At 69.2% G+C, this 56,287-nt stretch carries 55 protein-coding genes and 1 pseudogene (2 of these 56 only partly in view); 23 read left to right on the top strand and 33 right to left on the bottom strand.

The window, feature by feature from the left end; all coding sequences use genetic code 11:
• Window positions 1–1,488 carry the 3' portion of a transposase gene (locus OX958_RS11820; protein ID WP_270137345.1) on the top strand. Its footprint begins 51 nt before the window's first position, so 1,488 of the gene's 1,539 nt are visible here — the last part of the coding sequence; its start codon lies off the left edge, out of view; the stop codon is at window positions 1,486–1,488.
• Window positions 1,485–2,861, top strand: a complete 1,377-nt coding sequence (locus OX958_RS11815) for an AI-2E family transporter (protein ID WP_270137344.1) — start codon at window positions 1,485–1,487, stop codon at window positions 2,859–2,861. Before OX958_RS11820 ends, OX958_RS11815 begins: the two co-directional genes overlap by 4 nt.
• Before the next feature lie 58 nt (window positions 2,862–2,919).
• Here OX958_RS11815 and OX958_RS11810 read toward each other — a convergent pair whose 3' ends face one another.
• The 8 genes from OX958_RS11810 to OX958_RS11775 all read right to left on the bottom strand — a co-directional run bounded on the left by OX958_RS11810 (window position 2,920) and on the right by OX958_RS11775 (window position 11,162).
• Window positions 2,920–4,794 (bottom strand): S8 family serine peptidase, encoded by a 1,875-nt coding sequence (locus OX958_RS11810; RefSeq protein ID WP_270137343.1) that lies wholly within the window; start codon window positions 4,792–4,794, stop codon window positions 2,920–2,922.
• 97 nt (window positions 4,795–4,891) lie between these two features.
• On the bottom strand, window positions 4,892–5,782 hold the full coding sequence (locus OX958_RS11805) for a hypothetical protein (protein ID WP_270137342.1): 891 nt from the start codon (window positions 5,780–5,782) through the stop codon (window positions 4,892–4,894).
• A gap of 145 nt (window positions 5,783–5,927) precedes the next feature.
• Entirely contained in the window at window positions 5,928–6,860 is a 933-nt protein-coding gene (locus OX958_RS11800; RefSeq protein WP_270137341.1) for a GTP-binding protein LepA, read from the bottom strand.
• A 366-nt stretch (window positions 6,861–7,226) separates the two neighbouring features.
• On the bottom strand, window positions 7,227–7,901 hold the full coding sequence (locus tag OX958_RS11795; protein ID WP_270137340.1) for a fasciclin domain-containing protein: 675 nt from the start codon (window positions 7,899–7,901) through the stop codon (window positions 7,227–7,229).
• A 99-nt stretch (window positions 7,902–8,000) separates the two neighbouring features.
• Window positions 8,001–8,660: an anti-sigma factor family protein gene (locus tag OX958_RS11790; RefSeq protein ID WP_270137339.1), complete on the bottom strand. Its 660-nt coding sequence runs from the start codon at window positions 8,658–8,660 to the stop codon at window positions 8,001–8,003.
• The gene (locus OX958_RS11785; protein WP_270137338.1) at window positions 8,657–9,214 is read right to left on the bottom strand and encodes a sigma-70 family RNA polymerase sigma factor; all 558 of its coding nucleotides are present in this window, start codon (window positions 9,212–9,214) and stop codon (window positions 8,657–8,659) included. Before OX958_RS11785 ends, OX958_RS11790 begins: the two co-directional genes overlap by 4 nt.
• Before the next feature lie 56 nt (window positions 9,215–9,270).
• The gene (locus OX958_RS11780) at window positions 9,271–10,149 is read right to left on the bottom strand and encodes a DUF4394 domain-containing protein (protein ID WP_270137337.1); all 879 of its coding nucleotides are present in this window, start codon (window positions 10,147–10,149) and stop codon (window positions 9,271–9,273) included.
• Between the two features lie 191 nt (window positions 10,150–10,340).
• Window positions 10,341–11,162, bottom strand: coding sequence for an alpha/beta hydrolase (locus tag OX958_RS11775; protein ID WP_270137336.1), 822 nt, complete (start codon window positions 11,160–11,162; stop codon window positions 10,341–10,343).
• Between the two features lie 115 nt (window positions 11,163–11,277).
• On the opposite strand from OX958_RS11775, the gene OX958_RS11770 reads away from it, so the two are divergent.
• Complete coding sequence (locus OX958_RS11770) at window positions 11,278–11,871, top strand: TetR/AcrR family transcriptional regulator (protein WP_270137335.1); 594 nt, start codon at window positions 11,278–11,280, stop codon at window positions 11,869–11,871.
• Window positions 11,872–11,949: 78 nt separating this feature from the next.
• Window positions 11,950–12,159, top strand: a complete 210-nt coding sequence (locus tag OX958_RS11765) for a three-helix bundle dimerization domain-containing protein (protein ID WP_270137334.1) — start codon at window positions 11,950–11,952, stop codon at window positions 12,157–12,159.
• Window positions 12,160–12,221: 62 nt separating this feature from the next.
• Here OX958_RS11765 and OX958_RS11760 read toward each other — a convergent pair whose 3' ends face one another.
• The 4 genes from OX958_RS11760 to OX958_RS11745 form a co-directional block, all read right to left on the bottom strand.
• Window positions 12,222–12,986, bottom strand: coding sequence for an alpha/beta fold hydrolase (locus OX958_RS11760; protein WP_270137333.1), 765 nt, complete (start codon window positions 12,984–12,986; stop codon window positions 12,222–12,224).
• A gap of 9 nt (window positions 12,987–12,995) precedes the next feature.
• Window positions 12,996–13,295, bottom strand: a complete 300-nt coding sequence (locus OX958_RS11755; protein WP_270137332.1) for a hypothetical protein — start codon at window positions 13,293–13,295, stop codon at window positions 12,996–12,998.
• 66 nt (window positions 13,296–13,361) lie between these two features.
• Window positions 13,362–14,753, bottom strand: a complete 1,392-nt coding sequence (locus OX958_RS11750; protein ID WP_270137331.1) for a M20/M25/M40 family metallo-hydrolase — start codon at window positions 14,751–14,753, stop codon at window positions 13,362–13,364.
• Between the two features lie 82 nt (window positions 14,754–14,835).
• Window positions 14,836–15,903 (bottom strand): fatty acid desaturase family protein, encoded by a 1,068-nt coding sequence (locus OX958_RS11745; protein WP_270137330.1) that lies wholly within the window; start codon window positions 15,901–15,903, stop codon window positions 14,836–14,838.
• A 191-nt stretch (window positions 15,904–16,094) separates the two neighbouring features.
• Between OX958_RS11745 and OX958_RS11740 the strand changes: the two genes are divergently transcribed.
• From OX958_RS11740 to OX958_RS11730, 3 genes are all read left to right on the top strand, one after another.
• A complete protein-coding gene (locus OX958_RS11740) occupies window positions 16,095–17,393 on the top strand; it encodes a sensor histidine kinase (protein ID WP_270137329.1) in 1,299 nt (432 codons plus the stop codon).
• Window positions 17,345–17,992 carry a response regulator gene (locus tag OX958_RS11735; RefSeq protein ID WP_270137328.1) on the top strand — a complete coding sequence of 216 codons (648 nt, stop codon included), beginning with the start codon at window positions 17,345–17,347 and terminating at the stop codon, window positions 17,990–17,992. The genes OX958_RS11740 and OX958_RS11735 overlap by 49 nt, the downstream gene beginning before the upstream one ends.
• A 63-nt stretch (window positions 17,993–18,055) precedes the next feature.
• The gene (locus OX958_RS11730; RefSeq protein ID WP_270137327.1) at window positions 18,056–18,481 is read left to right on the top strand and encodes a YciI family protein; all 426 of its coding nucleotides are present in this window, start codon (window positions 18,056–18,058) and stop codon (window positions 18,479–18,481) included.
• On the opposite strand, the gene OX958_RS11725 is transcribed toward OX958_RS11730, so the two are convergent.
• Window positions 18,478–19,299 carry a helix-turn-helix domain-containing protein gene (locus OX958_RS11725; protein ID WP_270137326.1) on the bottom strand — a complete coding sequence of 274 codons (822 nt, stop codon included), beginning with the start codon at window positions 19,297–19,299 and terminating at the stop codon, window positions 18,478–18,480. The genes OX958_RS11730 and OX958_RS11725 overlap by 4 nt on opposite strands.
• A gap of 49 nt (window positions 19,300–19,348) precedes the next feature.
• On the opposite strand from OX958_RS11725, the gene OX958_RS11720 reads away from it, so the two are divergent.
• Window positions 19,349–20,137, top strand: a complete 789-nt coding sequence (locus tag OX958_RS11720) for a phytanoyl-CoA dioxygenase family protein (RefSeq protein ID WP_270137325.1) — start codon at window positions 19,349–19,351, stop codon at window positions 20,135–20,137.
• Here OX958_RS11720 and OX958_RS11715 read toward each other — a convergent pair.
• The 5 genes from OX958_RS11715 to OX958_RS11695 form a co-directional block, all read right to left on the bottom strand.
• On the bottom strand, window positions 20,116–20,763 hold the full coding sequence (locus tag OX958_RS11715; protein ID WP_270137324.1) for a hypothetical protein: 648 nt from the start codon (window positions 20,761–20,763) through the stop codon (window positions 20,116–20,118). The genes OX958_RS11720 and OX958_RS11715 overlap by 22 nt on opposite strands.
• Window positions 20,730–21,173: a hypothetical protein gene (locus OX958_RS11710; RefSeq protein WP_270137323.1), complete on the bottom strand. Its 444-nt coding sequence runs from the start codon at window positions 21,171–21,173 to the stop codon at window positions 20,730–20,732. The genes OX958_RS11715 and OX958_RS11710 overlap by 34 nt, the downstream gene beginning before the upstream one ends.
• Window positions 21,174–21,199: 26 nt before the next feature.
• Entirely contained in the window at window positions 21,200–22,978 is a 1,779-nt protein-coding gene (locus OX958_RS11705; protein WP_270137322.1) for a 3-hydroxyacyl-CoA dehydrogenase family protein, read from the bottom strand.
• Window positions 22,979–23,042: 64 nt separating this feature from the next.
• Complete coding sequence (locus tag OX958_RS11700) at window positions 23,043–23,405, bottom strand: hypothetical protein (RefSeq protein ID WP_270137321.1); 363 nt, start codon at window positions 23,403–23,405, stop codon at window positions 23,043–23,045.
• On the bottom strand, window positions 23,402–23,725 hold the full coding sequence (locus OX958_RS11695; protein ID WP_270137320.1) for a hypothetical protein: 324 nt from the start codon (window positions 23,723–23,725) through the stop codon (window positions 23,402–23,404). The genes OX958_RS11700 and OX958_RS11695 overlap by 4 nt, the downstream gene beginning before the upstream one ends.
• A gap of 74 nt (window positions 23,726–23,799) precedes the next feature.
• Between OX958_RS11695 and nucS the strand changes: the two genes are divergently transcribed.
• The 5 genes from nucS (at window position 23,800) to OX958_RS11670 (ending at window position 28,848) form a co-directional block, all read left to right on the top strand.
• A complete protein-coding gene (gene nucS, locus OX958_RS11690; protein ID WP_270137319.1) occupies window positions 23,800–24,459 on the top strand; it encodes an endonuclease NucS in 660 nt (219 codons plus the stop codon).
• A gap of 74 nt (window positions 24,460–24,533) precedes the next feature.
• Window positions 24,534–24,809 (top strand): hypothetical protein, encoded by a 276-nt coding sequence (locus OX958_RS11685; protein WP_270137318.1) that lies wholly within the window; start codon window positions 24,534–24,536, stop codon window positions 24,807–24,809.
• A 30-nt stretch (window positions 24,810–24,839) separates the two neighbouring features.
• A complete protein-coding gene (gene glmS, locus OX958_RS11680) occupies window positions 24,840–26,660 on the top strand; it encodes a glutamine--fructose-6-phosphate transaminase (isomerizing) (RefSeq protein ID WP_270137317.1) in 1,821 nt (606 codons plus the stop codon).
• A 109-nt stretch (window positions 26,661–26,769) separates the two neighbouring features.
• Entirely contained in the window at window positions 26,770–27,861 is a 1,092-nt protein-coding gene (locus tag OX958_RS11675) for an esterase-like activity of phytase family protein (RefSeq protein ID WP_270137316.1), read from the top strand.
• Window positions 27,862–27,924: 63 nt separating this feature from the next.
• Window positions 27,925–28,848, top strand: coding sequence for an FAD-dependent oxidoreductase (locus tag OX958_RS11670; protein WP_270137315.1), 924 nt, complete (start codon window positions 27,925–27,927; stop codon window positions 28,846–28,848).
• Here OX958_RS11670 and pdxR read toward each other — a convergent pair.
• Window positions 28,845–30,248 (bottom strand): MocR-like pyridoxine biosynthesis transcription factor PdxR, encoded by a 1,404-nt coding sequence (gene pdxR, locus OX958_RS11665; protein WP_270137314.1) that lies wholly within the window; start codon window positions 30,246–30,248, stop codon window positions 28,845–28,847. The genes OX958_RS11670 and pdxR overlap by 4 nt on opposite strands.
• Before the next feature lie 47 nt (window positions 30,249–30,295).
• Here pdxR and OX958_RS11660 point away from each other — a divergent pair, with 47 nt between their 5' ends.
• Window positions 30,296–30,760 (top strand): carboxymuconolactone decarboxylase family protein, encoded by a 465-nt coding sequence (locus OX958_RS11660; RefSeq protein ID WP_270137313.1) that lies wholly within the window; start codon window positions 30,296–30,298, stop codon window positions 30,758–30,760.
• 5 nt (window positions 30,761–30,765) lie between these two features.
• Window positions 30,766–31,497 (top strand): isocitrate lyase/PEP mutase family protein, encoded by a 732-nt coding sequence (locus tag OX958_RS11655; RefSeq protein ID WP_270137312.1) that lies wholly within the window; start codon window positions 30,766–30,768, stop codon window positions 31,495–31,497.
• Here OX958_RS11655 and OX958_RS11650 read toward each other — a convergent pair whose 3' ends face one another.
• Genes OX958_RS11650 through OX958_RS11640 form a run of 3 tightly spaced genes read right to left on the bottom strand, consistent with a single transcriptional unit; the run spans window position 31,498 to window position 34,783 of the window.
• Window positions 31,498–31,968 carry a pyridoxamine 5'-phosphate oxidase family protein gene (locus OX958_RS11650; RefSeq protein ID WP_270137311.1) on the bottom strand — a complete coding sequence of 157 codons (471 nt, stop codon included), beginning with the start codon at window positions 31,966–31,968 and terminating at the stop codon, window positions 31,498–31,500.
• An 11-nt stretch (window positions 31,969–31,979) separates the two neighbouring features.
• The gene (locus OX958_RS11645; protein ID WP_270137310.1) at window positions 31,980–32,831 is read right to left on the bottom strand and encodes an alpha/beta hydrolase family protein; all 852 of its coding nucleotides are present in this window, start codon (window positions 32,829–32,831) and stop codon (window positions 31,980–31,982) included.
• Window positions 32,828–34,783: a hypothetical protein gene (locus OX958_RS11640; RefSeq protein ID WP_270137309.1), complete on the bottom strand. Its 1,956-nt coding sequence runs from the start codon at window positions 34,781–34,783 to the stop codon at window positions 32,828–32,830. Before OX958_RS11640 ends, OX958_RS11645 begins: the two co-directional genes overlap by 4 nt.
• Window positions 34,784–34,866: 83 nt before the next feature.
• Here OX958_RS11640 and OX958_RS11635 point away from each other — a divergent pair, with 83 nt between their 5' ends.
• Window positions 34,867–35,352: a pyridoxamine 5'-phosphate oxidase family protein gene (locus OX958_RS11635; protein WP_270137308.1), complete on the top strand. Its 486-nt coding sequence runs from the start codon at window positions 34,867–34,869 to the stop codon at window positions 35,350–35,352.
• On the opposite strand, the gene OX958_RS11630 is transcribed toward OX958_RS11635, so the two are convergent.
• Window positions 35,349–37,328 (bottom strand): protein meaA, encoded by a 1,980-nt coding sequence (locus OX958_RS11630; protein ID WP_270137307.1) that lies wholly within the window; start codon window positions 37,326–37,328, stop codon window positions 35,349–35,351. The genes OX958_RS11635 and OX958_RS11630 overlap by 4 nt on opposite strands.
• An 81-nt stretch (window positions 37,329–37,409) precedes the next feature.
• Window positions 37,410–37,718 (bottom strand): STAS domain-containing protein, encoded by a 309-nt coding sequence (locus OX958_RS11625; RefSeq protein WP_270137306.1) that lies wholly within the window; start codon window positions 37,716–37,718, stop codon window positions 37,410–37,412.
• Between the two features lie 121 nt (window positions 37,719–37,839).
• On the opposite strand from OX958_RS11625, the gene OX958_RS11620 reads away from it, so the two are divergent.
• The 6 genes from OX958_RS11620 (at window position 37,840) to OX958_RS11595 (ending at window position 47,100) form a co-directional block, all read left to right on the top strand.
• Window positions 37,840–38,187, top strand: coding sequence for a hypothetical protein (locus OX958_RS11620; protein WP_270137304.1), 348 nt, complete (start codon window positions 37,840–37,842; stop codon window positions 38,185–38,187).
• Between the two features lie 183 nt (window positions 38,188–38,370).
• Entirely contained in the window at window positions 38,371–39,015 is a 645-nt protein-coding gene (locus OX958_RS11615; RefSeq protein WP_270137303.1) for an RNA polymerase sigma factor, read from the top strand.
• A gap of 1 nt (window position 39,016) precedes the next feature.
• Window positions 39,017–40,162, top strand: a complete 1,146-nt coding sequence (locus OX958_RS11610; RefSeq protein ID WP_270137302.1) for a CU044_5270 family protein — start codon at window positions 39,017–39,019, stop codon at window positions 40,160–40,162.
• A gap of 85 nt (window positions 40,163–40,247) precedes the next feature.
• Entirely contained in the window at window positions 40,248–43,700 is a 3,453-nt protein-coding gene (locus OX958_RS11605) for a S8 family peptidase (protein WP_270137301.1), read from the top strand.
• A 51-nt stretch (window positions 43,701–43,751) separates the two neighbouring features.
• Entirely contained in the window at window positions 43,752–44,576 is an 825-nt protein-coding gene (locus tag OX958_RS11600; protein ID WP_270137300.1) for an ATP-grasp domain-containing protein, read from the top strand.
• 22 nt (window positions 44,577–44,598) lie between these two features.
• Complete coding sequence (locus OX958_RS11595; protein WP_270137299.1) at window positions 44,599–47,100, top strand: DEAD/DEAH box helicase; 2,502 nt, start codon at window positions 44,599–44,601, stop codon at window positions 47,098–47,100.
• Here the strand turns inward: OX958_RS11595 and fabV are convergent.
• Entirely contained in the window at window positions 47,087–48,268 is a 1,182-nt protein-coding gene (fabV, locus tag OX958_RS11590; protein WP_270137298.1) for an enoyl-[acyl-carrier-protein] reductase FabV, read from the bottom strand. The two genes, OX958_RS11595 and fabV, sit on opposite strands and share 14 nt — an antisense overlap.
• A 19-nt stretch (window positions 48,269–48,287) precedes the next feature.
• Window positions 48,288–49,574 carry a UDP-N-acetylglucosamine 1-carboxyvinyltransferase gene (gene murA / locus OX958_RS11585; RefSeq protein WP_270137297.1) on the bottom strand — a complete coding sequence of 429 codons (1,287 nt, stop codon included), beginning with the start codon at window positions 49,572–49,574 and terminating at the stop codon, window positions 48,288–48,290.
• Between the two features lie 50 nt (window positions 49,575–49,624).
• Here murA and OX958_RS11580 point away from each other — a divergent pair, with 50 nt between their 5' ends.
• On the top strand, window positions 49,625–50,212 hold the full coding sequence (locus OX958_RS11580) for a cob(I)yrinic acid a,c-diamide adenosyltransferase (protein WP_270137295.1): 588 nt from the start codon (window positions 49,625–49,627) through the stop codon (window positions 50,210–50,212).
• 7 nt (window positions 50,213–50,219) lie between these two features.
• On the opposite strand, the gene sppA is transcribed toward OX958_RS11580, so the two are convergent.
• From sppA to atpD, 7 genes and pseudogenes are all read right to left on the bottom strand, one after another.
• On the bottom strand, window positions 50,220–51,878 hold the full coding sequence (gene sppA / locus OX958_RS11575) for a signal peptide peptidase SppA (protein WP_270137294.1): 1,659 nt from the start codon (window positions 51,876–51,878) through the stop codon (window positions 50,220–50,222).
• Between the two features lie 22 nt (window positions 51,879–51,900).
• Window positions 51,901–52,092 carry a hypothetical protein gene (locus tag OX958_RS11570; RefSeq protein ID WP_270137293.1) on the bottom strand — a complete coding sequence of 64 codons (192 nt, stop codon included), beginning with the start codon at window positions 52,090–52,092 and terminating at the stop codon, window positions 51,901–51,903.
• A 36-nt stretch (window positions 52,093–52,128) separates the two neighbouring features.
• Window positions 52,129–52,200 (bottom strand): annotated as a pseudogene (locus OX958_RS11565) (hypothetical protein); the annotation flags it as partial.
• Window positions 52,201–52,226: 26 nt separating this feature from the next.
• Window positions 52,227–53,948 carry an SWIM zinc finger family protein gene (locus OX958_RS11560; RefSeq protein WP_270137292.1) on the bottom strand — a complete coding sequence of 574 codons (1,722 nt, stop codon included), beginning with the start codon at window positions 53,946–53,948 and terminating at the stop codon, window positions 52,227–52,229.
• 1 nt (window position 53,949) lies between these two features.
• Window positions 53,950–54,381, bottom strand: coding sequence for a DUF2550 domain-containing protein (locus tag OX958_RS11555; RefSeq protein WP_270137291.1), 432 nt, complete (start codon window positions 54,379–54,381; stop codon window positions 53,950–53,952).
• 104 nt (window positions 54,382–54,485) lie between these two features.
• Window positions 54,486–54,890 (bottom strand): F0F1 ATP synthase subunit epsilon, encoded by a 405-nt coding sequence (locus OX958_RS11550; RefSeq protein WP_270137290.1) that lies wholly within the window; start codon window positions 54,888–54,890, stop codon window positions 54,486–54,488.
• Window positions 54,890–56,287: the 3' portion of a F0F1 ATP synthase subunit beta gene (gene atpD / locus OX958_RS11545; RefSeq protein WP_270137289.1), read on the bottom strand. 57 nt of this gene lie beyond the right edge of the window; 1,398 of the gene's 1,455 nt are visible here — the last part of the coding sequence; its start codon lies off the right edge, out of view; it ends in the stop codon at window positions 54,890–54,892. Before atpD ends, OX958_RS11550 begins: the two co-directional genes overlap by 1 nt.

Genomic DNA, 56,287 nt, shown 5'->3' with positions numbered 1-56,287 from the left:
GGTGGCTTCCCCGTGGGACGTCGTGGCTACGACAAACAGGCGGTGGATGACTATGTCCGCGCCCTGGAGATGCAACTCGCCGACGCCCGCACGCGGCTGGAGGACGCGCAGGCGAACTCCGCTCCGCTGCAGCGTCAGCTCGAGGAGGCGAAGCGCCAGCTCGAGGCCAGCGCCAACCCGTCGTACGCCGGGCTCGGGGACCGGGCCGCGCAGATCCTGCGGCTCGCCCAGGACCAGGCCGCCGAGGCGCTGGAGGAGGCCCGCCGCGAGGCCGACGAGCTGCGCAGCACCGCCGCCAAGGAGGCCGCGGCCACCCGGGCGACCGGTGAGCGCGAGGCCCAGGACATCCGCACCGTCGCGCTGAACGAGTCCGACAGCATGCGCCGGACCGCGGAGGGCGACGCGGCCGAGATCCGCCGGACCGCCGACACCGAGTCCGCCGAGGTGCTCGCGGCCGCCCGGCGCAAGGCCGAGACGCTGCAGCTGACGGCGGAGTCCGAGTCCAGCACGATGAAGAACGGCGCGCTGCACGAGGCGGAGAAAATCCGCACCGCGATCCAGCGCGAGTCCGCGGCACTGCGGGCCCGGCTGGCCGACGAGCGCGAGCAGCAGGCCAAGGAGCTGGCCGACAAGCACTCGAAGATCGCCGCCGACACCGAGAACCTGACCACCCAGATGCGCGAGGCCGCCGAGGCCTCGGAGCGCCGGGTCGCCGAGGCCACCGAGCAGGCCCGCAAGATCCGCGCCGAGGCGGAGGAGTCGGCCGAGCGCACGCTCTCCCGGGCCCGGCGCGAGGCCGAGCAGCTGCTCACCACCGCGCGCACCCGCTCGGAGGCCGAGCTGGCCAGCGCCGCCGACGAGGCGGAGCGGTCGCGCACGATCATCGCCCGGGAGACCGAGCGGCTCGCCAAGCGCCGCGACGGCATCCTGGCCCAGATCGCCGGGCTGAACGACATCGCCAGCAACATCGCCCGCCAGGCCGCCGAGCTCGACTCCGAGACGGCCACGCCGTACACCAACCCGTTCGCCGCACCGGCGACGCCGCCGGCCGCTTCGACGGCCACCGCTGCGCCGGCCGCTCCCACGGGCAACCCGTTCGCGACGTCCTACGACGACGTCCCGAAGTACACCGCCGGCGCCGACGAGGCCACGGCGACGTACGCGACCGACGTCGAGCCGGAAGAGGCGGAGCTCGGCCGGGGTGGCAACCCGTTCAGCGGCGGCAGCCCGTTCGCCGGGTCCGGCGCCGGTGAGGCCCCGGCCGACCGGACCCGCATCGACACGAGCCTGCGGGTGGACGCCGGCAGCGTCGACGAGCTCCGGACCTCCGAGCCGCCGCGCGACCAGACCCGGATCGACGAGTTCCGGCTGAGCGATCTGACCGGCCCGAAGACGGACACGAAGCCGGACTCAGGCGCCAAGCCGGCCGGCCGGGACGACGCGAAGGCGGCCACCGGGGACGGTAAAGCCGCGAAGGATGAGAAGTGACGCCTCCTGGCGACCAGGATGAGAACGACCGGGGCAAGGTAGCGGAGATCGAGGAAGCGGCGCGCGCGGCGAAGGCCGCAGCGGCCGAGGCCGAGGCGGCCGCCGACGACGCGGAGCAGTCCGCGGAGAGCGCGGAGACCTCGGCCGACCAGTCGGAGACTTCGGCCGACGAGTCGGAGAGCGCGGCCGGGCTCGCCGAGAAGGCGGCGAAGACTTCCGAGGTCGCTGCTCGGCAGGCTGCCGACGCGGCGCGCTCGGCGGCCGACCCGGAGGCCAACCCGGTCAGCGAGCTGCTGATCGACGAGCGGCACCCGTCGGAGGGCATGGGCCGCCCCGGCCCGCCGCTGCAGCGGTCGAACCCGTTCGTCTTCGGCTTCTTCGCGGCCCTCGGCGTGCTGGTCGCCTGGGGGCTGTGGAACGCGCTCGGCCAGGCCCGGTCGGTGCTGATCCTGCTGATCGTGTCGATGTTCATCGCGGTCGGCCTGAACCCACTGGTCGAGTGGTTCATGCGCCGCGGGCTGAAGCGCGGGCTGGCGGTCGGCGTCGTCTTCCTGCTGATGATCCTCGCGGTGACCGGGGTCGGCCTGGCGATCGTCCCGGTGGTGTCCGAACAGATCAACGGGCTGATCAAGAACGCGCCCGACTGGCTGGACCTGCTGACCAAGTCGAAGACGCTGAACGAACTGAACGAGCGGTACGACTTCATCAAGAAGGCGAAGGACTACGTCCAGGATCCGTCGCTGGCGCAGAAGGCCTTCGGCGGCGTTCTCGGGGTCGGCAAGGTGGTCGCGAACGCGCTGTTCTCGGCGTTCACGATCCTGATCCTGACGCTGTACTTCCTGGCCTCGCTGCCGTCGGTGAAGCGCGCGGCGTACAGCCTGGTGCCGGCCAGCCGGCGCAACCGGGTCTCGATCCTTGGCGACGAGGTGCTCAACCGGGTCGGCGGCTACGTCAGCGGCCAGTTCCTGGTGGCGGCGTGTGCCGGCATCTTCATGTTCATCTTCCTGGAGATCGTCGGCCTCGGGCAGTACGCCGTGGCGCTGGCGATCGTGGTGATGTTCACCGCGTTCATCCCGATGGTCGGTGGGCTGATCGGCGTCGTGCTGGTCGCGCTGATCGGTTTCACCGCCGGGCTCTGGGTCGGCATCGCCTGCCTGGCCTACGGAATCGTCTACCAGCAGGTCGAGAACTACGTCGTCGCGCCGCGGATCATGCGCCGCGCGGTCGACATCCCCGGCGCCGTCACGGTGATCGCGGCCCTGCTCGGTGGCGCGCTGCTCGGTGTGGTCGGCGCGCTGCTGGCCATCCCGACGGCGGCGGCGATCCTGCTGATCATCCGCGAGGTGTGGGTCCGCAAGGCCGACGAGTCGTAGTACCGAAGAACGCGCACTTCGCCCCGGGAAGCTCTGGCGCTCCCGGGGCGAAGCTGTGTCAGGAGGCGAAGCAGAGCGCCTGGGCACCCACGCTGTAGCACTGGATCTTCCTGGTCACGGCAGCCGAGTTGCCGGCCCGGTCCGTGACGGTCAACTGGGCCGTGTAGGTCGCCTGCGCGGCCGGGTAGTTGTGCGAGAGCTTCGCCCCGGTTCCGGTCTGGTTGTCGCCGAACTTCCATGCGTAGCCGGCGATGTCGTTGTCCGGGTCACGGGAGGTCGCCGCGTCGAAGTCGCACTTCTGGTAGAAGCAACTGACCGAGAAGGCGGCCACCGGCGGGCTGCCGGCGCTCTGTCCGACCTGCACGGCCCTGACCTCGTCGTCGGTCTTGCCCTCGTTGTCGGTGACCGTCAGCTTGACGCTGTAGCTCCCGGCCTTGGCGTACTTGTGCGCGGCCGGCTTCACCCCGTCGCCGGTGGTGCCGTCGCCGAAGTCCCACCGGTACGTCGCGATCGAACCGCCCTCGTCCTTGGAACCCGACCCGTCGAACGAGCACTCCAGCGTCGAGTCCGTGCAGTTCGAGGTGAACGCCGCGACCGGTACGCCGGCCGGCGGCGGGCCGGAGCCACCGATCTTGCTGACGTCGAGCAGCTTGTTCGGTGAACCGGTCCCGGGGTTCTTCACCACACCGCTCAGGGCCTGCGAGACGAGTCCGTCACGGACCTGCTGCGGGGTCGCGGACGGGTTCGCCGCGAGGTACAGCGCCGACGCGCCGGTGACGTGCGGTGCCGCCATCGACGTACCGGACATGCCCTTGGAGCCGGTGTTGCTGGAGTTGCTGGCCGAGGTGATGTTGCCACCGGGCGCGAACAGGTCGACGCAACTGCCCAGGTTGGAGAAGCTGGACCGGTTGTCGTTCTCGTCGGTGGACGCGACCGTGATCGCCTCGGGCACCTTGGCCGGGCTCGGCGTACAGGCGTTGCCACCGTTGTCGTTGCCGGCAGCAACCACCCAGGTGATCCCCGACGCGATCGAGGCCTTGACCGCCCGGTTGACGCCCTCGGGGTCGGCGTAGGCGCCGCCGGAGGTCCAGCTCGCGTTGGCGACGGCGGGTTTGACGGCGTTCCTGGTGACCCACTCGACGCCCTGGATCGAGTCGGCGTCAGGCGCGTTGCCGTCACAGCCGAGCACCTTGACGCCGACCACGGTGACGTCCTTGGCGACGCCGTACGCCTCGCTGCTCGACGTCCCGGCGGTGTGGGTGCCGTGGCCCTGGTCGAACTGGTTCTTGCACTCGTTGACCTCGGCGTCCTCGTCGACGAAGTCGTAGCCGGACCGGGCCCGGCCCTCGAAGGCGGCGTGGTCGGTGTTGAGCTCGGAGTCGGTGTTGTAGACCGTCACGCCGGTGCCGGTGTTCGGGTACTTGTAGGTGCGGTCCTTCACGCCGTCGATCCGGTCGAGTCCCCAGGACGGCGGGTTCGGCTGCTCGCCGGCCGGCAGTTGCCGGGTGGCGCCACGGACCGCGCCGTAGATGTTGGCGGCCGGGCGGGAGGCCCCGTAGATGTTGGCGGTCGGCACTGTTGCCCTGCGCACCCACAAGGACTGCTGGACGAACTCGACCTTCGGGTCGGCGGCCAGGCGCTTGGCCTGCTGCTCGGACATGGCCGCCGAGAAGCCGCGCAGGCTCGCGGAGTACACGTAGCCGATCTTGCCGCCGTACCGGCCGGTGAGGGTGCGGGCCTCACCGGCCACCAGCGACTCGGCCGAGGCGGTCAGCGACGTTCCGCCGTACAGGCCGACGATGTAGCGACCGGGGATGGTGTCCGGCGCTCCCTCGTTGAGGATCCGGCCGACCGGTGCTGCCGCGGCCGGACCCTGCCCGGCCAGCAGCAGCGCGGACGCGGCCAGGACCCCCAGGAACGTTCTCTTACGCATCGCTACCTCCGAAGTGTGGGCGGGCCATCACTGTCGGTGCAGCCCCGGGCGGAAACAATCCGGAGCCGCATTAAGTAGGTACTACCTAGTGCCTCTGCTAGCCCTTCTGGTTCAGGTCGAACCAGTTGAAGGACTCCACCATCGGGGTCAGCGTGGTGTTGTAGTCGACGCCGCTGAGCTTCCAGCGGTAGACCGAGCGCCAGGACTTGTCGGCCGGGACGTATTCCTTGATCAGGGTCTTCTTCAGCGTCGCCGTTTCCGACCGGTACTGCGACTGGGTCTTGAACTTGTCGGGACTGGTGTTGTCACCGGCCAGCGACGGGTCGGCGTAGGTGATGACCAGCTCGTTGCCGCCGAACGCGCCCTTCGCCCCCGTGACGGTCACGATGTGGCCGCTGTCACGCTGCACTCCGCTGGACTTGGGCTGGTAGAAACCGAAGATCAGCTGCACCGGCCCGTCCGACAGCCGGGTGGCCAGCTCGCCGGCGAAGTCAGGGGAGTTCTTCGAGTCGGTGTAGCCGCTCTCCACCGCCCAGTTCGATTCGACGGCCTGAGCCGCGGCCACGTCGAAGGCAGCGCGCAGGTTCTTCGCGTTCGTACCGGGCGCCTTGTACTGCGCGTCGAACCCGATCCGCCACAGGAAGCTGGTCGTCTTCGCGAAGTCGGCAGGATCCAGCGGATCGAGGTCCTTGACCTTGTCGGATCCGTAGCCCAGCGGGGCGCCGTCGTGACGGTTGAAGTAGTACATGACGTTGAGCAGCGAAGCCGGTCCGCAGTAGTACAGGCCCAGACCTTCGAGGCCCATCCGGTCCTGGTCGACGTCGCTGACCCCACACAGCTTCACGTCGAAGGCGATGCCCGCGAGGTCGTGCTTCTCGACGCACGGCGTCGGAACGCCCAGGCCGGCGTTCGCGGTCCCCGGTACGGCGACAGTGGCAGCGGCGGCGACCGTGGCGACGGCCACGGCCAGGCTGGTCCTGCGGAACATGAGATCTACCTCCAGTAGTGGCCGCTGATCGCGGCTCGGCTTCTGGTAAGAGCCTGTCCGACCGGAGGCGGCAGCGCATGAGGGGTAGTCCCTCATGTTGCCGGGTGGGTACCCCCCTGCCGTGCTGCGGGCGGAGGGTGTGCGGTCAGGCTCGGCGCATCTCGGGGCCGGCGGCCGCGGCGGCCAGGCGGGCGGCGGACCTCAGCGAGTCCAGCACGTACGTCGGGACGCGCAGCCCCTGCCGGTGGGCCCACATCAGCTCGAGCTCGAAGCGGCCGATCTGCTGGGCGTACCGGAGCAGCTCCTCCTCGCCACCGGTGGTGATACCGAGGTGGTGCATGACGTCACCGAACTGCGCCCACTGCTTCTTCGTGTACGCGCCGACCGGCTCGAAGGTGTAGCGGCGCAGGGTCCGGACCAGCCACTTCTGCCAGGGCGCGATCTCGGACCACAGCCCCTGGGCGGCGATCTTGTAGTAGGCGAAGTGGCCGGGCTCCTGGCGGCGGATCGGCGCGATGATGGTCGAGGCCACCGCCTTCTCGCCCAGCTCCAGCAGACCGTGGTGGAGTTTGTTGTACGCGAGGATCGCCGACTGCTCGGTGGCGACACCGGTCAGGTAGTAGAGCATCCGGCTGACGTCCTGGATCGCGTTCCAGCGCCCGAGCTGGCCGAGCAGCCGGAAGTCGAAGGAGACATGGGTAAGGTCCGGCGTCGCCTGCGGCAGACCGGCCAGTGACTGCAGGCGGTCCAGCAACAGGCCGTGATGGGTCTCCTGCGGGAGCCACACGTCGGCGTAGAAGTGCTTGTCCACGGCAGGCGGATCGGGTAACAGCAGGTTGAGCTCGAGCACGTTCCGCTCGACCTCCAGCTCGACCCGCGACATGTAGGTGACCACCGGGCCGAACTGCTCGGCGAGCAGCCGCGGCCTGACCATCGAGTAGTCGGCGCTGTCCACCGGGATCGGCGGATGCTCCTCGGCCAGCTTGTCGACGTGCTCGGTCAGCCGGCGCTCGACCGAGAACGGCCGCCGCCGTCCACGCCGGCTACGCCGCGCGGCCGGAGTACGTTCCGGGGTCATGACCGGCCCCGCGCGGTCGGCGTGAGCAACTCCTGGCCATCGTGCCCGCGACTTCTCCTGACGACGATCTCCACCCCACCCCCAGGCAGCAACTCGGATCCGGTCGGTCCGACCATGAGTAAGTCTCACCTTACTTCCCTGCTGGTACCAATAGCTCGCTACTTTTCGACGGACCGCGTGATCCCTCGTGCCTGACCAGGACCTGACCACCGGCGATGCCGGGAGCAACTTTCGCTCCCCCGGGCACAGAACGGTGGTGCCTTCCTGGAGCAGGAAGACACCACCGCTACTGCTGGGTCGGTGTCACCGTGATCTGGTGTCCTGGCCTGGTGACTCCGACCCGGTGATGCCGGGTCGACGGGATCGTCAGGCCGCCGGCGGCATCAGCACGGTGTCGATCAGGTAAACCGTCGCGTTGGCGGTCTTCACGCCACCACAGACGACCTTGGCGTTGTTGACCATCAAGGTGTCACCGGAACCGGTGACGGTGACGGCGCCCTTCTGCACGGTGGTCTGCTTACCAACGACCGCGGCCGGGTCGAGCTGGCCGGGGACGACGTGGTAGGTCAGGATCGACGACAGCAGCGCCGAGTCGGTCTTCAAGGTGTTGATCGTCGCGGCCGGGATCTTCGCGAACGCCGAGTCGATCGGGGCGAACACGGTGAACTCGCCACCGTTCAGGGTCGAGACCAGGTCGACCTTCGGGTTCAGCTTGCCCGAGACCGCGGCGACCAGGGTCTTGAGCAGCGGGTTACCCGACGCGGCGGTGGCGACCGGGGCGGCGGCCATGCCGTCGACCGAGCCGGCGCCGGTCGGGTTGGCCTTGGCGTAGTCGGCGCAGCCCGGGCCGACCAGACCGGCGGCGTTGTCCATCGAGGCCGACGCCGACGGCGTCTCGGCCGGGGCCGAGGTCGAGGTGGAAGTGCTGGCCGAGGGAGAGCTGCTGCTGGAGCTGTCGTCGCCGCCACCACAGGCAGCGGTTGCGAACAGCAACGAAACGGCGGAAGCGGCCAGAACGACACGCTTGATGGTCTGCGACATGACGAATCTCTCTTTCGATGTTCGGGGCTTGGCCAGGACGACCTGACATCTCTACTTCGGCACCGCCACCGGACCGGATGGGTCGAGATCGGAGAAATTTCAGACCTGTCCTCGGAGCACCACCTGATCGGTCTCGTCGAGCACCTCGAACGCCGCCGCGTCAGGGCGCAGTACGGAGGAGTTGAGGTTGCAGGACATCGACTTCGCGCCGGTCCCGATGAACTCGCCGGCCGGCGCGATCCGGCCGGCCTCGTCGAGCACCACCACGTGGTACCGCTTGCCGGCCTCGAAGCCGGTGCCGGCCAGCTTGATCTCCATCCCCCAGGTGTGCGGAACCACCGCCGCGGTGGACCGCACCCCGGCGGCGATCGCGGTCACCTGGACCGGCTCCAACGGAATCTTGGGTGGGTCGGGAGCGACGGCGTACCCGGCAGCGGCACCCGCTCCACCGATCACCACGGCAGCCGCGGCCGACAGCAGCCATCGTCCTCGCGAACGGATGCGGCGGGGTTCGGCCCTGATCGCGGTGAGGATCGAGGTCTCCAGCCAGTCGGGCGGACCGGCCGGCGCCTGGTCCAGCCGTGCCGGGTCGATCAGGCCGAGGGGCCCGGCCAGCGGGGCGATCGCAGCGAGTTCCGCACGGCAGGCCGCGCAGCCGTCGAGATGGGCCTGGACGGCGGTTCGCTCCGCGGTACTCAACTGGTCCAGGGCGAAGGCACCCAGCAGTTCTCGTAGCCGGCGATGCTCGTCGATGTTCACAGCTCCACTCCCATCTCGTCCATCGCCAGTCGCAGCGCCTTGAGCCCGTAGAAAACCCTGCTCCGCAAGGTGCCGACCGGGACTCCCTGCTCGGCGGCGACCTCGTCGTACGGGCGTCCGCGCAGATAGGTCTCCACCAGCGCCGAGCGTGCCTCCGGGCGGATCCGGCTCAGCGCTTCCTCGACCAGCCAGCTCATCACCGCCCGATCGTCGGCACTGTCGGTCGCCGGACCCAGCTCGGTCAGCAGCTCATGCGGCTGCGGCGTGACCGGCCTGGCGGCCCGGCGGCGTGACTCGTCGACCACCAGGTTGCGCGCGATGGCGAACAACCAGACCCGCAGACTCGCCAGGGACGGATCGAACCGGTCGGCTGCTCGCCAAGCACGGACGAAGGTCTCCTGGACGACGTCCGTCGCCGCGCCCTCGTCGTCGAGTTGCCGCAACGCGAAGCGATAGAGCTCCGCGCCGTGCTCGGCATAGGCGGCGCGGAGGCCGTCATCGCGACTGAGGTCGTACTCCGTCGTCGATCTCCGCCGCTGGCGGGATGTGGGCACTTTGGTGGTCCTCTCGCGCGGGCGGGCCGCCGGGTCGGGACCCGGCGGCCCGTAGGTCAGCGAGCGGCGTACGCGAGGCCGATGACCTCGCCCAGTCCGAGCGCCAGCAACGGCGTGGTACGGCCGGTGCGCAGGTCGACCCGCACCAGCTTCGAGCCCCGGAACAAGCCGTGATCGCCTTGTACGGCAGCGATCGCGGTGTAGTCGCGCGGGTTGAAGGACCCGGCCTGGCGGGCCTTGCCGCTGATGTCGAACCCGTTCACGGCCGAGATGTCGGCGCCGAGGCGGCCGACGGTGAAGAGTTGGCCGGTGTTCGGCGAGACCGCCGGGGTGGTGCCCGGCAGGGTGCCTTGGGTGACGAGAGTGTCGCGGCGGGCGTCGAGACCGTACAGTCCGGTCGTCGTCGCACCGGCGAAGCTGTCGGTGTAGCCGGCCGCCGCGACCTTCGGCGCCGAACCGCCGGCCGCGTAGGCGAGCGTGCCGTCGACCCCCGCGACCGCGCCGGTGTCGGGGTGCAGCCGCAGGTTGCGGCCGCTGCTCTGAACGAGCCGGATGCGGTCGACGGTCGGGTTGAAGTCGAATCCGACGGTGGCGCCGACAGCACCTGCGGCCGCCGTACCGACAGCGGTCGCGCGTCCGGACCTGACGTCCAGCGTGTACAGCTGGCCGGACTTGCCGATCGCGTACAGCTGACCGGTCGCCGGCCGGACGTCGATACCAACGAGCCGGTCGTGCGCCTTGAGGCCACGGACCTTGACCCGGTGCTCGGCGAACAACGGCCGCGCCGAGTCCCGGACGCTCAGGGATCCGCTGCTCTCGAGCAGATAGAGGTCGGGCGCCGCACTTCCCCCGGTCGCCGACGCGGCCGGTACGGCGGTCAGGCCCGCGGCGAACATGGTGCCGAGAGCAACAACCGCTGCCAGCGTTCTCTTCATGTCAAGCTCCTCGCATCAGTGGATGACGCGAGTGAGTACGGAGCGGACCGCCCATGCGTTCACGATCCGCCGAGATTTCTTCGAGGCCGCTGATGCCGAACCCTGTGCGTATCATCAACCGGCCCCTCCGCTCGTTGACCCCGACCAGGGCGATTCGGAGCGAGCGGGAGGACGGATGGGTGGCCTCTGGCCTACGGACGGGTGTGCGAGACCGCCCAGTCGAGGGCGTAGTCGGCGACCTCTTGCCAGCCGTCCTGGCTGACGATCCGGTGGGTGCGGCCGGGGAACTGCTTCAGTTCCACCACCGCCGGGCTGCCGGACTTCTGGTACTTCGCGACCAGCGCCTTGCCGATCGCGGGCGGGACGACGTGGTCGATCTCGCCGACGATGACCAGCAGCGGCGCCCGGTCGGGGCGGGCGTAGTCGACCTTGGTGACGCCGGACTTCTCGTTCAGTACCGAACTGACGCCTTCGAAGAAGACCCGGTTGTAGGAGTTCACGGCGTACTGCTCCCAGAGCTTGTCGGACTCGGCGCGCGAGAGGTCGTTGCCGAAGGTGAAGTGGAAGTGCCGCTTGGAGAGCGGTTTCGCGCCGTTCTTGCCGAAGGGGTTCGACAGGATCGGGAACCCGGTCCACAGCGTCGAGAGCGGGAGGGAGACGACGCCGGCCGTCTGGCCCGGCTCGACCCCGACGTACGCCGCGCCGAGACCGCGGTCGGCGAGCATCTGGGTCAGTACGCCGCCGAACGAGTGGCCCATGATGATCGGCTTCACCGGCAGCGCCCGGATGATCGCCTCGTAGTGGTCGGCGATCTGCCGGAGCCCGACGCCCTTGAGCGGTTCGGGGTTCGAGCGGATGTCGGCGACGCTGCGGTCGTCGATGCCGGGCCAGCCGGGCACGATCACCTCGTGACCCTGAGCGCGGAAGTGCTCCGCCCAGGTGTCCCAGCTCTTCGGCGTCATCCACAGTCCGTGGACCAGGACGATCGGGGTCTTGCTGCTCTGAGTCGACATCTCGGTATCCCTTGCTGGCTGGTTGGTAGATAGACCGTTCGTTCTACTTAGAATCATAGAGCCGGCGCCGGGCGACGTCAAGGGTTTAGTAGACAGATCGTTCTATGCTGGTTGCATGGCACCCTCCAGCATCCCGCGACGCCCGTCCGAGGCCCGGGAACGCCTGATCCGCGTGGCGACCGAGCTCTTCTACCGCGAAGGCATCCATGCCGTCGGGGTCGACCGTCTCGTCGCCGAGGCCCAGGTCACCCGGGCGACCTTCTACCGCCACTTCCCGAGCAAGGAAGATCTCGTCCTGGCCTACCTGCAGAGCGAGGACGCCGACATCCGGGGCGCGTTCGCCGCCGCGGAGCAGTCGGGCGCCGAGCCACGGCCCCTGGTCGGTCTGGTCATCCAGGCGCTGGCCGACGACGTGGAGCGCCAGCACACCCGCGGTTGCCCGTTCATCAACGCGGCCGCGGAGTACCCGGACGCATCGTCGCCGATCCGGCTCCGGATCGCCGAGCACCGCGAGTGGTTCCGGGCCACCCTCGAACATCTGATGACCGCGGCGGACCTCCCCGACCCGGCCGAGAAGGCGCGCATCCTGGTCCTGCTCCGCGACGCCGCCATGGTCGGCGGCTACCTGGACGGCGCGAAGACGATCCGCCCCACCTTCGAACGCACCGCCCGCGACACCCTCGCGCTGGACCCACCGCAACCGAGCTGAGCTGTCGGAGAACTGAGCAAGGTGAACACTTCGCCAACAGCCTTGCCCCGACCGGCGCAGCGGCGTACTGGTAGAAGCATGGACCGCTCAGACGAAGACCGCGCCATCGCCGAAGCAGCCGAGCGACTCACCAAGACGTTCCCCGACGTCTCCCCCGACACCGTCCAGAACGCCGTCGCGGAGAGCCGCCCGGAGTTCGACGGCAACCCGATCCGCGATTTCGTCCCGCTCTTCGTGGAACGCGCGGCGAAGCAGAGGCTGCGGAGGTTGGTCAGCAGCAGTTCGTAGTCGCTGCGTTTCGCGAGTTCAGCGGGCGGGCGTTGTTGGAGACAGCGCCGGCGCGGGGTTTTTCAGGCGAGGAATGGAGTGACAGCGGCGAGGAAGTCGTCGAGGCGCTCCGCATGCACCCAGTGGCCGGCCTCGGCGATCTCGGCGTACTGGACCTGCGGGAAGTACCGCTTGATGGTCGGCTGGAAGTCGGCCTGGACATAGTTCGACTTGCCGCCGTACACGAACAGCGTCGGCCCGTCGTACACACCGCTCTCGCCGTCGGGCCAACCCGAGATGGCGGGTAGCGCGGCTTCGATGACCGGCAGGTTCGGCTTCCACCGCGCGCCGGTTTCGTCGAGGACCAGGTTCTGCAGCAGGAAGGCCCGGGTGCCGGGTGATTCGACGGCATCCACCAACTGCGCGTCGACGTCAGCGCGACGCTGCACGGTGGAGAGGTCAGCGTTGCGCATCGCCTGGGCATAAGCGACGAACGCCGGCGGGTAGACAACCGGCGCAGCATCGACCACCACCAGTCGATCCACCACTTCCGGATGATGCAGCGCGGTGAGCATCGCCGTCTTGCCGCCCATCGAGTGCCCGACCAGACCGACCGGCCCGACGCCGAGCTCGGTGATCGTCTCGAAGACGTCCGCGGCCATCTCCGGGTAGCTCATCGTCTCGGTGTGCGGCGAGCTTCCGTGGTTGCGCAGGTCGAAGGCGTAGACCCGGTGCTCCGACGCGAGCCGGCGGGCGGCCGTCATCCAGTTCCGTCCCGAGCCGAACAACCCGTGCATGACGACGACCGGCGAACCACTCTCGCCGTACGACGTAACCGGAAGCAGCATCTCGACCTCTCAGCGGTGGCGTTGCCAGCAGGCTTTGTGCCAGTGGCGACGCTCGTCCAGGGATTGGCCGCCGCCGAGCGCGGCGAGCAGACTCGGGGTCTCCGGCCAGACGACCACGTGCGGCGTGGCCGGCAGGATCGTCTGGTCGCAACCAGGGCAGCGGTACGCCTTGCCGGCCGCGGAGCCGGTGACGTGACGCACCATCCAGTCACCGTCGGAGCGCGATTCCCGCGCCTGGTGCCCACCCAGCAGCGGCCGGTCACTGACCGGCCGCGTGTGCTTCGAGGGCTTTTTCTTCCGCGACACCATGGCGTCACCAAGCGTATCGGCCCGCCCCAGCCTCCGAGGCGGCGGGACGGGCCGGGGGAAGACCGGCTAGATCGTCTTCGCCAGCTTGTACGCCGCGGTGCCGATCAGCTCCATCGAGACCTGGAGCCGCTCCAGCGACACGTTCTTCGCGATCGTGTCCTCCGGTGAGTGGTACGGCGGCTCCAGCAGCGCCGGCGACGACTCACCGCGCCAGGAGAAGTTGGCGGAGGCGATGCCGACCTCCTGGAAGGACTGGTGATCGCTGGAGCCTCGCAGGACCGGGCCGACGATCTGCGGGTCGTAGCCGAGCCGCTGACCGGAGGCCCGTACGGCGGTGGTCGCCGCGTTCGCGAGGCCGTCGAAGGACAAGATCCAGTAGACGATCGCCGGGTCCCAGCTGGTCGCGACCATGTCGTTCTGGAAGACCGCCCGGTACCGGTCGCGCTGATCCTGGGCGAGCTGCTTCACGTGGTAGCGCGAACCGATCAGCCCCTGCTCCTCCGAGCCCCAGAAGGCGAACCGCACCGTCGCCTCGGTCGGGTACTTGCTGATCACCCGCGCCAACTCCAGCGTCAGCACCGTCCCCGACCCGTCGTCATTGGCACCCGGAGCACCGATCACCGTGTCGTAGTGACCGCTCACCATCACGATCGGCGCGTTCGCGGACTTGCCGGGCCGCTCGCCGATCACGTTGTTCGAGATCAGCCCGCGGTGCGCCACCGTACTGATCGTCAGCGGCAACGAGGTGACCACGGCCAGCGCCTCGCGCAGCAACCGCTTCTGCACCTGGGCCACGCCGATCACCGGAATCGGTGCGTTCGTCAGCCCGGCCGGCGAGTACGCCGAAGTACGGCGCGGGAACACCTGATCGGCAGGCAGCAAGACAACCGCCACCGCACCCCGGGAAGCCGCCTCGGCCACAAACCCAGGTCGCGCGGCAGCCGTGTCGTCGGCCAGCACCACAGCACCGGCAACGTCAGCCGGCCAGACAGGCGCCGTCGCCAGACCGACATCGCGAGCCCGACCGGTCACCGTGACGTCGAGCTTGCCGCCCGGCGCGGCACCGGCCTGCCAGCAGATGTCGTCGGGCAGCAGCTTGCGCGGGTCACCGATCTGGGCCAGGAACTTGTCGGCCACCGGGAACGGCTCGTACCGGGTGTCGTAGCCGAAGCTCCTGAGCTGGCCGGCCAGGTAGTCGGCGGCGCGCTTCTCGCTCGGCGTACCGCCGATCCGCGGGCCGATGTCCTCGGACAGCACCTGCAGGTGCCGCAGGGCGCGTTCCGAGTCGATCCGGCCCACGATGTGCCGGTCGTCGCGGTCCAGGGTGGGGGTGCGTACCGCGCCGGGCCGCTGGTCGTCGACGCCCCAGGCCGGGGCGGCGGGCAGGGCCGTGGCCGCGGTGACGCCGGCGACGGCTCCCAGCAGGCCGCGGCGACTCATACCGGAAGATGCGTTCATGCAGGGTCTCCTCACGAGATCGGCCCCGAGAGGATCGACCGTAGCCGATACCTCCCGGGGCCGCTCGCCTACGCGGGGCGCCTCAGGCTGTTCTGCTCGGCTCCTTGCCCAGGTCGCGCAGCTCGCTGCCGACCTCGTGCATGTGGCCGAGGCCCATCCGGTACGACTCGACCACGCCGGTGTTCAGGTAGGGCATCCCGATCTTCGCGCAGTACCGCTCGACGATCGGCTGCGCGAACCGCAGGTTGGCCCGCGGCATGCTCGGGAACAGGTGGTGCTCGATCTGGTAGTTCAGGCCGCCCATCAGCCAGTCGGTGACCAGGCCGCCCTTCACGTTGCGTGACGTCAGCACCTGCTTCTCCAGGTGGCCCCAGGTCGTGTCGGCATCCGGCACCTCCATGCCCTTGTGGTTCGGGGCGAAGACGCTGCCGAGGTGCAGACCGAACAGCGCGTGGTGCAGCGCGGCGAAGGCGATCGCCTTACCGGGTGACATCACCAGGAACAGCGCGCCGAAGTACAGCACCAGGTGAGCGGCCATCAGGCCGAGCTCGATCTGGGCGTCGCGCTTGCCGCGGCGGCCGAGCAGGAACAGCACGCTCGACACCTTGAGGTTCAGGCCCTCGAGGGTGAGCAGCGGGAAGAAGATCTTCGCCTGGTGCCGGGTCAGCCAGCCGTACAGGCCGGTGCGGCCCTCGGCCTGCTCCAGCGTCCAGACCAGGATGCCCTCACCGACGTCGGGGTCCTTGTCGGTGTGGTTGGGGTTCGCGTGGTGCCGGTTGTGCTTGTCGTTCCACCAGCCGTAGCTCATCCCGCAGACGAAGTTGCCGTGCAGCATGCCCAGCACGTCGTGCAGCCGGCGCGAGCTGCCGACCTGCTGATGGCCGGCGTCGTGGCCGAAGAACGCGGCCCGGGTGGTGAAGATCGCCAGCGGGATCGTCAGCAGCAGCTGCAGCCAGGAGTTGCCGAGCAGCGCGATGCCGGTCCAGGTCGCCGCCAGCAGTGCCACGTTCAAGGTGATCGCGATCACGTAGGAGGCGGTCCGGCGTTCGAGCAGCCCTGCTTCCTTCACCTCGCGAAGCAGCGGGGCGAAATCGCTGCCCTTCGTGGCCGATCGTTCGCGGGTACGGGGAAGGGCAATGGGCTGAGCCATTGAGTCCTCATCTCAGAGCGGTGGGGAGGCCTTGGCGTTGAGCCGCGGGCCAGCGTAGTGCATCGAGTCTCGTCTCCGGACCCCTCGAAAGCATGAGTGTTACTACCTCTTTCAGGCGGGGCACAGGCACCCACCCGACAGTGGGCCTAGCACCCCTGAGACCGGTCTGACTCTCCGTCATGATGGTTGGCATGACGATCACACAGCAGGCCCCGAGGGAGCCGATGGCGTTCCCCCGGGCGGCGCAGCCCTTCATCGCGCTCGGCCTGGCGGTCCTCGCCGAGGTCGGGATCGCGTTCTTCGTCCTGAACGTCGTAGCGGTCCCGCTGATCGCGGTCTGGGTCGGCATCCCGCTGCTGCTGGTCTTCGTCCCGTGCACCCGCTGGTTCGCCAACTGCCACCGCACCCTGTACGCCGGCATCACCGGCACCGTGATCCCCCGCCCGTACAAGAAGCCTCCGATGCCGGGTCTGCTGATGTGGCTGCGCACCACGCTCACCGACCCGGCCACCTGGCGTGACATCGCCTGGCTGCTGGTCAACGCGGTGGTCGGCTTCGTCCTCAACCTGCTGTCCGCTGTGCTGTTCCTCGGCTCGGTCTTCTACCTGATCTATCCCTTCCTCGTCTGGGTCACCCCCGACGGGGTCTTCACCCAGCCGCTGGGTGGGCTGTTCACCGTCAACGTGGCGACCAGCTTCGTGATGATCCCGGTCGGTCTGCTCGTGTTCCTGATCTGGCTCGGCTCGGGTGAGCGGCTGCTGAAGGCGGCGGCGTACGTCGGGAAGTCGCTGCTCGGCCCGACCGAGAACGCGCAGCTGGCGATCCGGGTCCGGGAACTGTCCGACTCCCGCGCGGAGACCGTCGACACCCAGGCGGCCGAGCTGCGCCGGATCGAGCGGGACCTGCACGACGGCGCCCAGGCCCGGCTCGCGGCGCTGAGCATGAGCCTCGGGATGGCCGAGGAGATGGTCGCCCGTGACCCCGCCAAGGCTGCCGCGCTGCTGACCGAGGCGCGCGAGTCCGCCGGTACGGCGTTGTCTGAGCTGCGCGACCTGGTCCGCGGGATCCACCCGCCGGTGCTGGCCGACCGCGGGCTGGACGGAGCGGTCAGGGCGCTCGCGCTGAGCCTGCCGTTCAAGGTGGACGTGACCATCGACCTGCCCGGCCGGCCGCCGGCGCCGGTGGAGTCCGCGGCGTACTTCGCGATCGCCGAGGCGCTGGCCAACGCGCTCAAGCACGCGGCGGCGACCACCGCGTGGGTTCAGATCAGCCACGAGCAGGAGCGGCTCCATCTGCTGGTCGGCGACGACGGCGTCGGCGGGGCGACGGTACGACCCGGTGGCGGTTTGTACGGGATCGAACGGCGGTTGGCCGCCTTCGACGGTACGTTGACCGTGGCCAGCCCGACCGGCGGGCCGACCACCGTGATCATGGAGTTGCCTTGCGAGTCGTCATCGCTGAAGATCACGCCCTCCTCCGGGACGGCCTGATCCGGCTGCTGGAAGCCCACGACTTCGAAGTCCTGGAAGCCGTCGACAACGGCCCCCGGCTGGTCCCGGCGCTCGTCGAGCACCGGCCGGACGTGGCCGTTGTCGACGTCCGGCTGCCCCCGACCTTCACCGACGAGGGGCTGAAGGCCGCGATCGAGGCGCGCCGGAAGGTGCCCGGGCTGCCGGTGCTGGTGCTCTCGCAGTACGTCGAACAGCTCTACGCCCGCGAACTCCTCACCGGAGGCGGCGGCGCGGTCGGCTACCTGCTCAAGGACCGGGTCTCGAACGTCGCCGACTTCCTCGACTCGGTCCGCCGGGTCGCGGCCGGCGGCACGGCGATGGACCCCGACGTGATCAGCCAGCTGCTGGCCCGCAACACCCGCGACGAGCCGATCGGCCGCCTCACCCCGCGCGAGTCCGAGGTCCTGGGGCTGATGGCCGAGGGCCGCTCGAACGCCGCCATCGCCGGCGCCCTCTTCGTCACCGAGAAGGCCGTCTCGAAGCACACCAACAACATTTTCGCCAAGCTGGATCTGCCGCCCTCCGAGGACGACAACCGCCGGGTGATGGCAGTGCTTTCGTATTTGTCGTCCAGGTGATGTAGAGAACCCGGCCCCGGCTTCGTCCCCGGGGTGTAAGCAGACGCTGACAGCAAACCGGAGATGATCGAGATGACGAAGTTCCTGCTGATCGTGGACTACAACGGCGGCGTGGTCGACACCCCGATGACCGAGTGGACGCCGGAAGAGGTCAAGGCGCACATGGCGTACTACGACGCGCTGAACGACGAGTTGCGGGCCAGCGGGGAGCTGGTCTCCGGCCTCTCGCTCAGCTGGCCGGAGGAGGCCAAGACGGTCACCTCCGACGGCAAGGCGGCACCGGTGGTGACCGACGGGCCGTTCGCGGAGTCCAAGGAGATGCTCGCCGGGTTCCAGATGGTCGACGTCGAGTCGCTGGAGCGGGCGATCGAGATCGCCGGGCTGGTGTCCCAGGTGCCCGGGCCCGGCGGGGTGCCGCTGCAGCAGCCGATCGGCGTACGCCGGGTGATGGACCAGTCGGACTTCGACGAGATCAACCCGCTCGGTTAGAGCAGCGCAGAGCCCAACTGCCGCCTGTACTGCGTAGGGCTGTGGCCGGTGTGGGCGCGGAAGCGGGTGGAGAAATAGAGCGGGTTGGTGAAACCGGCGTCGGCGGCGATCGCGGCGACCGGGCGGGTGGTCAGTTCGAGCAGGCGGGCAGCGGCGTCCAGCCGGCGGCGCTCGACGAACTGCTGCGGCGGCACGCCCACCTGCTGACGGAAGAGGTGGGCGAACCGCGAGACGGAGAGATTGCTGGTGCGGGCCAGTACTGCGATCGAGAGGTCGCCGCGGAGGTTGCGGTCGACGTACTCGATGGCGCGGAGCAGGCGGTCGTCGAGCTGGGCTGCCTTCGGGTTCTGGGTGTCGCACCACAGCAGCGCCGCTTCGAGCGCGTTGTAGCTGAGCAGCTCGCCCTGTGACAGCACGCTGTCCTGGTAGCGGACCGCCTCGGACAGTGCTCGGGTGATCTGTTCGGCGGCGTGCGGACCGGGCTGCAGCTGAAGGATGCCGGGGGCAACCGACGGCCACTCGAGCAGCGGCAGCCAGTCCGGCCGCGGATGGAAGTGGGCGAAGAGGAAATGCCAGCGGTCGTGGGCCGTGCCGTAGTCCTGCAGGGTGCCCGGGCGGATCAACGTGGTGATCCCCGGACCGGCGAACACACCACTGCCGAGGGCGCCCACTCCGTCGAGGGTGTGCATCAGCAACCAGTCCGTCGTCCCGCGTCGACGGTAGGTGGCATAGCCGGGGCCCTCGTCGAACTCACCGGCCAGCAGCCGCCGGACGGTCGGCGTGACGGCATCCGGCTCAGCAGGATCTCGAAGGTTCACAGTTCGATAGGTTATCGCCGGTGGGCCGGCCGCGACGGATCCTGGAGACATGACCAGCACAGTTGCAGAGGTTTACCGCCGAGACGGGATCGTCCAGGTGCCCGGGGTCCTCGATCCCGCCGAGATCGACCAGATCAGGGCGGCGTACATGACGCAGGTGGCCGTGGACCACTCGCTGGCGATCGACGACGAGGTGCCGGACGGAGACCCGCTCGTGCGGTACCCGCGCTTCGTCCACCCGCACCGCCGGACCGAGGTGGAGGCGGGGAGGCTGGCGCTGGAGTGGATGCTCGACAACCGGATCCTCGATGTCGTCGAGACCCTGATCGGCCCCGCGCTGGGCGCCCAGTCGATGTTCTACTTCAAGCCGCCGGGCGCCCGCGGGCAGGCCATGCACCAGGACAACCTGTTCCTCCGGGCGCATCCGGAGACCTGTCTGGCCGCCTGGATCGCGATCGACGACGTGGACGCCGAGAACGGTGGGCTGGCGGTGGTGCCCGGCTCGCACGAGATCGAGCTGGCCTGTCCGGAGGAGGCCGACCTGACCGAGTCGTTCACCAACGCCGAAGTACCGATTCCCGCCGGGCTCAGCAAGGTGCAGACGAAGATGAAGGCCGGCGACGTGCTCTTCTTCCACGGCAGTGTCGTGCACGGCTCCCGTCCGAACACGAGCACGGACCGCTTCCGCCGTGCGCTGATCTTCCACTACGTCCCCGAGGAGAGCACCGAGATCGCCTCCTTCTACAACCCGCTCGTCCGCCCCGACCGCCGAACCACGGTCCGGCCCGAAGCCATCGGCGGCGGCCCTTGCGGCGACTACGCGACCGCTGAGCCCTGAGCCGCCGAGCCCTGAGCCAACCTCGGCCGTGACGCCAAGCCGCTCACGGCCGAGACCGCGACCAGTACGACGGCGCTGATCACCAGCGACTGCAGCGGCTGAGCCGGTTGGAAGTCGATGCCGGTGGCTCGCTCCTCGGCCGCCACCGCAAGTAGACAGGCGGCGAGCGTCGCCCCGAGCAGTCCGGTCGCCAGCGCGACCAGGCGCAGTACGAAACCTCCGAGCGCCTCGCTCCACGGCGGTCCGGCGAACCGCAGCCCCGACCCCGTGGCGGTGCCGCGATACGTTCCCCACTGGTCGAGTACGTGCCTCGGCAGCACCGCTTGCAGCCGCTGAAGGGTCGTCATCCCCCGCGCCAAGGACGCCGCGTCGAGACCGCCCGCGTCGTACGCCGCCAGCGCATCGCCGTCGACCACCAACCCGAGGGGACGACCATCGAGCAGGATCTGCATCGCCCGTGGGTGCAGCATCGCCATCACGTACCGGCTGTCGTCGCCGAGAACGTCGAAGGACCGGTTGAACTCAGCGCTCTCCAGGGACAGGTCGGAGCGGCTCAGCGCCTGTTCCGGCCGCACCTCCAGCGGCGGCAGCCTCACGTCCAGTTGCCGCCCGACGAAGACCGCCACCCGTTGCCCTGGGCAACCTCTGCCAGTTCGGCGGCCACCGATCGCGGCCAGGCATGGACGAGCAGCAGGACGGCGAGCAGGAGCAGCGCCAGGAACGGGGCGACGGCGATGGCGGCGTACAGGGCTCGGGTGCCGGCGCCGTACAGGCTCCAGATCACCCGGATCACGCAAGCCCCGACGGCGGCGGCCAGGAACCAGCGGGCGACCTTGCCGACACCGGCCGAGATGCCGGTCAGCACCCAGGCCGCGGGCAGGACTGTCAGGCAGACGAGCACCATGTTCGACGACCAGCCGGGCCAGTTCGCCCCGACCAGGCCGTCCATCCCGATCAGACCGACCGTGGTGATCACGGCCAGGAGATGGAAAGCGACGGTCAGACCTACCTGTTGCGCGTCGGCTTTGCTGAACACGCTCCGGAGTTTGTCAGCTGACGAGCTCAGTTGGAGTAGTCGCGGAAGCCACGGCCGGTCTTGCGACCGAGGTAGCCGGCGGTAACCAGGTGCTCGAGCAGCGGGGCGGGGGCGAACCCTGGCTCGCGGAACTCCAGGTACAGGGTCCGCTGGATCGCCAGCGACACGTCCAGGCCGACCACGTCGAGCAGTTCGAACGGGCCCATCGGCAGCCGGCAGCCCAGCTTCATCGCGGCGTCGATGTCGTCGACCCCGGCGTAGTGCGCCTCGAGCATCCGGACCGCGTCGTTCAGGTAGGGGAACAGCAGCGCGTTGACGATGAAACCGGCCCGGTCGCCGCAGCGCACCGGGTGCTTGCCGGCGGCAACGGCCAGCGCGGCGACGGTGTCGGCGACCTCGGGCGAGGTGCTGACCGTGCTGACCACCTCGACCAGCTTCATCACCGGCGCGGGGTTGAAGAAGTGCAGGCCGACCACGTCGGCGGGCCGCTTGGTCGCCATCGCCAGGTCGATCACCGGCAGGCTGGAGGTGGTGGTGGCCAGGATCGCGCCCGGCTTGCAGAGCTCGTCGAAGGTCTCGAACAACGCCTGCTTGACGCTGAGCTCCTCGACCACGGCCTCGATCACCAGGTCGGCGGTGGCCAGGTCGTCGAGCTTCGCCGTACCGGTGATCCGGGCGAGCGCCGCGTCGCGTTCCTCCGACGAGAGCTTGCCGCGCTGGACGCCCTTCTCCAGCGAGCGTTCCAGGCCGGCCCGGACCTTGTCGACCTTCTCGGTGCCGCGGGCGACGTACAGGACGTCGTACCCGGCCTTGGCACAGACCTCGATGATGCCGACGGCCATCGTGCCGGAGCCGACCACCCCGACTTGCCGCAGCGGGCGGAGGCCGGCCGCGTCGTCCGTGGCCGAGGGAGTCAGGTCGTCCTCGACGACGACCGGCGAGTCGGGCGACTCGTAGGTGTAGAAGCCACGGCCGGTCTTGCGGCCGAGCAGCCCTGCGGTGACCATCTGCTTGAGGATCGGTGCCGGCGCGTGCAGCCGGTTGCGGCCCTGCTTGTACATCGTGTCGAGGATCTCGTACGCCGTGTCGAGACCGATCAGGTCGAGCAGCGCCAGCGGGCCCATCGGGTAGCCGCAGCCCAGCCGCATCGCCGCGTCGACGTCCTCGCGGGTGGCGTAGCGCGACTCGACCATCGAGACGGCGTGGTTCAGGTAGCCGAACAGCAGCGCGTTGGCGATGAACCCGGCCCGGTCGGCCGCGACCACCGGGACCTTGTCGAGGCGGCGGGCCAGCTCGAGCACGTCCTCGACCACGTCCGGCTCGGTGACGACGGTCTTGATCACCTCGACGAACTCCTGCACCGGGGCGGGGTTGAAGAAGTGCATGCCGACCACCCGGCGCGGACGCTGGGTGGCGACGGAGATCTCGGTGACCGACAGGCTGGAGGTGTTGGTGGCCAGGATGGCGTCCTCGCGGACCACCTTGTCGAGCGCGGAGAAGATCTCGCGCTTCAGCTCCAGCCGCTCGATCACCGCCTCGATCACCAGGTCGCAGTCGGCCAGCGCCTCGATCTCGGTGGCGAAGGTGACCCGGTCGAACAGCGCCTGCTGGTCCTCGGTCGACAGCTTGCCGCGCTTCACCGCACGATCGGTCGAGTGCTGGATGTGCCCGCGGCCGCGGTCGACCGCGGCCTGGTCCCGCTCCACGCCCACGACACTGAGCCCGTGCCGGGCGAACACCTCCGCGATACCGGCCCCCATCGTGCCGAGCCCGACCACTCCGACCGTCTTCAGTTCGCGCGCCATGGCTCGAAGTGTGCCAGTCGCCCCAGTGGTCCGCACATGAGCTGTGTCACCAGAGAGTGGAACCTCACACCTCGTCCACGCCCGGTACGACGTACCAGTTGTCGCCTTCGTGCTCGATCATCACCGGCAGCTCGAGCCCGAGGTCGAGCCCCGGAGCAACCAGCACCACCGTCTCCCCGCGGTGCAGATCAGCGATATCGCGGACCACCGATTCGGCCGGCGCGGCCGGGGCGGCCGTCGGCAGCGGCGCCAGCGCCGTCGGCGGCGGCTGCAGCAGGGTCAGCCGCACACCGAGCTCCGCCGCGAGACCGGCGGCCGGCTCCTCGGCATCCGGGGTCGCGTACACCTCCGCAATCCGCTCACCGGCGAGGAAAGCCCGCGATCCGGGGACCAGCAGGATCAGCCGGGCCGGGCAGATCAAATTCACGGCCGGACGAACTCCAGGGCCTGCTCGGCGTACTTCGGCCAGCTGCCGGCGTGCTCGAGCGGGACGACGACCCACTCCTTCATCGGCTGGCCCATTCCCGGATCGAACGCCTCGGCGCCGCTCAGCGCGAGCGCCTCGGCCCGCGGCTCCGGCGGCAGCTTGAACGTCATCGCGTCCCCGAACAGCCCGGCCAGCATCTTCTTCTCGATCTTCAGGCAGGGCATGCCGAACATGCTGCCCTCGACCACCCCGGCGTCGGCGAGCCCCTTGGCGACCGCGTCGTACTCCAGCCGCGTCTTCAGACTGATCCTGGGCTTCATACCGACCAGCCTCTCACCGCCGCACGGCCGGGCGCCATGCACGTCGAGGCACAAGTGGACTACGGTGCTTTCTCGTGCGCCTGGTGATTGCTCGTTGCTCAGTGGACTACTCCGGCCGGCTGACCGCCCATCTCCCGATGGCGCCCCGGCTGCTGATGGTGAAGGCGGACGGCTCCGTCCTGATCCACGCCGACGGCGGCTCCTACAAACCGCTGAACTGGATGTCCCCGCCGTGCAAGCTGACGGAGGAGGAAGGCGTCTGGAGCGTCACCAACAAGGCCGGCGAGGAACTGCGGATCACCTTCGAGGAGGTGCTCAGCGACTCGTCGTACGAGCTGGGCCTGGACCCGGGGCTGATCAAGGACGGCGTCGAGGCGCACCTGCAGGAACTGCTGGCCGAGCACGTGCACACCTTCGGCGAGGGCTTCACGCTGGTCCGCCGGGAGTACCCGACCGCGATCGGCCCGGTCGACCTGCTCTGCCGCGACGCCGACGGCAAGCACGTGGCGGTCGAGATCAAGCGCCGCGGCGAGATCGACGGCGTCGAACAGCTCACCCGGTACGTCGAACTGCTCAACCGCGACCCGCTGCTGGCCCCGGTCCGCGGCATCTTCGCCGCCCAGCTGATCAAGCCGCAGGCCCAGTTCCTGGCCACCGACCGCGGCCTGGAGTGCGTCACCGTCGACTACGACCTGCTCCGCGGCATGGAGTCCGACATTCTCCGTCTCTTCTGAGTCAGGTAAAAGATTGCCCGAATTCGGGCAGATCTTTGCTAATAAGCCCGATCTCACTGCACAGTGAGTGGGTGATGAGTGAGGCGGCGGATCCCAGCGAGGACCTCGTTGACCAGGTCAGCCGCACCACCGGCCTGACGCCGGACGACGCCCGACGGGTGGTCGCCGACGTGCTGGCCTACTTCACCGAGACGACCGAGCAGTACGTCCGGCGCCGGCACCGCGAGCTGCAGACCTACGGCGCGCGCAACGAAGAGATCTTCGCCCGGCTCGGCGCCGAGCTGCGGCACTGGCCGGTCCGCTCCCCCGAGCTGTCGGCCCGCCAATTGCGCCGGATCGTCTACGGCTAACTGAAACCACACGAAAGGAACACCCTCCCCATGTGCGGAATCGTCGGATACGTCGGCACCAAGCCGGCCGCGCCGATCCTGGTGGACGGCCTGGCCCGGCTGGAGTACCGCGGGTACGACTCGGCCGGCGTGGCCGTGCTCGGGTCCAGCGAGCTGAAGGTGCACAAGGACGCCGGCCGGGTCCGTGAGCTGGAGGCGTCGCTGCCCAAGCGGTTCGGCGGCAAGCTCGGCATCGGTCACACCCGCTGGGCCACCCACGGCGGCCCGAGCAAGGACAACGCGCACCCGCACGCCAGCGGCAACGAGCGGATCGCCGTTGTCCACAACGGCATCTTCGACAACGCCGGCGCGCTCCGCCGCCAGCTTGAGGACGCCGGCGTCAAGCTTCGCTCCGAGACCGACACCGAGGTCCTCGCGCACCTGATCGAGCAGTCCGACGGCGCCACCCTCGAGGAGAAGGTGATGTCCGCGCTGCGCCGGATCGAGGGCACCTACGGCATCGCCGTGGTCGACCTGGACTTCCCCGACCGGATCGTGGTCGCCCGCAACGGCAGCCCGCTGATCCTCGGCATCGGCGACGGCGAGATGCACGTCGCCTCCGACGCGGCCGCGCTGATCCGCTACACCCGCCAGGTCGTCTACCTGGCCGACGGCGAGCTGGCCACCGTCAAGGCCGACGGCTACCGCACCTTCACCCAGGACGCGTCGCCGACCACGAACACCCCGAAGACGGTGGAGTGGGAGGCCGACGAGTACGAGCGCGGCCTGCACGAGCACTTCATGATGAAGGAGATCCACGAGCAGCCGGAGGCCGTCCAGCGGGCCCTGCGCGGTCGCCTGGACGAGCGTTTCCACACCGTCCACCTGGGTGGGCTGAACATGGACGCGCGGGAGGCCCGGGAGATCAAGCGGGTCAAGATCCTCGGCTGCGGTTCGGCGTACTACGCCGGCCAGATGGGTGCCCAGTTCATCGAAGAGGTGGCCCGGATCCCCGCCGACGCCGAGCCCGCGTCGGAGTTCCGCTACCGCAACCCGGTGGTCGAGCGCGACACCCTGTACGTCGCGGTCAGCCAGTCCGGTGAGACGCTGGACACCCTGGTCGCCGTCCAGGAGCTCAAGCGCAAGGGTGGCCGGGTGATCGGCCTGGTCAACGCGGTCGGTTCCAGCATCGCCCGTGAGGTCGACGGCGGTGTCTACCTGCACGCCGGCCCCGAGGTCTCGGTCGCCTCCACCAAGGCGCTCACCAACATGGCCGTCGCGTTCGCGATGCTCGGCATCCACCTCGGCCGGATCCGCGACGTCTCGCCGGCCGACGGCCGCCGCCTGATCGAGGGCCTGAAGAGGATCCCGGAGCAGATCCAGGCGATCGTCGACCAGGAGGAGACCCTCGGCGAGATCGCCGGCCGGCTCTCCCAGCACGAGAGCGTCTTCTTCGTCGGCCGCACCCGCGGCTACCCGGTGGCCCGCGAGGGCGCGCAGAAGCTCAAGGAGATCTCCTACCGGCACGCCGAGGCGTACCAGACCTCCGAGCTGAAGCACGGCCCGCTGGCGCTCATCTCGCCGGACGTGCCGAGCGTCGCGATCGTCCCGAAGGACGAGCTGCTCGACCGCAACATCGGCGCCCTGCACGAGATCGCCGCCCGCTCGGGCCCGCTCTACGTCGTCACCCACCCCGGCGTCAACGTCCCGGACGGCGCCGCCGCGGTGATCGAGGTCCCGAAGAACGAGCCGGAGCTCGACCCGATCCTGCTCACCATCCCGCTCCAGATCATCGCGTACTACGCCGCGGTCGCCCTCGGCCACGACGTCGACAAGCCCCGCAACCTCGCGAAGTCCGTCACCGTCGAGTAGTCAGCACGTCAGCAACGCCGGTCTGCAGCAACCTGCAGGCCGGCGTTTCCGCGTCCGGCGGCGTTGTAGGTTGCGAAGTGGCCCCAACGCCCACTCCGGAGGACATCCCGTGCGCTGGAAGACACCGCTCGCCGCCACGCTCGCACTCGCCGCACTGACCACTCCGCTGACCGCCGCGGCGCACCGGCCCCCGGTGGCCGGTGCCTGCTCGGCGGATGCCCACTTCCTGGGCTTCTCCGACAGCCTCGACAAGACGACGTACGACGGCCAACTGGTCGCCGGTCTCTCGGCCCTCCAGGTCACCCGGCCAGGCCACGCGATCGCCTTGGTCGACAACGTGCAGTCCAGTCCTGCCCGGGTCTACGACCTCAAGCTGGGCGCGAAGCGCGGCAAGCCGCAGGTGGCAGTGGACGGTATGACGATCCTGCGCCGCCCGGACGGTACGCCGTACAACGGCCAGGATTTCGACGGCGAAGGTCTCGTGGTCGAGCGCGGTGAGCGGACGATCCTCGCCACTTCCGAGCTGGAGCCGTCGATCCGGCGCTTCCGGCTCTCCGACGGCAAGGAGATCGCCTCGCTTGCCGTGCCGGCGAGGTTCCAGGTCGCGCCGGCTGGTGAGGCGCAGTCCAACGGCACCTTCGAGTCGCTCGCGGCCACCCAAGACGGCCGCACCCTGTACGCCGGGATGGAGGAGTCGCTCGCCCCGGACGGCTACGACGCCGATGGGCGCAGTCGCAACCGCATCCTCCGGTACGCCGGTCGCTCCGGCGGCAAGTACGCCGTCGCGGCGCAGTACGCCTACAAGACGGATCCGGGACTCAGCCTGGTCGAGCTGGCCGTGGTCGACTCCGGCCAACTGGTGTCGATGGAACGCACCTACACGCCAGACGTCGGCAACACGATCCGGGTCTTCACCGTGTCGCTGCGCCGCGCGACCGACGTGAGCAAGCAGGCCTCCCTGGCCACCGCGCCCGACCAGGTGTTCCTGCAGAAGAAGCTGCTCTTCGACTTGGTCAACTGCCCGCCGTCGGGCGCGGTCGCCAAGCAACCGCAGCCGAATCCCCTGCTGGACAACGTAGAGGGTCTCGCGCTCGGCGGAAGGCTGCCCGGCGGTCGCCGGCAGCTCTACCTGATCTCCGACGACAACTGGCGGGACACCCAGATCACCCGGTTGTACTCGCTGGCCGTCAAGCTGCACTGATCGTTGCCTGCAGCCACTCCACTGTGGGTAGCGGGAGTGGCTGCAGGACGACACAATGCGTTAATGCGCGTCATCGTGGTCGGAGCCGGAGTGATCGGGCTCAGTTGTGCCGTCAGGTTGGCCGAGTCGGGGTACGACGTGGGCGTGTTCGCCCGCGATCTGCCGCTGGAGACCACGTCGGCCGTCGCCGCCGCGCTCTGGTATCCGCCCGTGCGGGCTGATGACCGGGTGGCACGCTGGGCGCGAGCGTCGCACGACGAGTTGGTGAAGCTGGCGGAGTCAGAGCCGTCGGTGCAGTTGCGGCACGGCAAGGAGTACCTGCGCGAGCCACTGCCGGACCCCGTCTGGGCCGACGTCCTGCCCGACCTGCAGCGGATCGGCTCGCCGTTGCCCGGCTTCCGCGACGGGTGGGCGTTCACCACGCCGGTCGTGGAGATGCCGATCTACCTGCAGTACTTGGTGAAACGGCTCGAGGCCGCCGGCGGCACGGTCAACCGGGCGGCACTGTCGGCCCTGCCCAACACGGCTGACGTGGTGGTGAACTGTGCCGGTCTCGGCGCACGGCTGACGGCGGCCGATCCGACCGTGACGCCGGTTCGCGGGCAGGTGTTCACCGTCGAGCAGTTCGGCCTCACCGAGTGGATGATGGCCGACCTCAGCGAGCAAGACCTCTGCTACGTCGTACCGCGCTCGCACGACATCGTCGTAGGCGGCACCAGCGAGCCCGGCAACTGGGGCCTCGCCACCGACGACGAGACCGCCGGCAAGATCCTGGACCGCGCGACCACGCTGGTTCCCCAACTGCGCAAGGCGAAAGTGATCCGGCACCGCGTCGGCCTGCGTCCCACGCGACCGTCCGTGCGCTGCGAGAGCGTCCGCACCGGCGACCGCCAGGTCATCCACTGCTACGGCCACGGCGGCTCCGGAGTCACCCTGTCGTGGGGCTGCGCCGACGAGGTACTGACGCTGGTGAACGAGGCCCGCTAGACCGCGAGTATCTGGCAGAGCAGGTCCAGCGCGCCGTTGTAGGAGTGGTCCGGTGGGGTGCCGTAGCCGACGACGAGGGCTTGGCGCTCTGCTGGGTTCGGGGTGAAACGGTAGTGGTCGAGCGTGGCGATCAGCAGGCCTTGGCGGCGGGCGCGGGCAACCATGTCGGCGGCATCGCCTGGTACGTCGAGCAGCACGTGCAGGCCGGCTGAGATACCGGCGACCGTGACTCCCGGGGCTCTGGCGGCGAGTAGCTCGACCAGGTGGTCGCGGCGACGGCGGTAGTGCTGCCGGGTACGGCGTACGTGGCGGTCGTAGTGGCCGGAGGCGATGTACTCGGCCAGTACGAGCTGGTCGAGAGTGGCGGTCAACAGGTCGGTGGTGCGCTTGACTGCCAGCACCGGCTCCATCAGGTGCTCTGGCAGCACCATCCACGCCAGCCGCAGGCCGGGGGCGAGGCTCTTGCTCGCAGTACCGGTGTAGACGACGCGTTCGGGGTCCAGAGCCTGCAGAGCGCCTACTGACTGGCGGTCGTAGCGGAACTCGCCGTCGTAGTCGTCCTCGATCAGTATCGCGTCGCTGTCGCGGGCCCACTCGACAGCTCTGGTACGCCGGTCCGGCGCCAGTGGCACGCCCAGCGGCATCTGGTGAGCCGGGGTCAGCAGGGCCGCTTGACCTTGCAGCAGGTCTGAGCGGACGCCGTACTCGTCGACGGGCACTGGAGTTGGTTGCAGCCCGCGGGAGCGGATCACGTCCCAGTGGAGGCTGTAGCCGAACTCTTCGACCGACATCGTCGTCGCGCCCTGCTGCCGCAGTACGTCGGTGAGGAGGTTGAGTGCCTGGACATAGCCGGAGCAGATCAGGATGCGGTCAGGATCTGCCCGTACGCCGCGGGCTCGGGCCAGGTAGTCGGCGAGGTTCTCGCGCAGTTCGATGCGGCCGCGGGGGTCGCCGTAGCCGAAGGCGTCGTTGGGGGCTGCCGGTAGTGCCTTCCTGGCTGCTGCCAGCCATTCGTTGCGGGGAAAGGTCGAGAGATCTGGCGAGCCCGGCGTGAGGTCGTACCGGTAGGACGGGCGGTCGAACGTGCCAGGAGCTTCACGTCCAGGCGTGGCGACGCCGGCGGCCGGCAGCACCCGCTCCGCGACCAACGTGCCGGAGCCTTGGCGGGCGGTGAGCCAGCCTTCGGCTACCAGCTGCCCGTAGGCGTCGGCGACGGTGTTGCGGGCGATGCCGAGGTCCTTGGCGAGGGAGCGCGACGACGGCAGCCGGGTTCCGGCGGGAAGCCGGCCCGACCGGATCGAATCGTGCAGCGCCCGCACCAGCTCCGCCCGGCCCGCCGTACCGCTCAGCTCCAGATGAAGATCGGCGCCGGCCGCAGAATTGGCCCCTCGTTCTTCCATGGGATTGGACCATACACCTGGGCCGGTTCGCGACTAGCTTGATCGGTATGAGCACGCACGCAGTACGCAGAGTCAAGATCGCCACCCACGCGCCGGAGTTCTACCAGGCCCTGATCGCACTGGACGAGGTGTCCGCCCTCGGTATCGACCCGAAGCTCGCCCACCTGGTGCGGATCCGCGCCTCGCAGCTGAACGGCTGCGCCTACTGCCTGGACATGCACACGCTGGATGCCCGGCACGAGGGTGACACCGAGCAGCGGCTGCACCTGGTCGCCACCTGGCGCGAGGCACGCGGGTTCTACACCGAGCAGGAGCAGGCGGCGCTCGAACTGACCGAGGCGATGACGCTGATCAGCGTCGATCACGTCCCCGACGACAAGTACGCGATCGCGGCCGCCGCGTTCGACCCGAAGGAGCTGGCACAGTTGATGGGCCTGATCATCATGATCAACGCGTGGAACCGGGTCGGCGTCACCTGCCGCCTGGAGCCCGGCCACTACAACCCGAGCTGACCGCGATGCCACCCGTCAACGTCCAGCCGGACCGGCGTACGGCGGAAGCCTTCCGCGCGCTGCACCACGACCTCACGCCGCTGATCCTTCCAAACGCATGGGACCCGGTCAGCGCCCGCATCATCGCCGACGCCGGGTATCCGGCGATCGCCACCAGCAGCGGCGCGGTCGCCCGCGTGCTCGGGTACGACGACGGCCAGCTCACCCCGCCGGCGGAGATGTTCGGGGCGGTCGCGCGGATCGTGCGAGCGGTCGGCGTACCGGTGACGGCCGACATGGAGGCCGGCTACGGGCTGGAGCCGCGGGAGTTCGCGGAGAGGCTGCTGGAGGCGGGTGCGGTCGGCTGCAACCTGGAGGATTCTGTCGCCGGCAAGTTGGTGGACGTCCAGCAGCACGCCGACTACCTGTGCGCGGTACGGGCTGCCGCCGGGGCCGATCTGGTCGTCAACGCCCGTATCGACAACTTCTTCACGGGCGGCACCGCCGAGGACGCGATCGCCCGCGGCGTCGCCTATCGCCGCGCGGGAGCCGACTGTGTCTACCCGATCTTCGCGCCGGCAGCGGATCTCCGTCGGCTGGCCGACGAGATCGGCGGCCCGATCAACGCGCACGCCTCCCCCAGCGGCCCAAAACCGGCCGACCTGGTCGCGTTGGGCGCCACTCGCATCTCCTACGGCACCAGCCTGCACACGTTCGCCAGCGACGCACTCCGCGACCTGCTGCCGGAGCTGGGCTGATCAGAGCGTGACGATCAGCCTCGAGTCGGCGCCCTTGCCCAGCTCGGGGTCGCCACCGCGAACCAGCACGGACTGCTCCACCACTGTCGCGCGGTACAGCCGGAAGCCGGCCGGGGCGAGCAGTTCGGCCAACTCGAAATGCTTCGCCTCCGGCAACCGGTTGTTGTAGATCGCCAGCGCCGACGGCAACTTTTCGTCGGGCACCTGCCGGGCCGTCGCCTTGAAGTAGACGGCCTCCGCGGCACCGACCACCGCGTGGGTGTCGAAGATCGCGATCCCCACTTCGGCTCGCTCGGTGAGGTTGCGCGAGTGCTGGGTGTCGGGCGAGGAGACCCAGTAGTAGTCGGTGTAGCCGTCGGGACTGAAGAAGACCGGCGTGACCCACGGCGTACCGGCGGCGTCGGCTGTTCCCAGCGACAGGTAGAGGTTGTCGGCGATCACCTGACGGGCTGTCTCGGCACGATCCGGCATCTCTGCTCTCCTCAGGTCAGCAACCGCTGCGCTTCCGAGCGACAGGCTAACCAAGCTTCGTCGGCCGGGTCGATCAGCTCGAAGTGGCCGGCCTTGTCGAGTTCGGTCAAGGTCACCTGGTCGCCGGCCTTCACCGCGGCGTCGCGATAGCGGCGGCTCTGCTCGATCGGCACCTGCCCGTCGCGAGTGCCGTGCACCAACGCGACGGGGACCTTCAACGGTAGCCGCTCGTACGGCGACGCCAACTGATAGCGGGCGCGATCCTTGGCGGGCGTCGTCCCGAGGAACGACGGAACCGCGCCACCCCCGACCTGCTCGTCATAGGCATTCACCAGATCCAGTACTCCGGCCTGCGACACCGCCCCGGTCAGCACCACCCGCGGCTTGGCCCCCGGAGCGTCCTGCGGCAACCCGGCCCGGCTCGCGGCCCAAACGGCCAGGTGCCCGCCCGCCGAGTGGCCGACGGCAACCACTTTCGTGAGATCGAGGCGGGGTTGACCGGCCAGCTCGTCGATCGCGGCCGCGACGTCCTCGAAGGTCTCGGGCCAGCCCCCGCCGTTGCCGACCCGGCGGTACTCGATCGCGTACCCGGCGATCCCCTGCGCGGCAAGATCCTCGGCCAGCGGCGTGGCCAGCTCCTTGCCGTAGCCGCTCATCCAGAACCCACCGTGGATCACGACGACGACCGGCACCTTGCCATCACCGGCCGGCAGGTGGAGATCCGCCACCTGCGACTCGTCGTCGCCGTACGAGATCGTCAACGGCCCTCCTGCCGACGGAGGCTTCGGCTCTGTCCCGCCGCAGCCCACCAGCCCGGCGTACGCGGCGGCGCCGGCCATCAGCATCTTCCGTCGGGTGATCACGAAGAGGTGTTCGGTGCGACCGTCCCCAGGGATGGGTCGGCGTCGCCGAATCTGAGGGCGTAGACAAGGGCCCAGTCCTGATCGTTCGCCAGCGGATCGGCGACGTGCGCCGGGCGGCCGTTGACGCAGCTCGGGTAGACGAAAGCACAGGTGGCGGAGCCGTCCTGGTGGAAGTTGACCAGGTTGGCCTTGAGGATCGCCTCGCCTGCTGTCCTGAGCCGGTCGGCCTCGCGCGCGGAGACGAGGTCGCGCGGCCAGGTGAGGTAGACGGCGGCGCTGAGGATCGACCAGTAGTGCGGGAAGACGTCTCCCCACAGGCGCAGTACGCCGAACCAGTAGCCGTCCCAATGGCGGATCGGGACGTGCCGCATCCGTACGTCGGGCTGGTCCGCGGCGAAGGAGGTCAGCCAGGGCAGGCGGCGGGTGAGTTCGGCCGAATCGAACGAGCCGGGCGCTTCCTGATAGGCGGCCACCAGGAGTTCCAGCAGCGGGGCGACCATCGACTGCTCGTAGTTGACCTCGTGGGGTGGGAGGTCGTCGCCGTAGTCGAGGAAGGCCCGGGCGTGAGCGGTCAGATGGTCGCGCATCCTCGGCGACACCTGGGCGAGTTCGCGCAGCAGCGGGCCGAGGTCGAAGGCGAGGAAGTGGGCGCCGCCGAGTTCGTAGTACCGGTCGATGATGCGGATCGCGGTGGCGGTGTCACCCTGGCCGAGGAAGAAGCGGGCGAACCAAGGGAAGTTGTAGAGCCGGACGCTGGTCTCGTGCAGGCTGTCGTCCCTGAGCGTGCCGTCGGCGGCGAGCAGGTGCTCGGTCACGAACTGCTGGTAGCCGGACAGCGCCTGGTCGAGCTCCACGCGATCTCCCCAGCCGCGGTCTCTGGTTGCCTGCAGCAACAACGCCGTGCCGACACGTTCCCGGGCGTCGGACCAGTCCCGCCAGGCGCCGGAGAGCACCCGCAGGCCGGTCGCGGTGTCATACGGGACGAAGGAGAAACGGCGGCTGTCGCTCAGCTCGATCGGTCGCTGATGGTCGAGGACGAACCGCACGCGCCGCTCGACGATCGCCCGCAACGGCTCGTGGAACAGCACGTTGACCCGCGACCTGACCTTGCCGTCGGTCGCTTCGACGTACTGCGTGCCAGGTCTCTGCGAGCTGACGGACGCGGGCCCTTTCGCACGGTCGGCCAGCTCGATGGCGATCGTCTCGCCGACCTCCGCGGTGAGGGTCGTCGCGCCGATCAACGGCCGGCGGGTCGCGTGGAAGGCCTCGAGGGTCTCGTGCCAGCCAAGTTGCCAGGTCCAGCGGTGGGATTCGCCCGGCTGAAGCACGATCTGCGGCTGGCCGCCCATCGCGTGCGGCGCGCGGGCGTGGTCGGTGAGGTGGAGATAGAGGTGACCGCGGATGTTGCTGCCGGTGCCTGCGTCGCGAGACTCCATGGAGTACGCCCAGAGCTCTCCTTCGGTGAGCTGGAGCCCGAGGCCCGGTCCGCTCCCGTCCATCGGCACCGCCCAAGCCCAGGAGTCGGCGCCGCCCGTCCAGAGGTGAGCGTGGACAGCGTTGTCGAGGCTCTCGCGACTGGAGCTGTAGAGGTCGCGGTACGGCGTACTGATCGCGAGCGAGCCGATGGTGATCGGCTCGGCCCCCGTGTTCCGCAGCTCGTAGGTCTCGGTCCAGTGCTCGCCGAAGCGACGGCCGACGCGGAGCTCCAACTCGCCCAGACGGTAGAGCAGGTCGATACCCGTCTGCCGCCAGCGGGTGAAGTCGGGCGCGTCGAAGCGGTGGCTGCCGCGATCGGTGATCATGAAACCCTTGCCCCAGTAGTGAGCCGGATCGTGGACGACGCCGTCCGCGAGCAGCATCGAGTGCCCCCGGGTCGGGTGCAGCACGGCCGCGACCGCTCCGTCCTCGCTCAGTTCGACCTGTCCGGCTCCGAACGCAAAAGTTTCCCGCATTTTCCCAACCTAACGATGTCGAGAAGGTCCGGGCAGCTTCGTCCCCTGGCTGAGAGCACTCCCCGACCGGAAGGATCAGCACCATGCACCAGACCGAGATCGCCGAGATCCTGGCCAGGCCGTACTCGCAGGAACTGCTGACCGGACCGATTCCAGCCAGGCTGGCCTACAACGGCCTGGACGGCGACCCGCGAGTCATCCCGATCGGGTTCTGGATGGAGGGCGAGCAGCTGATGATGGCCACCGTCCCGAAGTCGGCGAAGGTCCCGGCGCTGCGGAAGAGTCCGAAGGTCGCGCTCACCATCGACATCGGCGCGTTCCCCCCGAAGGCGCTGCTGCTGCGCGGCACGGCCGAGCTCGAACTCGTCCAGGGCGTGCCCGACGGCTACCTGGTGGCCGGCCGCAAGGTGATGACCGAGGAACAGTACGGCGGCTGGGTCGAAGGCGTGCGAGCGCTGTACGACGAGATGGTGGTCATCACCGTCACCCTGACCTGGGCCAAACTCCTCGACTTCGAGACCACCCTGCCGAAGTCCGTCGAGGACCTGATCGCGGCCAAGCAGGGCTAGAGGTCGTTCGCGCGCCGGATGACGTCGACCACGCTGGCCATCATGCCGGTGAGGTCGTAGTCCTTCGGCGTGTAGACGGCGGCGACCCCGGCCGACTGGAGGGCCCGGGCGTCGGCGTCGGGCACGATGCCCCCGACGACGACCGGGACGTCTTCGAGGCCGGCTTCGCGCAGGCCCTTGACGACCTGCGGGACGAGTTCCATGTGCGAACCGGACAGGATCGACAGGCCGACGCAGTGCACGTCCTCGGCAACGGCCGCCGCGACGATCTGCTCGGGCGTCAGGCGGATGCCTTGGTAGATCACCTCGAAGCCGACGTCGCGGGCCCGGACCGCAACCTGCTCGGCGCCGTTCGAGTGACCGTCGAGCCCCGGTTTGCCGACCAGGAAACGCAGCCGGCCACCCAACTCGTCGGAAGTCTCGGCCACCTTCACCCGGACGGCGGCGATCGCCTCGCCACCGCCGGAGACGCCGACCGAGCCCGAGACGCCGGTCGGTGCGCGGTACTCGCCGAACACCTCCCGCAGTACGCCGGCCCACTCCCCCGTCGTCGCGCCGGCGCGGACGCAGGTGAGGGTCGCCTGCATCAGGTTCTCGGTGCCCTTCGCGGCCTCGCGCAGTCTGGTGAGCGCATCCTCCACCGCCTTCGAGTCGCGCTGCTCGCGCCATTCGTCGAGCGAGGTCAGCGCGGCTGCCTCAGCCTGCGGGTCCGCGGTCTGGATCGCGGTGTCGAGGTCGGCGGTCAGCGGTGACGGGTCGGTGTTCTCGAACTTGTTGACCCCGACGACGACCTGCTCCCCCGACTCGATCCGCTGCCTGCGCTCGGCGTGCGAGGCGACCAGCGCCTGCTTGAGATAGCCGCTCTCGACCGCGACGACCGCACCGCCCATCGCCTGGACGCGATCGATCTCCTCCTGCGCCCCCGCGACCAGCTCGTCCACCTTCGCCTCGATCACGTGCGAGCCGTCGAAGATGTCCTCGTACTCGAGCAGGTCCGACTCGTACGCGAGCACCTGCTGCATCCGCAGCGACCACTGCTGATCCCACGGCCGCGGCAGGCCGAGCGCCTCGTTCCACGCGGGCAACTGGACGGCGCGGGCGCGGGCGTTCTTCGACAACGTGACGCCGAGCATCTCCAGCACGATCCGCTGGACGTTGTTCTCGGGCTGCGCCTCGGTGAGGCCGAGCGAGTTGACCTGTACGCCGTACCGGAGCCGGCGGGCCTTCGCGTCGGTCACGCCGTACCGGTTGAGGCAGATCTCGTCCCACAGGCGGACGAACGCGCGCATCTTGCAGGTCTCCTCGATGAACCGCACGCCGGCGTTCACGAAGAACGAGATGCGCTGCACCACGTCGCCGAACCGCTCGGCCGGAACCTGACCCCCGTCGCGGACCCGGTCCAGTACCGCGATCGCCGTCGACAGCGCGAACGCCAACTCCTGCACGGGCGTCGCGCCGGCCTCCTGCAGGTGGTAGCTGCAGATGTTGATCGGGTTCCACTGCGGGACGTTGGAGACGGTGTAGGCGATCAGGTCGGTGCTCAGCCTGAGCGACGCGTCCGGCGGGAAGGCGTAGGTGCCGCGGGACAGGTACTCCTTGACGATGTCGTTCTGGGTGGTGCCGGTCAGCTCGTCCGGCAGCGCGCCCTGCTCCTGCGCGGCGACCTGGTAGAGCGCGAGCAACCACATCGCGGTCGCGTTGATCGTCATCGACGTGTTCATCTGCGCCAGCGGGATCTGGTCGAACAGCGCTCGCACGTCGCCCAGATGAGCCACCGGTACGCCGACCTTGCCGACCTCGCCCTTCGCGAGCGGGTGATCAGCGTCGTACCCGGTCTGCGTCGGCAGATCGAAAGCCACCGACAACCCGGTCTGCCCCTTGGCCAGATTGCGCCGGAACAGCGCGTTCGACTCCGCCGCCGACGAGTGCCCGGCGTACGTCCGCATCACCCACGGGCGATCCTTCTGGCTGCTCATGTACTCGAGAGTAGGACTCTGTGCCCTTGTGAGTCCTACTCTCGTGACTGGTGTCATAAGCGGGGTAGGTCACACCGGTCGCTAGGCAGAGATCGGGAGTGGAGTCCTTTCCACGTGCAGGATCCGGTGCAGGCGGGTGACCGCGAGGATGCGGATGACCGAGGGCAGCGGGTGGCGCAGGACCAGTTGGCGGCCGAGGAGTTGGGTGCGGCGATGGGCTGCCACCAGGAGGCCCAGGCCGGTCGCGTCCAGGGCGTCGAGGGATTCCAGGTCGACGATGACGTCGCCTTCGGAGTTGTCGATCAGATCGTTGAGTTGCTGTCGTACGTCGCCCACCGAGCGGACGTCCAGCAGTCCGGTCAGGTAGATCACGTGGGTCGGTGCGAGCATGTCCGTGCCCTCCGCTCTTCCGGCGGCCCCCGAGAATCGGCCGCGCTTACAGCGTGTGTTGGTAAAGACTCCCTGGCGACACGGAAGGTTGCCAAGGGGTCAGGACCTTTCAATCGCTGAGATGATGGTGTCCGTGTTCGCAGAGCACTACTTTCTCTTCCCGGTGGTGGCCATCGCGCTGACCGGTGGCATGGTGCTGCTCACCCGCTGGGCCTTCTCCAAGGCCAAGGGTGGGTCTTTGGTGCGCCGTACTGACTACTCTCCGGCCGAAGCGGACAGTTTCGGACTGTTGGTCGAGGTGAAGACGGTCGGCAGCTACAACGAGGCGCGGGTGAAGGTCTCGATGCTGAAGGACTTCGGCATCAAGGCGACCGCGGCCCGGACCAAGACCGGGACCAAGCAGGGCTGGAGCGTGTACGTCTGGCCTGCCGACGAGCAGGCCGCCAGAGGGTTCCTCGACAGCTTCTGACGCTCGTTGTCCTCCGGATCGGCCCCCAGCGCGTCATCGACGCGGACTGTCGGTAGGTCAAAAGGGGTCGAGAAGGGTGCTGGGGACATCGGGCAAGAACAGGGTGAGCCGGACGGCAGCACGAGCGTTGCCACGGGATCCACGGGTCCCGGCCCAGGTCCGGCCCTCAGCAGGAGGAGTCCGATGCCGCCCGACCTTGCCCTGGCGACGCTCGCGATGCCCGGCCGGCCGATGGTCTCCAGAGCGCCCGGAGCGGCGATCCCCGACGAGGACGGCCGGACCCTCGAGGCGTCGGCGCGGGAACCCGACCGGTTCACGCTGATCTTCGACCGGTACTTCCCCCAGGTGCACTCGTACGTCGCCCGCCGGCTCGGCAGCGATCTCGCCGACGACCTGGCCGCGGAGACGTTCCTGATCGCGTTCCGGCAGCGCTCGAAGTACGACAGCCGCAACGGGGTCGTCCGGGCCTGGCTGTACGGGATCGCCACCAACCTGATCCGGCGGCACCGGCGCGACGAGGTACGGGCCTGGCGGGCGACGGCGAAACTGCCGCCGCCGGCCCCGGCGAGCGGGCACGAGGAGCGGGTTGCCGCTCAGGTGACCGCGCAGGGCGCGAGCCGCGAGCTGGCCGCCGCGCTGGCGAAGGTCTCGGCCAAGGACCGTGAGGTGCTCATGCTGGTGGCCCTCGGCGAGCTCAGCTACGACGAGGTCGCGGCCGCCCTCGGCATCGCCTACGGGACGGTGTGCTCACGCCTGTCCCGGGCCCGCCGGGTGGTCCGCGAACACCTCGGCCACACCGACCCGACCGCGACCAGTGACGAGGCCTGACATGAACGACGACATCGACAAGGTGCGCTCGGCCTTCCCCGAACAGCCCGGCCCGTCCCCGGAGACCACCGCGGCGGCCCGGCGCCAGGTCCAGGCGCTGATCCGCGAGGAACAGACCATCCGCCGCCGCGATCGCTGGTACGCCGCCGCGAAGTCCGGCCGCATCGGAGTCGCGTTGACCGCGACCGCTGCCACGGTGGCCCTGGCCGCGCTCGCCACCCCACTCCTTCTCTCCCCCGGACCCGGTTTCGGCGACGGCGACGCGGGACCGGCGCCGAGCACGGTCACCCCGACGACGCCCCGGCTGACGACGGTGAGCCAGACGCTGGTCCAGCTCGCCATCAAGCAGGAGACCGACGAGAAGGTGTCCGGCAAGTACTTCCGCGTCCGCAACCTGCAACTGCGCGGGATGCTGCAGGTCGGCTCACCGAAGTACCGGATCGAGGAGCGGACCATCACCGAGAGCTGGATGCCGATGCGTCAGGGCGCCGAGTCCTGGTTCGGCTGGGTGGATCTCGGCGCGCGGCCGGCGACCCGGGCGGACGCGGCCAAGTGGCGCGCGCAGGGGTCGCCGACGCAGTGGCCGATGACCGAGACGAAGCCGGTCAAGCTGGCGCCCGGTGAGCCCGTCGTCAACAAGATGACCTTCGACCAGGTGCCGCCGGGGTACTTCCTGAGCGGTGTGAAGCCGGTGACCGCCCAGCAGATCCAGGCGCTGCCGACCGATCCCGAGAAGCTCCGCGCGGTCCTCGCGGCCGACCCTCAGCCCGGTATGACGGCCGGCCAGCTCGACTACCAGGTCTTCACCGCGGCGGGCCGGCTGCTGTTCGAGATGCCGTCGCCGCCGAAGCTGCGGGGCGCCGCCCTCCGGGTGCTGTCGATGCTGCCGGGCGTCCGGCTGACGGAGAACGTCAAGGACCCGCTCGGCCGGGTCGGCGTCCGATTCAGCATGGACTGGTCGAAGACCGGCCGGCCCGGCGGCGAAGCGACGCTGATGTTCGACGGTCGCACCAACTACGTCGTCGACCCGGCCACCGGCCGGCTGCTGTGCTCCGAGTACGACGGTCTCAAGCGCGGTGCCAGCGTCGTCCTGGAGTCCGGCTGGACCGACGAGAAGCCCACACCGCCCTCCCCCGCAGTTCGCTAGCAACTCCTCCACCCGAACCCGGTTGGCGGCCGAGAGGCCGCCGCCGCGCTTCACCCTGCCCGGAACGTTCTGAGAGGTGACCCCCTTGTCCCGACCAACAAAACTGATAGCCGCCGCGCTGTCGTTGGCGATGGCTGCAACACTCGCGACCGTCAACGCCTATGGCGACAGCGGAGACGAAGCCCGAAGTGCCGGCACGAGCGGACGCAAGGGCGCCGAGTCCGTTGCGCCGCTGACCATCACCCTCATGACGGGCGACAAGGTCACTGTCCGGAAGACCGCTGACGGCTATCTGCCCACCAACGTCCAGAGCGCGGCCGGTCGCGAAGGGATGGCGTTCCACAAGACCTCCTTCAAGGGCAAGCAACTCGTCATGCCACTGGACGCGTTCGCCCTGGTGACCGCCGGTGTCGTCGACGAACGCCTCTTCGACGTCAGCCTGCTCGCCACCCTCGGACTCGACGACAAGTCGTCGCCGCGCCTCCCCCTCCTGATCCAGTACGCCGGTGCGGCCCGCTCCGTCCGCTCCGCACTGCCGGAGAGCGCCGAGGTCAAGCGTGAACTCCCGCTCATCGACGCGGTCGCGATCGGCCAGGAGCGCAAGCAGGCCACCGAACTGTGGACCAACTGGCTGAACAGCCCGCAGGCCAAACGTCGTACCGGTCTGGCCGGCACCGTCAAGAAGGTCTGGCTGGACGGCGGCATCACGCCGAACCTGGACCGCAGCGTCGCGCAGATCGGCGCGCCGGCCGCCTGGCAGGCGGGCTTCACCGGCAAGGGCGTGAAGGTCGCCGTCCTCGACTCCGGCTTCGACGCCGAGCATCCCGATCTCAAGGACCGGGTGGTCGCCACCAAGGGGTTCGCCAGCGACGACGAGGGCCAGGTCGACGAGAACGACGTCCTGGACCGGATCGGCCACGGCACCCACGTCGCCTCGACGGTCGCCGGTACCGGCGTCGCCTCGGCCGGCAAGTACAGGGGCGTCGCTCCCGAGACCGACCTGATGATCGGCAAGGTGTGCGGCGGCCGCAACTGCGAGACCTCCGCCATCATCGCCGGCATGCAGTGGGCTGCCACCTCCGGCGCCCGAGTGATCAACCTGAGCCTCGGCGGCGGACCGAGCGACGGCACGGACCTGGAGTCCCAGGCAGTCAACGAACTGACCGCGAGCACCGGCGCCCTGTTCGTCGTCTCGGCCGGCAACTTCGGACTGGAGAACAGCGTGTCCAGCCCGGCCGCCGCGGATGCCGCGCTCGCGGTCGCCTCGGTGACCAAGTCCGACACCCACAGCGAGTTCTCCAGCCAGGGCCCGCGCATCGGCGACCTGTCGGTGAAGCCCGAGATCTCCGCCCCCGGCAGCCGGATCATCGCCGCCCGGGCGGCAAACACCCCACTGGCGCCCGTCGCCGTCAACGACTCGTACGCCGAACTCTCCGGTACGTCGATGGCTGCTCCCCACGTCTCCGGCGCAGCCGCGCTGCTCGCCCAAAAGCACCCTGACTGGAAGGCAGCGGAGCTGAAGTCGGCACTGATGGGCTCCTCGATCGGCCTTGCCGAGCAGGGCATCTACACCCAGGGCGCCGGCCGCGTGGACGTCGCCAAGGCACTCGAGCAGCAGGTGCTGGCCATTCCGAGCAATCTCAATCTCGGCCTGCAGGCAGCGCCGCATCACGACGACGAGCCGGTCACGAAGCCGATCAGCTACGTCAACCAGAGCGCCAAGGCAGTCACCCTGTCGCTGCGCCTCGAAGGCGCCCGGTTGTTCAAGTTGGACCGGACCGCCGTGACGGTGCCGGCCAACGGCACCGCCACCGTCAACGTCACCGCGACCACCTCCGGCCCCGAGGCAGAAGGCGCGTACGCCGCCTGGCTCATTGCCAGCGGCAACGGTTCCACGATCCGCAGTACGGTCGGGGTCGGCAAGGAGGTGTCGCGCTTCCCGCACACCGTGCAGATGACCGACCAGAGCGGCGCGCCCGGCCGCAACGACGAACTCCATGCCGCCGGCACCTATCTGATCGACATCGACCGCCAGGAAGGATATTCCGTCCCCGCCGGGGGCACGGTCGAACTCCCGGCCGGCCGGTACATCGTCGACGGCTTCACCGCGACCTTCAACGACGACGGTGGCGGCTACCGGACCGTCACCTACTTCACCGAGGGCGACCTGGCGATCGGCAGGACCGGTCCGATCGTGCTGGACGGCAGCAAGGCAGCGAAGATCGCCTTCAAGGCACCCGTCACCGGCGCCACGGCCGCGACCGGCGGGATCGGGGTGAGCCGGACACTTGGGGCACAGAACTACGTCGGTGGTGTCGGCATCGGCGGCAGCGCCGACCCGGACGCCGAGCCCGAGCTGTACGTCGTACCGAACAGAACCGGCAGCTCGCGGGACTACACCGCCTATGCCCACGTGGCCTGGGCCGGTGCGCCCGACGGCCCCGTCCCCGGCATCGGATCTTTCCTGGACAGCCCGTACCTCTACCACGACGTCTCGGTCTGGCGAGGACGAATCCCGGCGAACCCCTCGGTGATCACCAAGCTGAGCGACTACGCGCACGTCGACGCGTCGTACGCCGGCGAGCCGGGTTTCTACACCGACAACTACGGCTTCCCGACGGATCCGCGCCCGGCGGCCGACGGCACGCGCCGGCCCCTGTTCGTGTTCACGCCGACGACCAGCATGAGCCTGCCGTTCCGGCGGGACGAGTACTACTCGGTGAAGGACGTCGCCTGGGGATTCAGCAACGAGGTTGTCGGGTTCAGCGAGGAGAACGGCTACGAGTACCACTCGGTCCTCGACTCCGGCGTCCATACCTTCGCGGCAGGCAGAACGACCAAGCTCGACTGGCAGCGGGGCGTGTACGGACCGAGCCTGCCCGACCCGAGGATCGGCAACCCCGGCCGGCCGGTACTGCCCTGGGCGGCGCGGGACGGAGACAGCCTGAGTCTGTACGTGCCGACATTCGCCGACGGCACGCCGAACCGGCTCGGTGATGTGAGCAGCAGCTCTGAGCAGACCACGCTGTTCCGCAACGGCGAGCAGATCGGGTCCTCCGATTCACCGGCCATCCAGACGTTCGCGGTACCGGCCGCGGCGGCGACGTACCGGCTGGCGAAGGTGGTCAAGCCGGGGCAGGTGTGGACGAAGCTGTCGACGGAGATCTCGTCGGAGTGGACGTTCCGGTCGCAGCGGACGCCGGACGGCAAGGACGCCGCGTTGCCGTTGCTCAATGTTCGCTACACGCCTCAGCTGGACGAACGAAATCGTGCGGCGGGCGGCCGATTCGAGTTCCCCGTCACCGTGCAGACGGCGTTCCTGGCGCCGGCCAGGCCGATCGTGTCGTTGCGGCTGTCGGCGTCCTTCGACGACGGCTCCACCTGGCGGCAGGTGACGGTACGCCGTACTGGGGTGAACACCTGGAAGGCAGCGCTGAACCAGCCTTCCAGTGGTTTCGTCACACTGCGCTCGACCGCCGTGGATGCCGGTGGCAACAAGGTCGGCCAGACCATCAAGCGGGCCTACGAACTGAAGTAGCCACGCTGAACTGAGAGGCGAAGTCCAGCGTTCGCGGGGACAATTCACTGCATGCTGCTGGTACCGGGGGACCCGCTGAATCCACGTCGAGTGGATCCACACTTCGCCGCACAGGCTGCCGCCGCCCGCGAGGGCGGCGGCACCGTGGCGCGGATCGACCACGACGCGCTCGCCCGCCCGGACGAGGCGGTGGCCGGTGTGCCGCCCGGTGACGACGCGGTCTATCGGGGCTGGATGATGACCGCCGCCGAGTACTACGGGTTCGCCAAGGCGCTCGATGCGCGGCGGGTGACGCTGCGGACGAGCGGCGACGAGTACAAGGCGGCGCACGAGTTGCCCGGGTGGTACGAGGCCTTGAGGTCGTCGACTCCGGAGTCCTACTGGACCGACGGGCCCGATCTGGCCGGGTTGGACGCCGTCTGCGAACGGCTGGGCAGCGGGCCCGCCGTACTGCGTGACCATGTGAAGTCGATGAAGCACTACTGGTCCGAGGCGGCTTTCGTCTCCGATGTCACCGATCGGGCGGCCGTTCAGCGGATCGCGGCGCGGTTCCTGGAGTTGCGGGGCGACGCCTTCACGGGTGGATTCGTGCTGCGGCGCTTCGAGGAGTTCACCGGCCCCGAAGCCAGGACCTGGTGGATCGGCGGCAGTTGCGCGCTCGTCACGCCGCACCCCGACACCCCGGACGAGCTGCCCGACGGGCTCGACCTGGTCGAGGTCGAGCCGCTCGTCACCGATCTGGCGCTCCCGTTCGTGACGGTCGACCTGGTACGCCGTACCGACGGTGCCTGGCGGATCGTCGAACTGGGCGACGGCCAGGTCAGCGACTGGCCGGCCTCCAGGGACCCCGCCGACCTGGTGGCGGCCCTGTTCTGAACCATGCGGGACAATGGCAGTGATGACGCTGACCGAGAAACTGCCGGAAACCCCTGAGCCCGATGCCCTGTACGACGCCTTCGCCACCTGGGTGGGTGAGCAGGGCATCACGCTGTACCCGGCGCAGGAGGAAGCGCTGATCGAGGTGATGACCGGGTCGAACGTGATCCTGTCCACCCCGACCGGTTCCGGGAAGAGCCTGGTCGCCACCGGCTCGCACTTCGCCGCGCTCGCGCACGGCAAGCGCACCTTCTACACCGCCCCGATCAAGGCCCTGGTCTCGGAGAAGTTCTTCGCGCTCTGCGACGTCTTCGGCGCCGACAAGGTCGGCATGCTGACCGGCGACGCCTCGGTCAACGCCGGCGCCCCGATCATCTGCTGCACCGCCGAGGTGCTGGCCAACATCGCGTTGCGCGAAGGCGCCGCCGCCGACGTCGGCCAGGTGGTGATGGACGAGTTCCACTTCTACGCCGAGCCCGACCGCGGCTGGGCCTGGCAGGTGCCGATCCTGGAGCTGCCGGGCGCGCAGTTCATCCTGATGTCGGCCACCCTCGGCGACGTCGAGCGCTTCAAGCTCGACCTGGCCCGCCGGACCGGCAGGCCGACCTCGATCGTCTCGTCGGCCGAGCGTCCGGTGCCGCTGGTCTACAAGTACGTCACCACCCCGCTGCACGAGACGCTCCAGGAGCTGCTGGTCACCCACCAGTCCCCCGTGTACGTCGTCCACTTCACCCAGGCGTCCGCGCTGGAACGCGCCCAGGCGCTGACCAGCATCAACGTCTGCACGAAGGAGGAGAAGGACAAGATCAAGGAGCTGATCGGGCACTTCCGGTTCAGCTCCGGCTTCGGCAAGACCCTGCAGCGCCTGATCATGCACGGGATCGGCGTCCACCACGCCGGCATGCTGCCGAAGTACCGGCGGCTGGTCGAGCAGCTCGCGCAGGCGGGCCTGCTGAAGGTCATCTGCGGCACGGACACCCTCGGCGTCGGCATCAACGTGCCGATCCGCACCGTCGTACTGACCGCGCTGAGCAAGTACGACGGACGCCGGCAGCGGATCCTGAAGGCGCGGGAGTTCCACCAGATCGCGGGCCGGGCCGGCCGGGCCGGCTACGACACCTCCGGCACCGTCGTGGTCGAGGCACCGGACCACGTGATCGAGAACGTCCGGGCGATGTCGAAGGCCGGCGACGACCCGAAGAAACAGCGCCGGGTGCAGAAGAAGAAGCCGCCGGAGGGTTTCGTCACCTGGGGCGAGGACACCTTCGACCGGCTGGTCGCGGCCGATCCCGAACCGCTGCAGTCGAAGATGCGGGTCAGCCACGCGATGCTGCTGAACGTGATCGCCCGCGACGGCGACGCGTTCGCGAGCATGCGGCACCTGCTGCAGGACAACCACGAGGACTCCCGGGCGCAGCTCCGGCTGATCCGGCGCGCGATCCAGATCTACCGCACGTTGCTGACCGCGGGGGTGGTCGAGCGGCTGGACGAGCCCGACGAGTTCGGCCGGACGCTGCGGCTGACGGTCGACCTGCAGAAGGACTTCTCGCTGAACCAGCCACTGTCCACCTTCGCGCTGGCCGCGCTCGACCTGCTCGATCCCGAGGAGCCGGCGTACGCGCTGGACGTGGTGTCGGTGGTCGAGGCGACGCTGGAGGATCCGCGGGCGATCCTGATGGCGCAGCTGCACCACGCCAAGGGCGAGGCCGTGCAGGGGATGAAGGCCGACGGCATCGAGTACGAAGAGCGGATGGAGCTGCTGGAGGAGATCAGCTGGCCGAAGCCGCTGGAGGAGCTGCTCGAGGCGACGCTGGACATCTACCGGCAGACCCACCCGTGGATCGCCGAGGCCGGACTGTCACCGAAGTCCGTGGTGCGGGACATGTTCGAGCGGGCGATGACGTTCGGCGAGTTCATCCAGTACTACGGCCTGGCACGCTCCGAGGGCATCGTGCTGCGCTACCTCAGCGACGCGTACAAGGCGCTGCGGCAGACCGTGCCGCCGGACAAGGTGAACGAGGACCTGACCGACCTGATCGAGTGGCTCGGCGAGGTCGTCCGGCAGACCGACTCCAGCCTGCTCGACGAGTGGGAGGAACTGACCAACCCCGCCGACCCCGAGGTCACCGTCGCGGTCCCCCTCGGCCCACGCCGGATCACCCTGAACAGCAGGGCTTTCCGGGTGCTGGTCCGCAACGCGATGTTCCGCCGGGTGGAGCTGGTCTCACTGCACCGCTGGGCCGAGCTCGGCCAGCTGGACACCGACTCCGGCTGGGACGCCGGACGCTGGGCAGAAGCCGGTACGGCGTACTACGCCGAGCACGACACCCTGCCCACCGGCCCCGCCGCCCGCGGCCCGGCCCTCTTCATGGTCGAGGAGCACCCCGGCTACTGGGAGGTCCAGCAGATCATCGACGACCCCGAGGGCAACCACGACTGGCGGATCAGCGCCACCATCGACCTGGACGCCTCCGACGAGGCCGGCGACCTGGTGCTGGAGATGGTCTCCTTCAAGCCTTTGTAGGCCACTCGACGTCGACCTCGGCGGGGGCTTCGTAGTCCACGCCGGGGACGTCGAAGCCGTAGAGGCGGCGGACCTCTTCCTGGAACCAGACCGTGTCGGCCACCTCGGCGATGTTGTCCTGGGTGGCGGCGTCCCACTGCTTCTTGACGGCGGCCTGGACGTCGTCGGCCAGTTCCCAGCGGTCCAGGCGGATACGGCCGTCCTCGTCGAGGTCCAGCGGCTTCTCGCCGGTCAGCTGGTCCCACAGCGCGATGGACTGCTGCATGGGGGTCTGCAGTGCGTCGCCAAGGACCTTGTGGAGCACGCTCACGTAGAGGCCGATGCCGGGGATCGCGGACGACGCCTGGGTGACGGCGGCGCCGTTCACCGACGTACGGGCTATGACGCCGTCGCGCTCGGACAAGGTGCGGGCGGTCGCTTCCAGGTGGGCCTTGGCGGCGCCGATCGAGCCCTGGCGGTAGATCGGGCCGGTGAGCTCCGAGCCGATGTAGGTCAGCGCGACCGTGCTGAAGCCGTCCTTGAGCAGCTTGCGCTCCTCCAGGGCGTCCACCCAGCGGGCCCAGTCCTCGCCACCCATGACGGCGACGGTCGAGGCCACCTCTTCGTCGGTGGCCATCTCGATGCCGACCTCCTGCAGGACCGGCTTGCCCTCGTCGTACGCGAGGCTCTTGGTCCGGGCAGGCTGCCCGATCGCCTTGATCGCCGACTGGTACGTCGTGTCGGTGCGCGGGTCGACCCGGCGCGGCGCGGCGACGCTGTAGATCAGGTAGTCGACTCCCCCGAACTCCTCCTGCAGCAGGTCGAGCACGTCGCTCTTGGTGGTGTCGGCGAACGCGTCGGCGTTGACGAAGTGGAAGGTGCTGCCGACGCTCTCGGCGTACGCGGCGGTGGCGGCGGTGCGGTACCACCCCGCGGACCCCGTACGCCGGGCCGGCGCCTTCTCGAAGGAGACGCCGATGCCGTCGATCCCGTACCGCGCGAGCCCCGCGATCGTCGCCGCGAGTCCGTAGCCCGAACTGGCGCCGATCACCAGCGCCACCGGACGCCGGTCCGGCTTGCGCGCCTCCACCTGCTCGGTCAGCCCTTTGACAAGCTGCTCGCACCCCACCGGGTGCGAGTCGAGAAAGAGGAATCCACGGCCGACGGGCTTGATCACGCGGTCAGTCATGCGACCGACCTTAACTTGTCTAGTTCCAGTACAGCTCGGCGTCGTCCGGCTCGACGGTGACATCGGCGCCGAGACGGCGCAGATTGCCCGCGAAGTCGGTGTAGCCGCGGTGCACGTGGTGCGCCGCTGAGACCAACGTCTCGCCTTCGGCCGCAAGCCCCGCGATCACCAGGGCGGCTCCCGCGCGGATGTCGCTGGCGACCACCGGAGCACCGGACAGCCGCGGTACGCCGCGAACCACCGCGTGGTGACCGTCGGTCTGGATCTGCGCGCCGAGCCGGGTCAGCTCCTGGGCGAAGGTGAACCGGCCCTCGAACAGGTTCTCGGTGACCATCGCGGCGCCGTCGCTGAGCGCGTTCATCGCGATCACGAACGCCTGCAGGTCGGTCGCGAACCCCGGGTAGGGCAGCGTGACGACGTCGACGGGCTTCGGCCGGTCGTGCATCACGACCCGGAAGCCCTTGTCGAGCACGGTGATGTCGGCGCCGGCCTTGTGCAGCTTGTCCAGCGGCAGCTCGAGGTGCTCGGCATGACCGTTGGAGACCGTCACGTCACCCTTGGTGATGGCGGCCGCGAACGCCCAGCTGCCGGCCACGATCCGGTCCGGCACCGTGACGTGGTCAACCGGCTTCAGCAGCCCGTCCACCCCGGTCACCTCGATCCGCGACGAGCCGGCGCCGTCGATCTGGGCGCCCATCTCGACCAGCAGCGCGGCGATGTCCTGGATCTCCGGCTCGCGGGCGGCGTTCTCGATCACCGTGGTGCCCTTGGCCAGCACCGCGGCCATCATGATCGTCTCGGTCGCGCCGACGCTCGGGAAGTCCAGCCAGACCTCGGCGCCGTGCAGCCCCTGCGGCGCCTCGGCGATCACGAAACCGTGCTCGATGTGGACCTTCGCGCCCATCGACTCGAGCCCGGCGACGTGCATGTTGAGCCCGCGGGAGCCGATGTTGTCCCCACCCGGCAGCGCCACCTCGGCCCGGCCGCAGCGGCCGAGCAGCGGTCCGAGCACCGAGATCGAGGCCCGCAGCTTGCGGACCAGCTCGTAGTCGCACTGGTAGCCGATCTCGGCCGGTACGGCGATGGTGGCGCTCGCGCTGTCCGCCTCCACCGTCACCGAGCAGCCCAGGCGGTCGAGCAGTTGCGCCATGAAGGTGACGTCGAGGATGTCGGGCACCTGCCGCAACGTCGTCGTACCCTCTGCCAGTAGTGCCGCCGCCATCAGCTTCAGCACGCTGTTCTTCGCGCCCGCCACCTCGACGCTGCCCTCGAGCCGTGCCTCACCTGCGATCCGAAACCGTTCCACCCGAGGACTGTATCGGCTCGTCGTCCCAGCCTTGCGTAGAGTGCCGTGACATGGCTGTGAACTTGACGCGGATCTATACCCGGACCGGGGACGCCGGTGAGACCCGCCTGGGCGATATGAGCAAGGTTCCGAAGACCGACGCGCGGGTGGTGGCCTACGGAGACGTCGACGAGGCCAACTCCGCGATCGGCGTCGCGATCGCCGCCGGACACCTGAACAGCGCCCTGGTGCTGCTGCTGACCAGGATCCAGAACGACCTGTTCGACGTCGGCGCCGACCTGTGCAACCCGATCACGCCGGACCCGGAGTACCCGCCGCTGCGGATCACCCAGGACTACATCGACCGGCTCGAAGGCTGGTGCGACGACTACAACAACCGCCTGACCAAGCTCCGCTCGTTCATCCTGCCCGGCGGGACGCCCGGAGCGGCCTACCTCAACGTCGCCCGGACCGTCACCCGCCGCGCGGAGCGAGCCGCCTGGACCGCCGTCGAGACCCACGGCCCCTCGGTCAACCTGCTGGCCATCACCTACCTGAACCGGCTCTCCGACCTGCTCTTCATCCTCGGCCGGGTCGCCAACCTCTCCTCCGGCGGCGACGTCCTCTGGGTCCCCGGCGGCGACCGGGACCCCAAGTAGCCGAACCCTAGGTAAGACGCCAGCTCATCGGCATGGTCAGGACGCCGGTGGGCGGGAGGCCGAGGGCCGCGTAGATGGTGCTGGTGAGGCCGTCGGCGGTCCAGGACTTCGCTGTGGCCGCCAGGTCCTCGGTGGACTCCGGCGGGCGGAGGCGGTCGAGCATGGAGCGGTGCGGGGCCGCAGTGAGCGTGATGGCGTCTCTGTCGAGGCCGGCGCGGTCACAAGCAACCCGTACTGCGTGCTCGAAGCCGCCCAGCTCGTCGACCAGCTTGCGCTCGTGAGCGTCGGCGCCGGTCCAGACGCGACCGCGGGCGAGGGCTTCCAGATCTGCGACCGGTAGGCCCCGGTCCAGTGCCGCCTTGGCGACGAAGTCGTCGTAGATGCGGTCCAGCGTCTCCTCCAGGCGTTCCCACTGCGCCGGGGAGAACTCCTCCTGGGCGGAGTACATCCGGGCGTTCGCGCCTTCCGAGACGGCCTGCTGGGTGATGCCGAGCCGACCGAGGGCGTCACGGATGACGCCTTTGCCGGAGAAGACGCCGATGGAGCCGGTGATCGTGCCTGGCTGAGCCACGATCACGTCAGCCGGCATGGCCACGAAGTACCCGCCTGACGCGGCGACTGTGCCCATGGACGCGATCACCGGCCGGCCGGTGGCTCGCAGGCGCAGTACTTCGTGCCGGATGGCGTCGGAGGCGACATACGAGCCGCCCGGGCTGTCGACGCGCAGTACGACGGCTTTGACCTTGTCGTCGTCGGCTGCCGCCCGAAGAGCGGCTCCGATGGTGTCCGAGCCCGAGCCGGGACCGCTGATCGGCCCGCCGCCGGTGTTGCGGCCGACGCTGATGCCGCCGTTGATCCGGATCACGGCGACCACCGGCTTCTCCGGCCAGGGAAGGTTCTTGCGGATCTCCTGCAGAGTCCTTGGTCCGCGGCGGACATAGCGCTCCGCCAGCAGAGGCGTGTGCTCCTCCAGCCTCTTGGTCAGCGCGTCGTAGACGTCAGAGCGGTAGCCGAGCTGATCGACCAGCCCCGCCTCGCGGCCGGCCTCCGCGGACAGCGGCGCGTCGTCGACGAGCGCACGCACCTTCGCGGGCTCCAGCCGGCGCCGTACGGCGATGCCTTCCACGATCTGCTCGTACGCCGATTCGGCCAGCCGGGACGCCATCTCGCGGGCCGGCCCGGTCATCTCCTTCTCGGTGAAGGTCTCGACCGCCGACTTGTACTCCCGGCGTCTGCCGAACTGCGGGATCACGCCCGCCTTGTCCAGCGCGCCCTTGACGAAGGTGGCCTGGATGCTCACCCCCGTGATCGCCAGGTCTCCCGACGGCTGGACCCAGATCTCGTCGAACGCGGTGGCCAGGTAGTACGGCACCGTCCCACCGCCGACCTCGCCGAACGACTCGGTCCAGGCGACGGCACCCTTGCCCGCCGCGCGGAAGTCGGCCACGGCCTCGCGCAGGTCCTGCACCTGCGACAGCGACAGCCCCGGCCCACCCAGATGCGCCACCAGCCCGACCACCTGGTCGTCCTCGGCGCCCTTGCGCAGCGCCCGGACCAGCTCGCGCATGGTCGGCAGGTGCCGCGCCCGGAACGCGGCCAGCGGCGACTCGGGCGAAGTCTCCAGGACTCCACGTGTCAGGTCCAGTTCCAGCAGGATGCCCGTCATACCCCGACCCTAGACGGGCCGATCAACTGAACAGGCCTCGGATGTCGTCGGCATTCAGGCCGCCACCGAAGGCGTTGCCCTCGTCCATCACGCCGGCGAACAGCGCCGCCTTGCGCTCCTTCAGCTCCATCACCTTCTGCTCGATGGTGTCCTTGGAGATCAGCCGGTAGACCAGCACCGACCGGCGCTGGCCGATCCGGTGAATCCGGTCCACCGCCTGCGCCTCGGTCGCCGGGTTCCACCACGGATCGAGCAGGAAGCAGTAGTCGGCCTCGGTCAGGTTCAGGCCGACGCCGCCGGCCTTCAGGCTGATCAGGAACAGCGGCGCGCTGCCGTCCTTGAACCTCTTCAGGACGGCCGGGCGGTCGCGGGTGCTGCCGTCGAGGCGCCGCTGGTCATCAGGACGGACGACTTGCCGGCCGTCAGCGCCCGGAAGACGTTGACGAAGGGGATCCGCTGGCCCTCCACCCTGATCGTGATGCCGAGATCGAACCAGTCCATCTCCCCGGCCTCGGCCGAGGTCGAGACCTCGATGGTCAGCGAATCGTTGACCTCGCGGTACTCGGCCGGCGTACCGGTCACCTCGACGTCCACCAGTGGCTCCGTGGCCAGCTGGGGCAGCACCTCGGTGCTGAACCGGACGGTGTCGAACCCCTGCAGTGTGGACGTCGGCTCGTTCCGCAGGTCGAGACCGGCCAGGATTTCGCGTTCCTGGTCCAGATCGCGGTACACCTCGCTCGGGGAGGACGCCCCCGGCCCCAGCGGCACCCGTAGCTGCGAGTCGTCGACCTGGTAGACCCAGCTCCAGCTGAGGTCGAGGGTGTGATCGTCGCCGTAGCTGGCCTGCAGGCTCAGCGCGGGGCCGGAGATCGACGGCGGCGTGAACGAGTCGTCCGTCGAGATCACCGTGGCGAGCTGCCGAAGCTTCGGGTAGTACTCCGCGCGGAAGCGGGCGCTGTCGGCCGACGGGATCCGCAGTTCCTGACCGGCCAACGCGACCTGCTGGAGCTCGGGCGGCACCGGCTGGGTGAACCTGGCCAGCTTGAAACGCAGCCCGTCGATCTCCGCGGACGGACCCAGCTCCGAGCGATCCACCCAGACCAGGCCGTGACCCTCGGCGCCGATGAACTCGATCGGCACGACGTCCGGCGGCGGGTCCTGATCTCCGGTGATCCGGATCACCGGGCGGACGAGCAGCGAGCGGGCCGCCTCGACGGTCGTGACGTCCAGGCAGAAGTCGGCGACGCCGTACGGGTCGAGTTCGCCGGATCGCTTCTTGCTGTAGACGAGGCGTACGCCGACCGCCAGCGCCTGGTCCAGCAGCGGCCAGAGTTGCCGGCTGTCGAAGGCCGACAACTCGAGAATCTTCTCGTCGCCGTAGTGGTATGACCTGGCTCTGCGCGAGCTGTAGGAGGCGTAGAGCTCCTGGAGCGCCTGAGAGTGGGCTTTGACCAGTTCGCCGTACGGGTTGTCCAGCCCGGTCCAGGTCAGGTTGCCCCGGATCCAGCCGTTCTTGCCCTGCTTCATCACCCGGGCGATGAGCACCGGCTCAGCAGAACCCGACCGGTGCTTGCTCGAGTACGGCGCCGGGATCATCAGGCTCAGCTCGATCGCCAGGGGCGCTGAGCCTGCTCGGTCACTGACCGCCGGTGGGCCCCCATCGACCAAGGCGCTGAGTGAGGTCTCCCAGCCGGGCGCTGGTGCGATTGGGATGGGCTCCGAGCCGGTGGCCGTCGTGGCGGCCGACAGGTCCGAATCCGAGGAAGAGGCCAGGACGGCCTGTAGGGCCACCGCGGCGACGTGCTTGCAGTCGAGGCCGACCGGGCAACTGCACTCGCCGTCGAGATAGCTCGCCTGCCCGTTGGCGTCGAGCGAGACGAAGACCGCCACCTCGTACAGGTTCTCCAGCTGTCCCCGGACCCGGCCGCGCAGCGCGTTCGCCGACGGATCCCACCAGGACGAGCGGACCGCCCCGCTGTGGGCATAGCCGAGCCCGCGGGCGTAGGCGGCCATCCCTACCGCGTTCTTGACCTCGACGGCGGTCAGGCCGGCCGGTCCTGCCGAGGGCACGCTACAGATAGGTCTGGGTGCTGGGCGGCGCGGATTCCATCCAGGCCAGCACCCCGGTGAGGGCTTCCTCGGTCATCGCGAAGTGCACCGTGCGGTCCCGGAGCTCGGCGTCGACGATGACGTGACCGGCGTAGGTGACCAGTGGTTCGTTGCCCATCGGGCGGCGGGTGGTGACGCCTTCGAGCTGCCGGCGGTTCACGGTCAGTTTCGGCCACCAGGCGAGGCTGAAGACCCGGAACCACTGCAGGTCGTCCCCGACGTACCGGGCCAGGCCGAGGGCCCAGCCACGGCCGTGGTCCTTCTCAGCGAGTTGCAGGCTGCAATCGAACGTGCCGCCGTCCCTGGAGATCCAGCGACGACGGCACGCGAAAGCGATGATCAGCAGTACGGCAGCAAGGCAACAGACCCCGAGCAGTTCGAGGACTGTGCTCATAAGTTGCCAACCTCATTCCTGGTGCCCTCGCTGTGGTGACACCATCCCCGAACCGTACTGACCGTGACTCAAGTAGTGACGCTGTTCAATTATTGCAGGTGGGTTCAGGACGCCTTCTCGGCGGCCCTCACGCGAGCCTCCGCGAGCCGGACGTGTTCCTGCTCCTCCTCGCTGTCGGTCCCGGTCGACAGGGCCTGGTCGAGCGCCCGCTTCGCCTCTTCGAGGTCGATGTCGTGTCCCATCTCGGCGTTCTCCGCCAGGATCGAGACCCGGTTGTTCGCCACCGAGATGAAACCGTCCGGCGCGGCCGCGACGAAGTACTCGTCGTCGACCGTCCGCACCTGGACGGTGCCACCCTGCAGCAGACCCAGCAGCGGGGCATGCCCCGGGAGGATCCCGAGGTCACCCTCGGTGGTCCGGGCGATGACGATCTTCGCCCGTCCCTCCCAGACCACCTGCTCGGCCGCGACCAGCGCGACCTCCAGGTGCTTGCCAGAGTCTTCGGCCATCAGAGTTCCTTCTGGAGCTCTGCCCAACGACGCTCGACATCGTCGAGCGAACCGGTGTTGAAGAAGGCCTGCTCGGCGATGTGGTCGCACTCGCCTTCGGTGATCTTCTTGAACGACTCGATGGTGTCCTTCAGCGGCACCGTCGAACCCGGCGTGTTGGTGAACTTCTCCGCCATGTAGGTGTTCTGCGAGAGGAACTGCTCGATCCGGCGCGCGCGGGCGACGGTGATCTTGTCCTCTTCGGAGAGCTCGTCGACACCCAGGATCGCGATGATGTCCTGCAGTTCCTTGTTCTTCTGCAGGATCTGCTTCACCCGGACGGCCACGTCGTAGTGCTCCTGGCCGATGTACTGCGGGTCGAGGATCCGCGACGTGGAGGTCAGCGGGTCGACGGCCGGGTACAGACCACGCGACGCGATCACTCGCGACAGCTCGGTGGTCGCGTCCAGGTGCGCGAAGGTGGTGGCCGGCGCCGGGTCGGTGTAGTCGTCGGCCGGCACGTAGATCGCCTGCATCGAGGTGATCGAGTGACCCCGGGTCGAGGTGATCCGCTCCTGCAGAACGCCCATCTCGTCGGCCAGGTTCGGCTGGTAACCCACCGCGGACGGCATCCGGCCGAGCAGCGTGGAGACCTCGGAACCGGCCTGGGTGAAGCGGAAGATGTTGTCGATGAAGAGCAGAACGTCCTGCTCCTTCACGTCGCGGAAGTACTCCGCCATCGTCAGCGCGGACAGCGCGACGCGCAGCCGGGTGCCCGGCGGCTCGTCCATCTGGCCGAACACCAGCGCGGTGTCCTTGAAGACGTTGGCCTCTTCCATCTCACCGATCAGGTCGTTGCCCTCACGGGTGCGCTCACCGACACCGGCGAACACCGAGGTGCCACCGAAGTTGTGCGCGATCCGGTAGATCATCTCCTGGATCATGACGGTCTTGCCGACGCCCGCGCCGCCGAACAGGCCGATCTTGCCGCCCTGCACGTACGGGGTGAGCAGGTCCAGCACCTTGATGCCGGTCTCCAGCATCTCGGTCTTGGACTCGAGCTGGTCGAAGGCCGGCGCCTTGCGGTGGATCGGCCAGCGCTCGGTGATCTCGAACTCGGACTCGTCCTGGTTCAGGCACTTGCCGGTGACGGACCAGACCCGGCCCTTGGTGACGTCGCCGACCGGGACGGAGATGGCGGCACCGGTGTCGCGCACCTCGGTACCGCGGACCAGGCCGTCGGTGGGTTTCATCGAGATCGCCCGGACGATGTTGTCGCCGACGTGCAGCGCAACCTCGAGGGTGATCGTGGCGGTCACGTCGGCCAAGGTGATGTCCACCTCGAGCGCGTTGTAGATCTCGGGCATCGCGTCCGCGGGGAACTCGATGTCCACGACCGGGCCGATGACCCGGGCGAC

The organism is Kribbella sp. CA-293567 (genome assembly GCF_027627575.1).
Taxonomy (GTDB): Bacteria; Actinomycetota; Actinomycetes; order Propionibacteriales; family Kribbellaceae; genus Kribbella.
This window is presented reverse-complemented; position numbering and strand designations above follow the sequence as displayed.

Bases quoted from the DNA above. Each gene is read 5' to 3' on its own strand.
- OX958_RS11655 (WP_270137312.1), top strand. From the start codon at position 30,766: ATGCCACCCGTCAACGTCCAGCCGGACCGGCGTACGGCGGAAGCCTTC.
- OX958_RS11750 (WP_270137331.1), bottom strand. From the start codon at position 14,753: ATGAACGCATCTTCCGGTATGAGTCGCCGCGGCCTGCTGGGAGCCGTC.
- OX958_RS11705 (WP_270137322.1), bottom strand. From the start codon at position 22,978: ATGGCGCGCGAACTGAAGACGGTCGGAGTGGTCGGGCTCGGCACGATG.
- OX958_RS11795 (WP_270137340.1), bottom strand. From the start codon at position 7,901: ATGTCGCAGACCATCAAGCGTGTCGTTCTGGCCGCTTCCGCCGTTTCG.
- OX958_RS11755 (WP_270137332.1), bottom strand. From the start codon at position 13,295: ATGGTGTCGCGGAAGAAAAAGCCCTCGAAGCACACGCGGCCGGTCAGT.
- OX958_RS11720 (WP_270137325.1), top strand. From the start codon at position 19,349: ATGACCAGCACAGTTGCAGAGGTTTACCGCCGAGACGGGATCGTCCAG.
- OX958_RS11580 (WP_270137295.1), top strand. From the start codon at position 49,625: ATGGCTGTGAACTTGACGCGGATCTATACCCGGACCGGGGACGCCGGT.
- OX958_RS11780 (WP_270137337.1), bottom strand. From the start codon at position 10,149: ATGAAGAGAACGCTGGCAGCGGTTGTTGCTCTCGGCACCATGTTCGCC.
- OX958_RS11660 (WP_270137313.1), top strand. From the start codon at position 30,296: ATGAGCACGCACGCAGTACGCAGAGTCAAGATCGCCACCCACGCGCCG.
- OX958_RS11670 (WP_270137315.1), top strand. From the start codon at position 27,925: ATGCGCGTCATCGTGGTCGGAGCCGGAGTGATCGGGCTCAGTTGTGCC.
- sppA (WP_270137294.1), bottom strand. From the start codon at position 51,878: ATGACGGGCATCCTGCTGGAACTGGACCTGACACGTGGAGTCCTGGAG.
- OX958_RS11650 (WP_270137311.1), bottom strand. From the start codon at position 31,968: ATGCCGGATCGTGCCGAGACAGCCCGTCAGGTGATCGCCGACAACCTC.
- OX958_RS11730 (WP_270137327.1), top strand. From the start codon at position 18,056: ATGATCGAGATGACGAAGTTCCTGCTGATCGTGGACTACAACGGCGGC.
- OX958_RS11745 (WP_270137330.1), bottom strand. From the start codon at position 15,903: ATGGCTCAGCCCATTGCCCTTCCCCGTACCCGCGAACGATCGGCCACG.
- OX958_RS11640 (WP_270137309.1), bottom strand. From the start codon at position 34,783: ATGCGGGAAACTTTTGCGTTCGGAGCCGGACAGGTCGAACTGAGCGAG.
- OX958_RS11615 (WP_270137303.1), top strand. From the start codon at position 38,371: ATGCCGCCCGACCTTGCCCTGGCGACGCTCGCGATGCCCGGCCGGCCG.
- OX958_RS11635 (WP_270137308.1), top strand. From the start codon at position 34,867: ATGCACCAGACCGAGATCGCCGAGATCCTGGCCAGGCCGTACTCGCAG.
- OX958_RS11625 (WP_270137306.1), bottom strand. From the start codon at position 37,718: ATGCTCGCACCGACCCACGTGATCTACCTGACCGGACTGCTGGACGTC.
- OX958_RS11805 (WP_270137342.1), bottom strand. From the start codon at position 5,782: ATGTTCCGCAGGACCAGCCTGGCCGTGGCCGTCGCCACGGTCGCCGCC.
- OX958_RS11765 (WP_270137334.1), top strand. From the start codon at position 11,950: ATGGACCGCTCAGACGAAGACCGCGCCATCGCCGAAGCAGCCGAGCGA.
- OX958_RS11600 (WP_270137300.1), top strand. From the start codon at position 43,752: ATGCTGCTGGTACCGGGGGACCCGCTGAATCCACGTCGAGTGGATCCA.
- OX958_RS11770 (WP_270137335.1), top strand. From the start codon at position 11,278: ATGGCACCCTCCAGCATCCCGCGACGCCCGTCCGAGGCCCGGGAACGC.
- OX958_RS11550 (WP_270137290.1), bottom strand. From the start codon at position 54,890: ATGGCCGAAGACTCTGGCAAGCACCTGGAGGTCGCGCTGGTCGCGGCC.
- OX958_RS11800 (WP_270137341.1), bottom strand. From the start codon at position 6,860: ATGACCCCGGAACGTACTCCGGCCGCGCGGCGTAGCCGGCGTGGACGG.
- OX958_RS11610 (WP_270137302.1), top strand. From the start codon at position 39,017: ATGAACGACGACATCGACAAGGTGCGCTCGGCCTTCCCCGAACAGCCC.
- pdxR (WP_270137314.1), bottom strand. From the start codon at position 30,248: ATGGAAGAACGAGGGGCCAATTCTGCGGCCGGCGCCGATCTTCATCTG.
- OX958_RS11630 (WP_270137307.1), bottom strand. From the start codon at position 37,328: ATGAGCAGCCAGAAGGATCGCCCGTGGGTGATGCGGACGTACGCCGGG.
- OX958_RS11620 (WP_270137304.1), top strand. From the start codon at position 37,840: ATGATGGTGTCCGTGTTCGCAGAGCACTACTTTCTCTTCCCGGTGGTG.
- OX958_RS11595 (WP_270137299.1), top strand. From the start codon at position 44,599: ATGACGCTGACCGAGAAACTGCCGGAAACCCCTGAGCCCGATGCCCTG.
- OX958_RS11685 (WP_270137318.1), top strand. From the start codon at position 24,534: ATGAGTGAGGCGGCGGATCCCAGCGAGGACCTCGTTGACCAGGTCAGC.
- OX958_RS11740 (WP_270137329.1), top strand. From the start codon at position 16,095: ATGACGATCACACAGCAGGCCCCGAGGGAGCCGATGGCGTTCCCCCGG.
- OX958_RS11555 (WP_270137291.1), bottom strand. From the start codon at position 54,381: ATGAGCACAGTCCTCGAACTGCTCGGGGTCTGTTGCCTTGCTGCCGTA.
- OX958_RS11810 (WP_270137343.1), bottom strand. From the start codon at position 4,794: ATGCGTAAGAGAACGTTCCTGGGGGTCCTGGCCGCGTCCGCGCTGCTG.
- glmS (WP_270137317.1), top strand. From the start codon at position 24,840: ATGTGCGGAATCGTCGGATACGTCGGCACCAAGCCGGCCGCGCCGATC.
- OX958_RS11695 (WP_270137320.1), bottom strand. From the start codon at position 23,725: ATGAAGCCCAGGATCAGTCTGAAGACGCGGCTGGAGTACGACGCGGTC.
- OX958_RS11775 (WP_270137336.1), bottom strand. From the start codon at position 11,162: ATGTCGACTCAGAGCAGCAAGACCCCGATCGTCCTGGTCCACGGACTG.
- fabV (WP_270137298.1), bottom strand. From the start codon at position 48,268: ATGACTGACCGCGTGATCAAGCCCGTCGGCCGTGGATTCCTCTTTCTC.
- OX958_RS11760 (WP_270137333.1), bottom strand. From the start codon at position 12,986: ATGCTGCTTCCGGTTACGTCGTACGGCGAGAGTGGTTCGCCGGTCGTC.